At 73.4% G+C, this 55,568-nt stretch carries 51 protein-coding genes and 1 tRNA gene (1 of these 52 running past the window's edge); 21 read left to right on the forward strand and 31 right to left on the reverse strand.

Translation table 11 applies throughout. The features are described from left to right. Positions 1-113: 113 nt before the first annotated feature. The 3 genes from ACGF0D_RS16380 to ACGF0D_RS16390 form a co-directional block, all read right to left on the reverse strand. Positions 114-797: an IS630 family transposase gene (locus ACGF0D_RS16380; protein ID WP_392916654.1), complete on the reverse strand. Its 684-nt coding sequence runs from the start codon at positions 795-797 to the stop codon at positions 114-116. After that, complete coding sequence (locus tag ACGF0D_RS16385; RefSeq protein ID WP_392882405.1) at positions 794-1,264, reverse strand: helix-turn-helix domain-containing protein; 471 nt, start codon at positions 1,262-1,264, stop codon at positions 794-796. Before ACGF0D_RS16385 ends, ACGF0D_RS16380 begins: the two co-directional genes overlap by 4 nt. Before the next feature lie 84 nt (positions 1,265-1,348). Then, the gene (locus ACGF0D_RS16390) at positions 1,349-2,332 is read right to left on the reverse strand and encodes a hypothetical protein (RefSeq protein ID WP_392916657.1); all 984 of its coding nucleotides are present in this window, start codon (positions 2,330-2,332) and stop codon (positions 1,349-1,351) included. Positions 2,333-2,408: 76 nt separating this feature from the next. Between ACGF0D_RS16390 and ACGF0D_RS16395 the strand changes: the two genes are divergently transcribed. Then, complete coding sequence (locus ACGF0D_RS16395) at positions 2,409-3,038, forward strand: TetR/AcrR family transcriptional regulator (RefSeq protein WP_392916660.1); 630 nt, start codon at positions 2,409-2,411, stop codon at positions 3,036-3,038. Between the two features lie 191 nt (positions 3,039-3,229). Here the strand turns inward: ACGF0D_RS16395 and ACGF0D_RS16400 are convergent, their stop codons facing one another. Next, positions 3,230-4,678, reverse strand: coding sequence for a choice-of-anchor A family protein (locus tag ACGF0D_RS16400; protein ID WP_392916663.1), 1,449 nt, complete (start codon positions 4,676-4,678; stop codon positions 3,230-3,232). 261 nt (positions 4,679-4,939) lie between these two features. Here ACGF0D_RS16400 and ACGF0D_RS16405 point away from each other — a divergent pair, with 261 nt between their 5' ends. From ACGF0D_RS16405 to ACGF0D_RS16415, 3 genes are all read left to right on the forward strand, one after another. Continuing rightward, positions 4,940-5,656, forward strand: coding sequence for a 4'-phosphopantetheinyl transferase family protein (locus ACGF0D_RS16405; protein WP_392869648.1), 717 nt, complete (start codon positions 4,940-4,942; stop codon positions 5,654-5,656). Positions 5,657-5,815: 159 nt separating this feature from the next. After that, positions 5,816-6,298 carry a hypothetical protein gene (locus ACGF0D_RS16410; RefSeq protein ID WP_392916666.1) on the forward strand — a complete coding sequence of 161 codons (483 nt, stop codon included), beginning with the start codon at positions 5,816-5,818 and terminating at the stop codon, positions 6,296-6,298. A gap of 111 nt (positions 6,299-6,409) precedes the next feature. Then, positions 6,410-7,312, forward strand: a complete 903-nt coding sequence (locus ACGF0D_RS16415) for a helix-turn-helix domain-containing protein (RefSeq protein WP_392916669.1) — start codon at positions 6,410-6,412, stop codon at positions 7,310-7,312. Here ACGF0D_RS16415 and ACGF0D_RS16420 read toward each other — a convergent pair. Together ACGF0D_RS16420 and ACGF0D_RS16425 are read right to left on the reverse strand one after the other, a co-directional pair. Next, positions 7,309-7,767, reverse strand: coding sequence for a hypothetical protein (locus ACGF0D_RS16420; protein ID WP_392916672.1), 459 nt, complete (start codon positions 7,765-7,767; stop codon positions 7,309-7,311). The genes ACGF0D_RS16415 and ACGF0D_RS16420 overlap by 4 nt on opposite strands. Positions 7,768-7,964: 197 nt before the next feature. Beyond that, complete coding sequence (locus ACGF0D_RS16425) at positions 7,965-8,957, reverse strand: Lrp/AsnC family transcriptional regulator (RefSeq protein WP_392916675.1); 993 nt, start codon at positions 8,955-8,957, stop codon at positions 7,965-7,967. Between the two features lie 157 nt (positions 8,958-9,114). Between ACGF0D_RS16425 and ACGF0D_RS16430 the strand changes: the two genes are divergently transcribed. After that, entirely contained in the window at positions 9,115-9,918 is an 804-nt protein-coding gene (locus ACGF0D_RS16430) for an inositol monophosphatase family protein (RefSeq protein WP_392916678.1), read from the forward strand. 85 nt (positions 9,919-10,003) lie between these two features. Here the strand turns inward: ACGF0D_RS16430 and ACGF0D_RS16435 are convergent, their stop codons facing one another. The 6 genes from ACGF0D_RS16435 to ACGF0D_RS16460 all read right to left on the reverse strand — a co-directional run bounded on the left by ACGF0D_RS16435 (position 10,004) and on the right by ACGF0D_RS16460 (position 16,968). Beyond that, the gene (locus ACGF0D_RS16435) at positions 10,004-10,924 is read right to left on the reverse strand and encodes an amidohydrolase family protein (protein ID WP_392916771.1); all 921 of its coding nucleotides are present in this window, start codon (positions 10,922-10,924) and stop codon (positions 10,004-10,006) included. 56 nt (positions 10,925-10,980) lie between these two features. Continuing rightward, on the reverse strand, positions 10,981-12,615 hold the full coding sequence (locus ACGF0D_RS16440; protein WP_392916680.1) for an acyl-CoA dehydrogenase family protein: 1,635 nt from the start codon (positions 12,613-12,615) through the stop codon (positions 10,981-10,983). Further along, the gene (locus tag ACGF0D_RS16445) at positions 12,599-13,312 is read right to left on the reverse strand and encodes a TetR/AcrR family transcriptional regulator (protein ID WP_392916682.1); all 714 of its coding nucleotides are present in this window, start codon (positions 13,310-13,312) and stop codon (positions 12,599-12,601) included. Before ACGF0D_RS16445 ends, ACGF0D_RS16440 begins: the two co-directional genes overlap by 17 nt. A gap of 162 nt (positions 13,313-13,474) precedes the next feature. Further along, the gene (locus ACGF0D_RS16450) at positions 13,475-15,025 is read right to left on the reverse strand and encodes a S28 family serine protease (protein ID WP_392869663.1); all 1,551 of its coding nucleotides are present in this window, start codon (positions 15,023-15,025) and stop codon (positions 13,475-13,477) included. A gap of 217 nt (positions 15,026-15,242) precedes the next feature. Continuing rightward, entirely contained in the window at positions 15,243-16,127 is an 885-nt protein-coding gene (locus tag ACGF0D_RS16455) for a serine protease (protein ID WP_392916685.1), read from the reverse strand. Between the two features lie 211 nt (positions 16,128-16,338). After that, positions 16,339-16,968 carry a TetR family transcriptional regulator gene (locus tag ACGF0D_RS16460; RefSeq protein ID WP_392916688.1) on the reverse strand — a complete coding sequence of 210 codons (630 nt, stop codon included), beginning with the start codon at positions 16,966-16,968 and terminating at the stop codon, positions 16,339-16,341. Positions 16,969-17,088: 120 nt separating this feature from the next. Between ACGF0D_RS16460 and ACGF0D_RS16465 the strand changes: the two genes are divergently transcribed. From ACGF0D_RS16465 to ACGF0D_RS16475, 3 genes are all read left to right on the forward strand, one after another. After that, positions 17,089-17,244, forward strand: coding sequence for a hypothetical protein (locus ACGF0D_RS16465; protein WP_392916690.1), 156 nt, complete (start codon positions 17,089-17,091; stop codon positions 17,242-17,244). Positions 17,245-17,351: 107 nt separating this feature from the next. Then, positions 17,352-17,675 (forward strand): DUF4190 domain-containing protein, encoded by a 324-nt coding sequence (locus ACGF0D_RS16470; protein WP_392869670.1) that lies wholly within the window; start codon positions 17,352-17,354, stop codon positions 17,673-17,675. 240 nt (positions 17,676-17,915) lie between these two features. Beyond that, positions 17,916-18,800 (forward strand): metallophosphoesterase family protein, encoded by an 885-nt coding sequence (locus tag ACGF0D_RS16475; protein WP_392916693.1) that lies wholly within the window; start codon positions 17,916-17,918, stop codon positions 18,798-18,800. A gap of 138 nt (positions 18,801-18,938) precedes the next feature. Here the strand turns inward: ACGF0D_RS16475 and ACGF0D_RS16480 are convergent, their stop codons facing one another. The 7 genes from ACGF0D_RS16480 to ACGF0D_RS16510 all read right to left on the reverse strand — a co-directional run bounded on the left by ACGF0D_RS16480 (position 18,939) and on the right by ACGF0D_RS16510 (position 25,956). Continuing rightward, the gene (locus ACGF0D_RS16480) at positions 18,939-19,238 is read right to left on the reverse strand and encodes an SHOCT domain-containing protein (protein WP_392916696.1); all 300 of its coding nucleotides are present in this window, start codon (positions 19,236-19,238) and stop codon (positions 18,939-18,941) included. Positions 19,239-19,442: 204 nt separating this feature from the next. After that, on the reverse strand, positions 19,443-20,120 hold the full coding sequence (locus tag ACGF0D_RS16485) for a response regulator (protein WP_392869676.1): 678 nt from the start codon (positions 20,118-20,120) through the stop codon (positions 19,443-19,445). Next, a complete protein-coding gene (locus ACGF0D_RS16490; RefSeq protein WP_392916699.1) occupies positions 20,117-21,421 on the reverse strand; it encodes a sensor histidine kinase in 1,305 nt (434 codons plus the stop codon). The genes ACGF0D_RS16485 and ACGF0D_RS16490 overlap by 4 nt, the downstream gene beginning before the upstream one ends. Positions 21,422-21,556: 135 nt before the next feature. Then, positions 21,557-24,121 (reverse strand): ATP-dependent Clp protease ATP-binding subunit, encoded by a 2,565-nt coding sequence (locus ACGF0D_RS16495; RefSeq protein WP_392916774.1) that lies wholly within the window; start codon positions 24,119-24,121, stop codon positions 21,557-21,559. A 142-nt stretch (positions 24,122-24,263) separates the two neighbouring features. Then, positions 24,264-24,968, reverse strand: a complete 705-nt coding sequence (locus ACGF0D_RS16500) for a VIT family protein (protein ID WP_392870099.1) — start codon at positions 24,966-24,968, stop codon at positions 24,264-24,266. Between the two features lie 13 nt (positions 24,969-24,981). Next, the gene (locus tag ACGF0D_RS16505) at positions 24,982-25,731 is read right to left on the reverse strand and encodes an HAD family hydrolase (RefSeq protein ID WP_392916701.1); all 750 of its coding nucleotides are present in this window, start codon (positions 25,729-25,731) and stop codon (positions 24,982-24,984) included. A gap of 153 nt (positions 25,732-25,884) precedes the next feature. Next, positions 25,885-25,956 (reverse strand) — tRNA-Val (locus ACGF0D_RS16510). A 197-nt stretch (positions 25,957-26,153) separates the two neighbouring features. Between ACGF0D_RS16510 and ACGF0D_RS16515 the strand changes: the two genes are divergently transcribed. Together ACGF0D_RS16515 and ACGF0D_RS16520 are read left to right on the forward strand one after the other, a co-directional pair. Continuing rightward, a complete protein-coding gene (locus ACGF0D_RS16515) occupies positions 26,154-27,524 on the forward strand; it encodes a hypothetical protein (protein WP_392916703.1) in 1,371 nt (456 codons plus the stop codon). A 73-nt stretch (positions 27,525-27,597) separates the two neighbouring features. Next, positions 27,598-27,819: a zinc ribbon domain-containing protein gene (locus ACGF0D_RS16520; protein WP_392869684.1), complete on the forward strand. Its 222-nt coding sequence runs from the start codon at positions 27,598-27,600 to the stop codon at positions 27,817-27,819. 27 nt (positions 27,820-27,846) lie between these two features. On the opposite strand, the gene ACGF0D_RS16525 is transcribed toward ACGF0D_RS16520, so the two are convergent. The 3 genes from ACGF0D_RS16525 to ACGF0D_RS16535 form a co-directional block, all read right to left on the reverse strand. Next, entirely contained in the window at positions 27,847-28,680 is an 834-nt protein-coding gene (locus tag ACGF0D_RS16525; protein WP_392869686.1) for an HAD family hydrolase, read from the reverse strand. After that, on the reverse strand, positions 28,680-31,412 hold the full coding sequence (locus tag ACGF0D_RS16530; RefSeq protein ID WP_392916706.1) for a phosphoribosyltransferase: 2,733 nt from the start codon (positions 31,410-31,412) through the stop codon (positions 28,680-28,682). Before ACGF0D_RS16530 ends, ACGF0D_RS16525 begins: the two co-directional genes overlap by 1 nt. Before the next feature lie 217 nt (positions 31,413-31,629). Next, positions 31,630-32,838, reverse strand: a complete 1,209-nt coding sequence (locus tag ACGF0D_RS16535; protein ID WP_392916709.1) for an HpcH/HpaI aldolase/citrate lyase family protein — start codon at positions 32,836-32,838, stop codon at positions 31,630-31,632. A 367-nt stretch (positions 32,839-33,205) separates the two neighbouring features. Between ACGF0D_RS16535 and ACGF0D_RS16540 the strand changes: the two genes are divergently transcribed. Then, entirely contained in the window at positions 33,206-34,378 is a 1,173-nt protein-coding gene (locus ACGF0D_RS16540; protein ID WP_392916712.1) for a TerD family protein, read from the forward strand. Positions 34,379-34,527: 149 nt separating this feature from the next. Here the strand turns inward: ACGF0D_RS16540 and ACGF0D_RS16545 are convergent, their stop codons facing one another. After that, positions 34,528-35,268 carry a Tellurium resistance gene (locus tag ACGF0D_RS16545; protein ID WP_392869694.1) on the reverse strand — a complete coding sequence of 247 codons (741 nt, stop codon included), beginning with the start codon at positions 35,266-35,268 and terminating at the stop codon, positions 34,528-34,530. Positions 35,269-35,609: 341 nt separating this feature from the next. On the opposite strand from ACGF0D_RS16545, the gene ACGF0D_RS16550 reads away from it, so the two are divergent. After that, the gene (locus ACGF0D_RS16550; protein WP_392916715.1) at positions 35,610-36,776 is read left to right on the forward strand and encodes a DUF2637 domain-containing protein; all 1,167 of its coding nucleotides are present in this window, start codon (positions 35,610-35,612) and stop codon (positions 36,774-36,776) included. A gap of 102 nt (positions 36,777-36,878) precedes the next feature. Here the strand turns inward: ACGF0D_RS16550 and ACGF0D_RS16555 are convergent, their stop codons facing one another. The 5 genes from ACGF0D_RS16555 to ACGF0D_RS16575 form a co-directional block, all read right to left on the reverse strand. Beyond that, positions 36,879-37,976: a DUF475 domain-containing protein gene (locus ACGF0D_RS16555; protein ID WP_392916718.1), complete on the reverse strand. Its 1,098-nt coding sequence runs from the start codon at positions 37,974-37,976 to the stop codon at positions 36,879-36,881. Between the two features lie 146 nt (positions 37,977-38,122). Continuing rightward, on the reverse strand, positions 38,123-38,701 hold the full coding sequence (locus ACGF0D_RS16560) for a TerD family protein (protein ID WP_392869699.1): 579 nt from the start codon (positions 38,699-38,701) through the stop codon (positions 38,123-38,125). 227 nt (positions 38,702-38,928) lie between these two features. After that, complete coding sequence (locus tag ACGF0D_RS16565) at positions 38,929-39,504, reverse strand: TerD family protein (protein ID WP_392869701.1); 576 nt, start codon at positions 39,502-39,504, stop codon at positions 38,929-38,931. A gap of 222 nt (positions 39,505-39,726) precedes the next feature. Beyond that, complete coding sequence (locus ACGF0D_RS16570) at positions 39,727-40,185, reverse strand: peroxiredoxin (protein WP_392916721.1); 459 nt, start codon at positions 40,183-40,185, stop codon at positions 39,727-39,729. A gap of 257 nt (positions 40,186-40,442) precedes the next feature. Then, the gene (locus ACGF0D_RS16575; protein WP_392869704.1) at positions 40,443-40,880 is read right to left on the reverse strand and encodes a DUF3052 domain-containing protein; all 438 of its coding nucleotides are present in this window, start codon (positions 40,878-40,880) and stop codon (positions 40,443-40,445) included. A 516-nt stretch (positions 40,881-41,396) separates the two neighbouring features. Here ACGF0D_RS16575 and aceE point away from each other — a divergent pair. After that, positions 41,397-44,147, forward strand: a complete 2,751-nt coding sequence (gene aceE / locus ACGF0D_RS16580) for a pyruvate dehydrogenase (acetyl-transferring), homodimeric type (protein ID WP_392869706.1) — start codon at positions 41,397-41,399, stop codon at positions 44,145-44,147. A 153-nt stretch (positions 44,148-44,300) separates the two neighbouring features. Here aceE and ACGF0D_RS16585 read toward each other — a convergent pair whose 3' ends face one another. After that, the gene (locus tag ACGF0D_RS16585; RefSeq protein ID WP_392870102.1) at positions 44,301-45,890 is read right to left on the reverse strand and encodes an MFS transporter; all 1,590 of its coding nucleotides are present in this window, start codon (positions 45,888-45,890) and stop codon (positions 44,301-44,303) included. 232 nt (positions 45,891-46,122) lie between these two features. On the opposite strand from ACGF0D_RS16585, the gene ACGF0D_RS16590 reads away from it, so the two are divergent. The 7 genes from ACGF0D_RS16590 (at position 46,123) to ACGF0D_RS16620 (ending at position 53,348) form a co-directional block, all read left to right on the forward strand. Next, positions 46,123-46,803 (forward strand): TetR family transcriptional regulator, encoded by a 681-nt coding sequence (locus ACGF0D_RS16590; RefSeq protein ID WP_392869708.1) that lies wholly within the window; start codon positions 46,123-46,125, stop codon positions 46,801-46,803. A gap of 132 nt (positions 46,804-46,935) precedes the next feature. After that, positions 46,936-48,267 carry a sensor histidine kinase gene (locus tag ACGF0D_RS16595; RefSeq protein ID WP_392916723.1) on the forward strand — a complete coding sequence of 444 codons (1,332 nt, stop codon included), beginning with the start codon at positions 46,936-46,938 and terminating at the stop codon, positions 48,265-48,267. After that, on the forward strand, positions 48,264-48,938 hold the full coding sequence (locus tag ACGF0D_RS16600) for a response regulator (protein WP_392869712.1): 675 nt from the start codon (positions 48,264-48,266) through the stop codon (positions 48,936-48,938). The genes ACGF0D_RS16595 and ACGF0D_RS16600 overlap by 4 nt, the downstream gene beginning before the upstream one ends. 157 nt (positions 48,939-49,095) lie before the next feature. After that, positions 49,096-50,220: an alpha/beta hydrolase gene (locus ACGF0D_RS16605; protein WP_392916726.1), complete on the forward strand. Its 1,125-nt coding sequence runs from the start codon at positions 49,096-49,098 to the stop codon at positions 50,218-50,220. Positions 50,221-50,248: 28 nt separating this feature from the next. Then, on the forward strand, positions 50,249-51,493 hold the full coding sequence (locus ACGF0D_RS16610; RefSeq protein WP_392916729.1) for an acyltransferase: 1,245 nt from the start codon (positions 50,249-50,251) through the stop codon (positions 51,491-51,493). Positions 51,494-51,577: 84 nt separating this feature from the next. Beyond that, the gene (locus ACGF0D_RS16615) at positions 51,578-51,913 is read left to right on the forward strand and encodes an MmcQ/YjbR family DNA-binding protein (protein ID WP_392869718.1); all 336 of its coding nucleotides are present in this window, start codon (positions 51,578-51,580) and stop codon (positions 51,911-51,913) included. A 220-nt stretch (positions 51,914-52,133) separates the two neighbouring features. Then, positions 52,134-53,348 carry an alpha/beta hydrolase gene (locus tag ACGF0D_RS16620; RefSeq protein WP_392916732.1) on the forward strand — a complete coding sequence of 405 codons (1,215 nt, stop codon included), beginning with the start codon at positions 52,134-52,136 and terminating at the stop codon, positions 53,346-53,348. Positions 53,349-53,374: 26 nt separating this feature from the next. Here ACGF0D_RS16620 and ACGF0D_RS16625 read toward each other — a convergent pair whose 3' ends face one another. Then, entirely contained in the window at positions 53,375-54,367 is a 993-nt protein-coding gene (locus ACGF0D_RS16625) for a helix-turn-helix transcriptional regulator (protein WP_392916735.1), read from the reverse strand. A 101-nt stretch (positions 54,368-54,468) separates the two neighbouring features. On the opposite strand from ACGF0D_RS16625, the gene ACGF0D_RS16630 reads away from it, so the two are divergent. Continuing rightward, positions 54,469-55,047: a TIGR03086 family metal-binding protein gene (locus ACGF0D_RS16630; RefSeq protein WP_392916737.1), complete on the forward strand. Its 579-nt coding sequence runs from the start codon at positions 54,469-54,471 to the stop codon at positions 55,045-55,047. A 67-nt stretch (positions 55,048-55,114) separates the two neighbouring features. Here ACGF0D_RS16630 and ACGF0D_RS16635 read toward each other — a convergent pair whose 3' ends face one another. Beyond that, positions 55,115-55,568: the 3' end of an aldo/keto reductase gene (locus ACGF0D_RS16635; RefSeq protein ID WP_392916740.1), read on the reverse strand. 560 nt of this gene lie beyond the right edge of the window; the window shows 454 of its 1,014 coding nt (coding positions 561-1,014); its start codon lies off the right edge, out of view; the stop codon is at positions 55,115-55,117.

Genomic DNA, 55,568 nt, shown 5'->3' on the forward strand with positions numbered 1-55,568 from the left:
TGCGAGGACACGGCACCCCTGACGGCCGAAAGGAAGCGACAAGGGGATTCTGCCCAACTTCACCAACCGGAACGACACTTAGCCGCGACAATCTACTAGTAGATTGTCGCGGCTTAATTTCGCTGTGTGGTGGGGTAGAGGTGGCGTAGTTTCACGCGTGCGTCGTCGGTGGTGAAGTGCCAGTCGACTTGGCGCTGGTTGTCGTTGGTGTGTTGCTGCCAGGCGGCGAGTTCGGTGTTGAGGACGGTGAGGTCGTCGATGCGGCGGTCCAAGCATTGGCGGGTGAGCGCGGACAGTTCGATCTCGGCGATGTTGAGCCAGGAGCCGTGCTTGGGGGTGTGGTGGATCTCCAGGCGCTGGGCCAGGGCGAAGGCCTTTGCCGGGTCGAACGCCTCGTAGAGCGAGGCGGTGGTGTGGGTGTTGAGGTTGTCCATCACCAGCACCACGGTCTCCGCGTCGGGGTAGTCCACGGTCAGCAGGTGCTCAACCTGGTGTGCCCAGTCGACCCTGGTCCGGCGGGGCTGGGCGTCCACGCGCCGCCATCCGCGCAGCGGCTCGACCCAGCAGAAGATCGAGCAGGTCCCCGAGCGGATGTACTCGTTGTCCTCGCGCCGGTCGCGGCCGGGCTGCGCGGGGAGCGGATCACGGACGTGGCCGAGCAGTTGGTAGGGCTTCTCGTCCATGCACACCACCGGGCGCGCCGGGTCGAAGGGGCGGCGGTAGACCGCCAGGACGTCCTCCATCGCCGCCGCGAAGGCCGCGTTCGCCGCCGGCGGGATGGTCCAGCACTTCTTCACATGAGGGCGCAGTTCCGTTTTTTTAGCACCCGTCCGATCGTGGAGTGGTCCAGGTCCGGGATGTCCTCGACCAGCGCGACGTGCTTCTCCAGCAGCCGCAGCGACCACCGGGCGTGTCCCTTGGGTGGCGTCGAACAGGCCAGCGCAATCAGCCTGGCCTCGACCTCGCCGGTCACCGGGGAGGGCACCGGCGGCAGGGCACGCTCCTTGCGCCCGACCGTGGCCCACACATCGCCGCCGGTCTCCGCGTACCGCTTCGAGATCAGGCGGACCGAGTCGCGCGAGACCCCGACCCGCTCCGCGATCACCGCCCGTGGAGCGACCTCGCCGACCGAGGTATCCAGCGCGAGCAGCACCCGAGCCCTTCTGATCATCGACGCGCTGCGGACCCCCGTCGTCGTCACGCGCACCAAGGCCTGGCGATCTTCGACGCTCAACGCAACCGGATACTTCTTCTGCGAGGACACGGCACCCCTGACGGCCGAAAGGAAGCGACAAGGGGATTCTGCCCAACTTCACCAACCGGAACGACACTTAGCCGCGACAATCTACTAGCCGGCACGGGGCGCGAGTTCGCTGTCCGCCCCGCCGGCTTCCGTCAGCTCGGCGACCAGCTCACGGTAGACGGCGAAGGCCGGCTTGGGCGTGTAGTCGTCGCGCAGCAGACCGAAGTGCGGGAACAGCCCGGCGCCCGCGCTGTCCGCGTCCCGCAGGGCGAAGAACGCGTAGCCAGTGACGTTGAGTTCGGCGGCGATCCCGGCGACAGCCCGGACCACCTCCGCCACCACCTCGGCCTGCCGCGCCTCGCTCCGCCCGGGGCCGGTGGGCCAGCCGTTCTCGCAGATCCGCACCGGGACACCGGGCCCGATCCCGGCCCGGGGCAGCGCGCCCTGGCGGAAGCCGGTGAGCACCGCCCGTACCGCGTCGGCGAGTTGCTCCGGTGGGACGGGGCGGAAGACGTCCGGGAAGAAGTCCAGGCCGACGTAGCCCAGGGCACGGTGGAAGCGCTCGTCGGCGAGCCGGCCGAGCTCTGACCAGAAGGTGTCCGCGGGGTCGAAGGAGGGCACCGCGTTGAAGCCGACGGCCAGCCGGTCGAATCCACAGGCCAGCGCCTCCTCCTTGGCCGCGACCACGCCCTCGACCAGCGCGCGGCGGACGTTCGGGATGCTCCCGTCCACGGGCGGGAGGTCGAGGTTGGGCTCCTCGCAGATCTGGAGCAGGGCGAGCCGGTGGCCCTCGGTCCGGACCGTGCGCCGGACGAAGTCCAGCCAGCCCGCCAACTCGCCGCCGCGCTCCCGGTACTGCACCACCAGGTCGAGCCGGCGGCCCTCGCCGGCGTACTGCTCGGGCCGTTCCGGGGTGTGCTCGCCTCCCGGGTACGAGCGGTAGGCGCGGACCAGGAACTCCCTTTCGCCGCCCTGGAGTTCGCGCAGCGCCGCGGCGATCCGGGCCGGCTCGTCGGGGCGGGCGGCCGCGATGACGCCGGTGTCGTCGCCGAGGAGTCCGCCGGGATAGATGCCGAAGGTGAAGGTCATGCCGTCACCGTAGCCGATATTTTTGGTGTCACTGTAAGTTTTAAGTGACACCATGCTTCGCGGATAGGATCCGGCCATGGGACTTCGCGAACTCAAGAAGCAGCAGACCCGGGAACTGCTCTCCGACACCGCCATGGGCCTGTTCGCCGAGCGCGGCTTCGACCGGGTCACGGTGGTCGAGGTGGCCCGGGCCGCCGGGGTCTCGCCGAACACGGTCTTCAACTACTTCCCGACCAAGGAGGACCTGTTCTTCGACCGGCAGGAGGAGGTGGTCGCCCGCCTCGCCGAGGTGGTCCGCCGCCGCCCCGCGGGCAGCTCGGCCGTGGACGCCGTCCGGGCCGACCTGCTGGCGGCCTTCGCGGAGGGGGAACCGACGGTCGGACTGAACCCCGGGGTGGCGGCGTTCTGGCGGATCGTCGAGGACAGCGCCGCCCTGCGGGCCCGACTGCTGGAGCTCGGCGACCGGGCCGAGGCGGCACTGGCGGCCGTCCTGGCCGAGGAGTCAGGAGCCGACCAGGACGACCCGCTCCCCCGGATCGTGGCCGGAGCCGTCGCGGGGGCCCACCGGGCGGTGCTCGGCGAGGTCCGGCGGGCGATGGTGGCCGGGGAACCGGCCGGGACGGTACGGACCCGGGTCGAGGCCGCGGTCGAGCGGGCCTTCGGGCTGCTCGCCTCGGGCCTCGCCCACTACCCGGCCGGGCGGTAGGCGGAACGGGCGGCGGAACGGGGCGGCGGCGTTCGGCGCGGCGGCGGAACGGGGCGGCGGCGGAACGGGGCGAGGGCGGGGCGGGAACGGCGCAGGCCGCCCGGTCGGGTCGACTCGGGCGGCCTGCGCGGCAGTTCGGCTGTCCGACTGGCCGGCTGTCCGGTTTCTCGGCCGTACGGGCCGTACGGCCGTCAGCCGTGGCGGCCGCGACGGCGGCGGGCGGCCAGCACGGCCAGACCGCCGAGGCCGAGCAGGCCGACGCCTGCCACGCCGAAGACCACCGGGGCGTTGCCCGCGCCGGTGGAGGGCAGCTGACCACCGCCACCGGGGTGGCCGGTCGGCTCCTCGGTCGGGTGGAGGCCGGTCGGGGCCGGGCCGGCGCTCGACGTCGTCGCACCGGCCGACGGCGAGGTCGGCGCGGACGAGGTCGGCGCGGACGAGGTCGGCGAGGTGGGCGAGGTGGGCGCCGGGGAGGTCGGGGAGGTCGTGGCCGGGGAGGTCGGGCTCGGCGAGGTGGGCGCCGGGGACGTCGGCGAGGGCGACGGCGTCGACGAGGTCGGCGACGGGCTGGGCGTCACGGCGCAGTCCGGCAGGTCGCCGTCGAACGGGTAGCTGTGGATCTCGTAGCCGCCGGTGCCGGTGTGGACCAGGCTGCCCGCGAGGTACACCCGGCCGTTCATGCCCGGCTGGGCGATGGTCGTGGTGCCGCCGGGGTTGCCGGCCAGGACCGAGCCCTGGAACTGGGCGCTGCCGAGGATCTGCGCCGAGGTCGCGGTCGGGAAGTTGTACATGAGCTTCGAGCGCATCTCGGTGGTCTGGTCCCCGGCCAGGCCGGTGCCGGTGTAGGTGTTGACGACCGGGCTGTCCCCGAGCATGTTCACCACGACGGTGGCGCCGGCCGGTATACCGGCGAAGACCAGGCCGATCTGCCCGCCGGACGGCGAGGCGAGGTCCTGGGTGACGTTGAAGACCTGCTTCGCGCTGGTCCCGTCGCCGGTGAAGGTCGCCTCGCTGGAGGTGACGGCGACGGTACCGGTCGCGGTGGCCCGGCCGACGCAGCCGGAGACCTCCTCGATCCGGGTCAGCACCGACCGGTAGGGCGCGGCGGCGTTCGGGTCCTGGATCGACTCACCGGTGGGGTCGATGTTCACGGCGCCGGTGACCGAGCCCGCGTGGCGCAGATTGCCGAAGGCCGGGCCGCGCGAGTCGATGCCGCCGATCAGGACGGTGTTGCCGGTCCTGACGTCGACGTCGCCGCCGGTGATGACGAAGTCGCTGCCGTTCGGCGGCACCACGCGCGAGCCGACACCGACGACGCCCATGTTGTAGGCGCCGCCGCCGTTCTTGTCGACGGTCAGGTTCCCCAGCGCGACGATCCTGCCCTCGGCCTCCGCGGCCCGGCCGTTCACGGTGTAGTCGCCGCCGGTGAAGACGTTGACGGTGGCGTCCCGGCCGGGGAAGTCGCCGTTGTGCGCCGGCGGCCAGGTGCCGGGGCAGTCGGGCCCGGAGCAGGCGCCCAGCGGCGGGGCCGGCGGAGCGGCCGAAGCGACCGTCAGGACCGCGGCCAGCGGCAGCGCGGTGACGGTGGTCGCCACCGCGACCAGGACGGCCCGGCGCCCGCGCGGGGCCGGAGTTCTCACGGTTGTCGTTCTGTGATCCGGCGAACCGGTGGCCTGACCCATCGACAATTCCTCCGTGCATGAGAAAGGGCAGGCCGGGACGACCTGCCGTGATGTCTGCGCTGCTGCGATGCCTGCCGACGATTCCAGAGATTCGGGACATCAAACATCAAATCAGACATTCTCACCCTACAGATCCTCAGATCTGATCCGAAATTCATCCGTACGGAGCAGCGATCGCCCGGGCGGACGCGAGTTCGAGGGAAGCCTTAGGTTGGAGTCATGAGCACCGAGGCCCAGGAAGAGAGCGCACCGCTCGTCACCGTCGCGTCCGCCGACGCCGTACTGCGACACCCCGAGGCGGGCGAGCACCTGCTGACCGCCATGGAGCGGGAGCGCGCCGCGCGCTTCCGGCACGAGTCCGGGCGGATCGACTTCACCGCCGGGCACCTGCTGGTCCGGCTCTGCGCCGCCCGGCTGCTCGGCGTGCCGGTGGCCGGCCTCGTCCTCGCCCAGCAGTGCCCGGACTGCGGGCTCGCCGACCACGGCAAGCCCTACCTGCCGGACCACCCCGGGGTGCACGTGAGCCTCTCCCACACCCGGGGCGTGGTCGCGGCCGGTGCCGGGTTCCAGCCGGTCGGGGTGGACGTCGAGCTGTCCACCCGGGGCGGCTCGCTGCGTTCGGTCGCCCGCAGGGTGCTCGCCCCGGCCGAGCTCGCCCTCGTCGAGGCCGACCCGCAGCCGGAGCGGGCGTTCCTGCGGCTCTGGGTGCGCAAGGAGTCGCTGATCAAGATCGGCAGGGCCACCCTGGACACCCTCGGCCGGGTCGACCTCTCCGCCCTGCCGCTGGCCGTCCCGCCGGGCGCGCCGCTGCGCAGCCGGTACGAGGACCTGCACCTGCTCGACTGGACCGACCGGACCGACCCGGAGCACGTCGCCGCCGTCGCGGCCGTCAGCACCGCCCCGCCCCGGATCGTGGAGCTCACGGCTTCGAGCTGAGCGGGGCGGGGGTGGGCCCTGGAGCGGAGCCGGGGCGGGCCCTGAGGCGGGCCCGCGCGGTGGGCCGGCGGATAAGCGGTGTTAGCGTGCCTGGTCGTGGGCACGCCGAACGCGCGCCCGCCGACCAGCTGCCCACCGGATTCAAAAGGGTGCCCCGCCATGGCCAAGTTCCTGCTGAGCCTGCACGTCCTCGTGTCGGTCCTGTTCATAGGCCCGGTCGCGGTGGCCGTCAGCATGTTCCCCCGCCGGGCGAAGGCCGCGCTGGCCGGCGGACCGGACCGGGCCTCCGACGCCGGTGTGCTGCGCGTGCTGCACCGGATCACCCAGGTCTACGCGCTGCTCGGGGTCGCGGTACCGGTGCTCGGCATCGGCCTGGCCCAGGTGATGGACGTGCTCGGGCAGTCCTGGGTGATCGTCTCGATGGTGCTGACCGGCCTCGCCGCGCTCGCACTGCTGCTCTTCGTGCTGCCCGGCCAGCAGGCCGCCGTGGACGCGCTCGAACTGGACCCGTCGGACGAGCAGCACGGCAAGGCCGTCAGCGGTCTGAAGCTGCTGCCGATGACCGCCGGGGTGTTCAACCTGCTGTGGGCCGTGGTCGTGGTGATCATGGTCATCCGCCCGGGGTCGAGCACCGGCGTCTGAGCCGCCGCTCCCCTGCTCCCTGGCTCCCCGGCTTTCGGGCGGCTGGCCCCGGCCCCTGATCGCCACCGCCCCCTCCCGCCGACCGGGGTCGTTCGAGTACCGTCCTGGGCCATGACGATCATGGCGGGCATGGGCAGCCCGACGGGAACCGGCGTCGGCCCGCTGCTGCGCGGCTGGCGGGAGCGACGACAGCTCAGCCAACTGCAACTGGCGCTGCGGGCCGACTCCTCGGCCCGCCACCTCAGCTTCGTCGAGAACGGCCGCTCCCGGCCGAGCCGGGAGCTGGTGCTGCGGCTGGCCGAGCACCTGGACGTGCCGGTGCGCGAGCGCAACACCCTGCTGCTCGCGGCCGGCTACGCCCCGCACTACCCCGAGACGCCGCTGGACGACCCGTCGATGGCCGCGCTGCGCGGCGGGCTGGAACGGCTGCTGGCCGCCCACGACCCGTACCCGGCGGTGGTGGTCGACGGCTCCTTCCGGGTGCTGGCGGCCAACCGCGCGCTCGGACTGCTGCTGGACGGCATCGCCCCGCACCTGCTGGAGCCGCCGCTCAACGCGATCCGGATCACCCTCCACCCGGACGGGCTGGCACCGCGCATCCTCAACCTTCGGCAGTGGCGGCAGCACCTGCTGGAGCGGATGGAACGGCAGCTGGAACTGGTGCGGGCCGAGCCGCTGCGCCGGCTGTACGAGGAGGTCCGCGGCTACCCCGAGCCGGCCGGCGACCCCGCGGACGACCCGGGCGCGGGCGGCGGCGCGGCTGCGGGCGGCGGCGCGGGCGGCGGCGCGGGCGGCGGCGCGGCTGCGGGCGCTCCGGGGGGCGCCGACGGGTTCCCGTTCGCGCTGCCGATGCGGGTCCGGCACGACGGGCACGTGCTCTCCTTCCTCTCCACCATCGCCACCTTCAACACCCCGCTGGACGTCACCGTCTCCGAGCTGGCCATGGAGACCTTCCTGCCGGCCGACGCGGAGACGGTGCGGTTCCTGCAAGCCGCGATCGGGCCGGACCGTTAGCCCTGGGCCCGGGTCTGGGCCCGGGTCCGGCCTTGGGCCTGGCGCCGCAGGGCGGTGAACTGGAGGACGGCGAACAGGCCCACCGCCGCGGCCTGTGCCGGGATCCAGACGAACCCGGCGGTGGTCGGCTCCAGCCACAGCTCCATCGCGACCAGGCTGAGCACCACCCAGACGAGGTTGAGGTCGATCACGGCCCGCACCCCGAGCACCGGCGGCCGCCGACGGGCGGCCAGCGCGCCGACCGCGAACGCGTAGCCGAGGAGGAGGAGCCCGAGGTCGACCAGGGTGGTGCGGCCGGCGCCGAGCAGTTCGCCGAGCGGGCCGGAGAAGGCCAGGTAGGCGAGGCCGTTGCCGCCGGTGACCAGGGCGTCCAGGGTGAGGGCACCGCGCACCGTCCACGGCGAGAAGGCGGAACCGGGTCGGGCGGGCGTGAGGGTGTTCGCGTGGGCGGACATGGCGGATCGCCTCCTGTCAGGGGGTGGGAGCCCGGGGCCGTGGCGGCCGCACCGGATGCCACCACCCTGCCCGGTGGGGCGGCGGGCGTCGATTACCCCTCAGGTAACGGCGGGCCGGGGGCAGGGCTGCGGGGCCGGGCCGGGGAGCCGGGCCGGGGGCTGAGGGCCCGTCTCCCCCGCGGGTGACGACCGGCCCGCTACGGCCGCCGGGCCGGCCGCCGGAGCAGGACGCCGGCCCGCTTCACCGCGCGGGCCGTGATGGTGGTCTCGGCCCGGGCGGCACCGAGCGGGCCGAGGGTGTCGGTGAGGAAGCGGTACAGCTCGCCGTGGTCCGGACAGAACACCGTGGCCAGCAGGTTGGCCGGGCCGCTGGTGGCGAACACCCCGTGCGCCTGCGGGTGCCGGGCCAGCGCCGTGCCGACCTCGGCGATCCGGCCGGGCGGCACGTCCAGCCAGAGGTTGGCGTCCACGGCCATGCCGAGCAGCCGCGGGTCCACGGTGGCGTGGGTGCGCAACAGCCCGGCCTCGTCCAGCCGGTGCAGCCGGCGGCGCACCGTGGACTCGGGCGCGCCGACGGCCGCGGCCAGCACGGCGTGGGACTGCCGGGCGTCCTCGCCCAGCCGCTCCAGCAGCGCGCGGTCGAGGCCGTCCAGCGGCGGCGGCGCGGCCGGGCGGGGGGCGGTGGGCCTGGCGAGTGCGGCGGCCTCCTCGTCGGTGAGGTACCCGGCCTGCCACTGCCCGGCGTCGGCGAAGGCGTGCAGCACGGCGTGGGTGGTGGTCTCGGTGACGGCACCGGTCGCGGGCAACTGCCCGTACAGCAGCCGGTCGCGGGAGCCGGCGTCGGTGAGCACCACGGCGCCCACCTCGTGGCCGCCGAGCATCACGTCGACGAACGGGACGTCGGAGCGGTCGGCGAGGGCCTGGGCGATGGCGTCCACCCGGCCGCTCAGCACCCGGACCCGCAGCAGCAGCGCGCCCACGGCGGCGTCCTCGACGTCCGGCAACCGGACCACCCGCAGCACCCCGGCCTGCCGCATCCGGCCCAGCCGGCGGGTGACCGTCCGGGCGGAGACTCCCAGCACCCCGGCGATCCGGCCGGGCTCGGCCCGTCCGTCCACCTGGAGGGCGCACACCAGGCGGCGGTCCAGGGTGTCCAGCACGCTGTCCGGATCGGCGGTGGAGAAGTCCATGGTGTCCGATTCCCGTCACTCTCGGGAGCAGTCGCGTCCTGATCGGCAGCCTGACGGTACTCCTTGTCCCGACCGGCCGGCCGGCCGGAGCGGACGCCGGGCCGGAGCCCCGCCCCGGCGTGAGGAATCGGGCGTGAGGAATCGAGGAGGAGTCGCCGTGACGAAGGAACTGTGGACGCTGGCGGACGGCGTGGAGGCCGCGGTGCGCGAGGTCGGGGCGGGGCTGGCGGCACGCCGGTCCGCCGACCCGGTCACGGCGCGGACCATCGAGGAGGCGGCGGCCGCCTTCGCCGAACTGGACGGCCCGGCCGCCGCGGCGTTGCGGGAGCGGCTGACGGCGCTGCGTCCGCAGGCCGGCTGGGTGCCCGAGGAACTGGACGGCACGGTGCCCGCGGAGGGCGAGTGGTGGCTGTGCGACGCGACCGACGGCGCGGTGCAGTACCTGCTCGGGCAGCCGCACTGGGCGGTGACCGCCACCCTGGTGCGGGACGGCACGGCGGTACTGGCCGTGGTGCACGCCCCGGAGCAGGACGGCCGCACCTACCGGGCGGTGCTCGGCGGCGGGGCCCGGCTGGACGGGCGGCCGATCGCGCCGCTGGAGCGGGAGTTGGCCGTCACCGTCGCCGCCACCAGCCAGCCGCCGTGGGTGGCCGCCGACCCGGTGGCGCTGCGCCGGGCGGGCGAGTCGCTGTCCGCGATGGCGGGAGCGGTCCTGGCGGTGCGCAACCTCGGCCCGACCGCGCTCCAGGTGGCCCAGGTCGGCTCGGGGCACCTGGCGCTGTTCTGGGAGTACGGCCTCGACGCGGGCAACCTGTTGCCCGGCGCGCTGATCGCGCGCGAGGCGGGCGCGGCGGTGACGGACGCCGCCGGGTCGGCCTGGACGGCCGGCTCCGACGGCTTCCTCGCCGCCGCGCCCGGGCTGCACGCTCGGGCGCTGGAGGTGCTGCGGACGGTGCGGTGATCGGTGGTGCGGTCTTCGGTGGTGCGGGACCTGTGGCGCTGGCCTGTGCTGCCGGATCAGTGGTGCCGGCTCGGTGGTGCGGTGATCAGCCTTCGGGCTTGATGCCGAAGAGGGCGGCCGCGTTGTCATGGCAGACCGCCCGTAGCCACTCCTCCCCCAGCCCCAGCCCGGCCAGCGCCTCCAGCTGGTGGACGTACCGGTAGGGGATGTTGGGGAAGTCGCTGCCGAGCAGGACGCGGTCCGCCAGCCCGCGCAGGCGCGGCAGTTCCTCGCGCGGGAACGGGTCGTCGGCCTCGGCGAAGTCGGTGAACGCGATGGTGGTGTCCAGCCGGACGGCCGGGTGGCGCTCGGCCAGGTCGAGGAAGCCGCGGTACTCGGGCATCCCGAGGTGGGCGACCACCACGACCAGGCCGGGGTGCCGCTCCAGCACCGCGCCGATCGGGCCCGGGCCGGTGAACCTGCCCGGCACCGGCCCGGATCCGCAGTGGGTGACCATCGGGGTGCCGGTCTCGGCGAGCAGCCCCCAGACCTCGTCCAGCAGCGGATCCGCCGGGTCGTAGCCGCCGACCTGAAGGTGCGCCTTGAACACCCGGGCGCCGTCCTCGATCGCCCGGGCCACGTAGCGGGGCGCCTCGGGCTCGGGGAAGAAGGTCGCGGTGTGCAGGCAGTCCGGGGTGCGGGCGGCGAAGTCGGCGGCCCAGGCGTTCAGCCAGCCGGCCATGCCGGGCTTGTGCGGGTACAGCATGGACGTGAACGCCCGGACGCCGAAGTCCCGCAGCCGCCGGACCCGTTGCTCCTCGGCCTCGCGGTAGGTGATCGGCCAGGGACGGTTCACCAGCGGCCCGGCCGCGTCGAAGTAGGCCCACACCTTGTCGAGGACGTTCTTCGGCATGAAGTGGGTGTGCACGTCGATCAGCCCGGGCAGGCCGAGCGTCTGCCAGAACTCCCTGACCTTCTCGGCCTCCTGGCCGTCCGTTTCCGGACCGTCCGCCTCGTGGCCGTTCACCGCTCGGTCGTTCACCGCTCGGTCGTTCACTGCTCGGTCGTTCGCCGCTCGGTCGTTCACGCGGGCACCGGCAGGGCGCGGTCGATGATCGCTCCGGTGTCGACCCCGGCCGGCAGGGTACCGAAGGCCGCCCCGTGGTCGCCTCCCAGCCGGCTCGCGCAGAACGCGTCGGCCACCGCCGGGCTGCCGTAGCGGACCAGCAGCGAGCCCTGGAAGGCCAGCGCCATCGACTCGACCAGTCGGCGGGTGCGGTACTCCAGGTCGCCCAGGTCGGTCAGCTCCTTGCGCAGCGCGGCGACGGCCGCGTCCAGCCGGCGGTCCGCACCCGCGGCGGCGTCGAGTTCGCCGAGGAAGGCCTCCACGCTCTCGGGACGCTTGGCCATGGCGCGCAGCGCGTCCAGGGCGGCGACGTTGCCGGACCCCTCCCAGATCGACACCAGCGGCGCCTCCCGGTAGAGCCGGGGCATCCCGGACTCCTCCACGTAGCCGTTGCCGCCCAGGCACTCCAGCGCCTCGGCGGAGTGCGCCGGACCGCGCTTGCACACCCAGTACTTGGCCACCGCCAGGCCCAGCCGCCGGACCAGCGCCTCGTTCCCGTCCCCGGCGAGGGTGCGGTCGGTGGCCTGGGCGAGCCGCATGGCGACGATCGTGGCCGCCTCGGACTCCACCACCAGGTCGGCGAGCACGTTGCGCATCAGCGGCTGGTCGACCAGCGCCTTGCCGAACGCCCGCCGGTGCAGGGCGTGGTGGACCGCCCGGGTGGCGCCGTAGCGCATGCCGGAGGCCGCGCCGATGGTGCAGTCCAGGCGGGTCATGTTGACCATCTCGATGATGGTCGGGACGCCCCGCCCCTCCTCGCCGACCAGCCAGCCGACCGCGCCGTCGTACTCCAACTCGGCGGAGGCGTTGGACTTGTTGCCGAGCTTGTCCTTGAGGCGCATCAGCTGCAGGCGGTTGCGGCTGCCGTCCGGCAGGACGCGCGGCAGCGCGAAGCAGCTGAGGCCGCCCGGCGCCTGGGCCAGCGTCAGGAAGAGGTCGGACATCGGGGCCGAGGTGAACCACTTGTGGCCGGTGAGCCGGTAGGTGCCGTCCGGCTGCGGAGCGGCGGCGGTGGTGTTGGTGCGGACGTCCGAGCCGCCCTGCTTCTCGGTCATCGACATGCCGGCGATCAGCCCGCGCTTGGTGCGCGGCTCGCGCAGCCCGAAGTCGTACTCCCGCGCGGCCAGCAGCGGCTCCAGCTCGGCGGCCAGCGCGGGGTTGGCGCGCAGCGCCGGGACGGCGGCGTAGGTCATCGAGATCGGGCAGGTGTGGCCGGCCTCGACCTGGCCCCAGACGAAGAACCCGGCGGCACGGGCGGAGTGCGCGCCGGGACGCTCGTCACGCCAGGGCGCGGCGTGCAGGCCGTACGAGACGGCGGTGCGCATCAGCTCGTGCCAGGCCGGGTGGAACTCGACCTCGTCGACGCGGTTTCCGAAGCGGTCGTGGGTGCGCAGCACCGGCGGGTTCTCGTTCGCCTGCCGGCCCCACTCGGCGGCCTGCTCGGAGCCGGCCAGCCGGCCCAGCTCGCGCAGCTCGGGCTCGGCCCAGCCGGCGTCGGCCCGCTGGAGGGCGGCGAGCAGGGTGGGGTCGGCGGCGGTGTCGTGTCCGTACGGCAGGGGCACCTGGTTGGTGACCTCATGCGTCGCTGTCATCGCGTCCTCCCAGGGCACGCAGGGTGAAGGAGACCAGGGCGGGGACCACCGTGGTGTTCTTGCTGTGTTCGGACTCGCCGTTTCCGGGCTCGCTGTGCCCGGGCTCGCTGGGTTCAGGCCCGCCGTTCCCGGACTCGCCGGGTCCGGGCCGGGCGGTTCCGACCGGTGCGGCGGCGAGCGGGCCGGCCAGCGCCTCGCCGACCGCGCCGACCAGGGCGGCCGCGGTCAGCACCGGGTCCTGCTCGGGCAGTTCGCCGCTCGCCACCGCGGCGGCGATCTCGGTGGCGATCACGTCCCGGAACGCCCGCCGGAACACCAGGCGCTCCTCGTCCACGACCGCGTCGGCCGGCTCGACCAGCAGCGCGTACGCCAGCCGGGGTGCGCGCAGGGCGCGGGCGGCGAAGGTCTCGACCACGGCGGCGATCCGCTGCCGCGGGGTGTCCCGGAGCGCGACAGCGGCGTTGACCGCGTCGATCTCGTGCGTGACCACCCGGCGGAACAGTTGCACCGACAGCTCGGCCTTGCCGCTGAAGTGCTGGTAGAGGCTGCCGGTGGCGATCCCGGCGCGGTCCGCCACGGCGGCCATCGTGCAGCCGCCGTAGCCGCGCTCGGCGAGCAGGCCGACCGCTGCCTGGAGCACCGCTTCGCGCTGGGCGTCCAGGCGGGCTTGTACGGCGGGCGTGCGTCGGTAGGCCATGGAAGCATTGAAGCACTGATTCACTGCTTCGGGGAGGGGTCGGTCCGCTGCTTCTTCGGCTGTGCCCGCCGTTCCCCGAACGACGCGAGGAGGCCGCCCCGGAACCCGGGGCGACCTCCTCGACTGCGTGCCTGGTGGTGCGGCCTGCTGCGCGCGTCGGCGTTACAGCGGGCGGCGCTCCTGCTCCAGCCGCTGGCCCTCGACGTCCAGCGGGCCGAAGTCCGCACCCGCCCGCGGCGACTTGGCGAGCGAGCGGGCGGCGTTCGGGTCGCTCAAGCCCGCCCACTCCAACACCTTGGCGGTGGCCTCCGCCGACTGCGCGGCGGGCAGCTGCCCGATCTTGGAGCCGTGGTTGCCGCCGGGCACGGTGTAGACGTAGCTGTCCTCGCTGCCCCGGCCGAGGCGGAACGGCTTGGCACCCCACGGGTCGTTGCCGCCGTAGACGTACATGATCCGCTCACCCTCGCGCTTCACCCAGCGGTCGATGTCGGGCATCGCGTTCGGGTTGAAGACGGTCGGGATCTCCTTCGGCACGTAGCTGCGGACCGAGTAGAGCTCCTTGTAGTCGTAGTGCAGCACGCCCTTGAGGTGCGAGACGTCGAAGAACGGCGCGCCCAGCTCGGTCGCGGCCTGGTAGTAGTACGCGGTGTACTTCGCCAGCGACTGGTCGCTGTTGCCGGTGATGCCGGACTGCGAGTCGAACCAGGCGTACAGCTCGTCGTCGGTCGCGGTGGCCGCCACCGGGACCTTGGCGCAGTCGGACTCCAGGCTGTACTGCCAGAACGCCCAGACCACGTCCAGCACGCCGGCCTCGTACGCGCGGTCCGGGGTGCCGAGGGTGTTGAAGGTGGAGCCGGCCGCCTTGTTGTCGGCGACGTAGCGGGCCTCCAGGCGGTCGCGGCGCACCAGCAGCTCGCGCTGGGCGTCGTTCAGCCGGGCCCGGCACTCGGGCGTGCCGACGGTGCGGAAGAACTCGCTGTACGCCGCGTAGTCGTTGACGTTGGTGTTGTTCGGCGCGACGTAGGCGATCGTGCCGGCCACGTCGTCCGGGTAGAAGCGGCGGTAGTAGGTCGAGGACATGCCACCCTTGCTGGCGCCGGTGGACAGCCACTCCTCCTGGTAGATCCGCTTGAGCGCGGTCACCAGCCGGTGCGAGTCCGCGGCGCCCTGGCGGATGCCGGCCTTGGACCAGTCCGCCGGGTCCGGGCGGGAGGGGGTGAAGAACCGGTACTCGATGGACACCTGGTTGCCGTCCACCAGCCGGGTCGGCTCGGTGCGGGACGGGCTGGTGCCCAGGGTGTAGCCGTTGGTGTAGAAGACGGTCGGGTGGTCGTAGCCGCGGTGCAGCAGGCTGAAGCGCTGCTGGAAGGTGCCCAGCCAGGGGCGGTTGTGGTCGATCGGCTGGGTGTAGGTGGCGATGAAGTAGCGGTGACCGGTGGTGGTCGGCTTCTCCTCGGTGACGGTCACCCCGGGGATCGCCGCCAGGCGGTCCTTGATGTCGGCGGTCGGGTCGTCGGCGGGGCTCCGGCCGTGGCGGGAGCCGTTGCCCTGGTCGTTCTGGTCACCCTGGTCGTTCTGGCCGCCCTGGTCGCCCTGCGCGCCCTGGGTGGCGCTCCGGCCGTCGGCGGCGGACGCCGGGCTCGCCAGGCCGCCGACCGCGAGCAGCGGTATCAGCAGGGCGGAGGCCAGCAGTCTTTTCACGGTGGTGGTCATCAACTCTCCATATCTGCGGTGCAGGTGGTGCGATCGGTACGGCGGTCGGTGTGACAGGCAGTACGGCGGCCGGTGTGGCAGGCGGTACAGCGGTCGGTACGGCAGTCGCTACGGCGGGCGGTACGGCGGCCGGCCGATGGACGGCCGAATGGGCCACCCGCCGTTCGCGGATGGCCCATCGGGAGGAAAGTGCTGGTCAGCGGGGTTTCCTGGTGCTCTACGGGCGGGGCAGGGTGCAGCCCGGGAGGGTGAGGTCGAAGCGGTTGCCGGCGGCGAAGCAGGCCGGTATCCCGTAGGTCTCCTGGGCGTAGCCGATGCCCGGGCGGACCGTCACCGCGCCGTTCTGGTCCACCTCGCAGGGGTTGTCCAGGGTGCAGGTCTCGCCGTTCTCGTTGATCGTGTTGTTCACCGCGACCACCTGGTTGGTCGAGGCGTCGACCACCGGCGAGCCGGAGGTCCCTCCGATCACGTTGCAGGTGGAGGTGTAGCGGAGCGAGTCCTTGAAGGTCCAGTCGGCTTCCTTCAGCCGGTAGGCGAAGCCGTCGACCGAGCAGGAGTAGATCTTCTTCCAGTAGCCGGAGACGACCTTGATCGAGGCGCCCTGGACGGGGTGGGTGGCCGCGATCGTCAACGGGGCTATCCCGTACCGGGACTGGATCGAGGCGTAGGTGGTGTTTAGCTGGTAGATCGACACGTCGGTGTCGGTCATCGCGCCGTACACGATCTTGGTCGCGCGCAGCGTGGCGACACCGCTGCCGCTCGCGTTGAGCAGGGTGAAGCTGCGGCTGGAGGACTGGTTGAGGACCACCTGGCCCGGGCCGGGCATGCCGGTCTCCAGGCAGTGCCCGTTGGAGAGCACGAGGGCCGGGTCGCTCGCGGCCGAGCCGGGCATCCGCACCAGCGAGCCGGAGCAGTTGCTGAGTGCGACCGTCCCGGCGAAGTTGACGGCGGCGACGGGCTTGGCGACGGACGTGTCAGCGGACGTGACAGACGTGACAGACGTGGCGGCAGGGGCGGCGGCCTGAGCCGGAACGCCACCGACGAAGGCGGCGGCCCCGGCGACCAGGAACGTGGCGACCGTGCCTATGAGCGGCTTCTTCATGAGAGACCTCTCGCTGTGGGGGTCCACGGGTGGGGGTGCACCAAAGCTGTCGCGGACATGACTCACTGTCAAGAGTCAAAGCAACACCAAGAACCGCCCAAGCCTCAATGGCCGGTTACCGCCGCCACCCGGCACGAGGCTCGGCCCGCCTCGGCCCGCGACCCGGCCCGCCCGTCACACGAAGTGACCGCCAACTCCCTGACGGAGGCGCTCAGCCCGCCTGCCAGTGCTCCCGGCCGGTGCTGATCAGGCGCAGCTGGAGACGCGCGGTGGCGGCGATCCGCTGCTCCCGCGCCGGGTCCGTCTCCAGCGCCTCCAGGAAGGCGGCGGCCGTGGAGACCATGTGGTCGACGTACAGCTCGGCGAGCATCCGCAGGTCCTGCTCGCTCCATCCGCGCGACTCCGGCTGCAGCGCGAGGGCGGTTCCCACCTCGGCGGCGAAGCGGCCGAGTTCGACGTCGATCGCCTCGCGCACCTGCCGCACTCCGCCGTGCCGCTCGCGCGCCAGGAAGCGTACGTGCCCCCGGTGTTCGCGGACGTGCCGCTCGATCACGTCCACCGCACGGTCGATCAGCTCCTCGGCACCGCCGGACTCGGCGAGCACCGAGCGGATCATGACGTGCAGGCTGGCCAGCGACTCCTCGACCAGCGCCACCCCGAGGGCGGCGAGGTCCGGGAAGTGCCGGTAGAAGGCGGCCGGCGAGAGCCCCGCCTCCCGGGTGACCTCGCGGACGCCCAGGCTCGCCAGGTTCTGATCGGCCAACAGGTGCAGCCCGGCGTCCAGCAATGCCCGCCGACTCTGCTGCTTCTGGGCCTGCCTGGCCCCAACGGTGTGACTCACGCCATTCAGTAAACATTCGTTTGCTGAACTTGGCCAGCCGGGCGTACAGTGAGGACGAAGTCAGTGAACAGTTGTCAACCGAAATCGGCGCAGTCCCAGCCGCAGCCGAAGGAGCCAGCCGTGATCCTGCTCTCCGCCCTCGTCGCCATGGGCATCCTGATCGGCACCGCCGCCCACACCTCGCTCCCGGTCTTCCTCACCGCCTCCGCCGCCATCACCGCCTGGCTGCTCGCCTTCGGCGCACGCGAGGGCATCGCCCGCCTCCGGCACCGCTGACCCGGCCGCTCCGCCGACCCAGCCGCACTGCTGACCCGGCTGCACTGCCGACCCGGCCGCTCCGCGGACCGCCCCGCGGCCACTCCCCAGAGAGGACCCGCACCACCATGAGCATCGTCACCGACCGCCAGGCGATCGGCCCTCGGAGCACCAGCCGCCCGGAGACCCACAGCCAGGCGACCACCCGTCAGAGCCCCGCCGAGGCCGACGGCCTCGCCATCGCCTCCTTCCTCCTCGGCCTGCCCGGCCTGCTGCTGTTCAACATCGTCCTTGGGCCGATCGCCATCACCCTGGCCACCCTGGCCCTGCTCCGCGGCACCCGCCGACGCGGCCGCGCCCTCCTCGGCCTGACCCTCGGCATCACCTCGCTGGCGATCCTCGCCGTCACCACCGTCACCTCCCACGGGGTGATCATCGACATCGGCTCCTGAACCCGATCCAACTCCCCTTGCGCTACCGACTCCTGACTCCGTCCCCCCTCCGCTCCGCACCTCCATCCCGCGCCTCCCGTTCGTCTCCGCGCCACCGTCCGCCCCTGAAGCACCGGGCGGACCTCGACTCCCGAGCCGACGGTTCGAACGACTGATCCCGTCAACCCGCCCCGATCCCCCGGCCCGCCACATAGAGTGGGCCCATCGGCCGCACCGGCCGGACGACCTCAGGGGGCCGGAGTGACCACGGAGAACCGCAGCGCCGCACAGCCGACGCGGCCCACCCCGACGGGGGGACGGCTGCTCGCCGTGAGCGATCTGCACATCTCCTACCAGGAGAACCGCGACCTGGTGGAGAAGCTCCAACCCTCCCACCCCGACGACTGGCTGCTCGTCGCCGGTGACGTCGCCGAGCTCACCACCAGCATCGAGTGGGCCCTCGGCCTGCTCGCCGAACGCTTCGCCCGCGTGGTGTGGGTCCCGGGGAACCACGAGCTGTGGACCCACCCGGAGGACCCGGTCCAGCTGCGTGGGGTGGCCCGCTACGAACACCTGGTGGAGCTGTGCCGCCGGCTCGGCGTGGTGACTCCCGAGGACCCGTACCCGCTCTGGGAGGGCCCCGGCGGACCGGTCCGCATCGTCCCGCTCTTCCTCCTCTACGACTACACCTTCCGTGCTCCCGGCACGACCACCAAGGAGGCCTCCCTGGCGGCCGCCTACGAGAGCGGCATCGTGTGCGCGGACGAGCGGATGCTCTACCCGGACCCGTTCCCGGACCGCGACTCCTGGTGCCGCGAGCGCGTCCGGCTGACCGAGAAGCGGCTGGCGGCCTGTGACCCGGACGTCCCGCTCGTCTTCGTCAACCACTACCCGCTGGTCCGGCAGCCCACCGAGATCCTCTGGTACCCCGAGTTCGCCCAGTGGTGTGGGACCGAGCTGACCGCGGACTGGCACACCCGGTTCAACACCGCGGCGATGATCTACGGCCACCTCCATATCCCGCGCCGGACCACCTACGACGGCGTCCCGTTCACGGAGGTCTCGCTCGGCTACCCGCGCGAGTGGCGCAAGCGCGGCCTGCCGGACCCGCTGCTGCGGGACGTCTTCCCGCAGGCCGCGGGCTGAGCCGCCCCGCCACCGCCTTCGTTCCGCCGCCTTCTGCCGCCTCGCCTCCGGCTCGGCCGAGGTCGGCGCCGCCGACGCCGTGGCCCTTCACAGTGTCGGCGGGGCCGACCGCGGCGCCCCGCACGACCTCCGGGGTGGTCACCTGGCGCCACCTCCCCCGGCGTCGCCCTTGGACGACTCGCTGAGTACGGCCCGCTTGGCGCGGTACTCCTCGGCGTCGATCTCGCCCTCGGCGTAGCGGCGGCCCAGGACGGCCAGCGGATGCTCCGCCGCGGCCCCGGCTCCGGCTCCGAACCCGGCTCCGAACCCGCAGGCGCGCCGCCGCCAGACCGTACGGCGCAACAGCGCGATCACCAGGACCACCACGGCGATCCAGGCCAGAGGGATCAGCAGGATCCACGGGCCGGGGCCGTACCAGTCGGCCAGCTGGGTGTACATGGTGGTTCAACTCCTCGGTGGTGGGCTTCCAGGACCTCGGGTGGTTCCCGAGGTGCCTAGAGCGTCCCTCAGAGAGGTCTCATCACGCGTCCCACCAGCGGCGGCAGTTGGGATACTCCCCGGAGAGTAGGCACCGTCCGCGACACGCCGGGCCGGAAGCAGGCCCGCTCACGGAGCAAGACCCGCTCACGGACCATGCCCCGCTCAGCCCAGCCACCCCGGCCGCACCAGCCCCGACTCGTAGGCCAGCACCACCAGTTGCGCCCGGTCCCGCGCGCCGACCTTCACCATCGCCCGGCTGACGTGCGTCTTCGCCGTCAGCGGGCTGACCACCAGCCGCCGGGCGATCTCCTCGTTGGACAGCCCCATGCCGACCAGCGCCAGCACCTCGCGCTCCCGCTCGGTCAGCATCGAGATGTCCGGCAGCCCCTGCGGCCCGGCCTCGGGTGCCTTCGACCGGGCGGCGAACTCGCCGATCAGCCGCCTGGTGACCCCCGGCGAGAGCAGCGCGTCCCCCGCGACGGCGACCCGGATCGCCCGCAGCAGGTCGGCCGGCTCGGTGTCCTTGACCAGGAAGCCCGCCGCCCCGGAGCGCAGCGCCTCGAAGACGTACTCGTCCAGCTCGAAGGTGGTCAGCACGACCACCCGCACGGAGGACAGCGCAGGGTCCTCGGCGATCCTCCTGGTCGCCTCCAGCCCGTCCATCCGCGGCATCCGGATGTCCATCAGCACGACGTCCGGCACGAGTTCGCGGGCGAGCCGCAGCGCGGCCTCCCCGTCGTCCGCCTCGCCGACCACCGTGACGTCGTCCTGGAGGTCCAGCAGGGCCCGGAAGCCCGCCCTGACCAGCAGTTGGTCATCCGCCAGCAGTACCCGAATCAATCGCTCTCCGCCTTCGGTGTCGGCAGCTCGGCCCGGACCCGGAAGCCGCCGTCGGGCAGCGGCCCCGCGCTGATGGTGCCACCGAACGCCGCCGCGCGTTCCCGCATCCCGACCAGCCCGCTGCCGGATCCGCCCGCGTCACCGAGCACCGCCGGCCCCGGGTCCTCCACCCGGACCACCAGCACGGCCTGGTCCGTCCAGTCCAGCACCACGACCGCCTGCCGGGCCGCCGAGTGCCGGACCACGTTGGTGAGCGCCTCCTGGACGATCCGGAAGGCGGTGAGGTCGACGGTGGCGGAGAGCGCGCGCCGCTCGCCGCGCTCCTGCACCTCCGCCTCCAGGCCCACCCGGTCCGCCTGCTCGGTGAGTTCGTCCAGCCGGTCCAGCCCCGGGGCCGGCCCGCGCGGCGCCGCCCCGGGCCCACGCAGCGTGGCGAGCACCTGGCGGACCTCGCCGAGCGCCTCCTTGCTGGTCGACTTGATGGTCACCAGCGCGCTGCGGGCCTCCTCCGGCCGCCGGTCGAGCAGCGCGAGCGCGACCCCGGCCTGGATGTTGATCAGCGACAGGCTGTGCGCCAGGATGTCGTGCAACTCCCGGGCCATCTTGAGCCGTTCGTCGTCGGCCCGGCGCTCCTCCAGCTGCTGTCGGTAGGCCCGGTGGGCGGCGATCCGCTCGCGCCGGAACCGGACCAGCTCGCCGCCCGCCATCACCAGCAGCAGCCAGGCCAGCAGCCCGAGCTCCTGCGGCCAGACGCTGCCGGACGGCGGGGCGGCGCGCTGCCAGCTCTCCGGCAGGGCGAGGGAGCCGAGCAGGTGCACCAGGTAGACGCCGCCGGCGCCGGCCCAGGCCGCCCGGCGGTGCCCGGAGCCGATCGCCACGCAGCAGGCGATCAGCCAGCTCACGAAGACCGGCCCGTACGGGTACCCGGCGGCCAGGTACCCGGCGGTGACCACCGAGGTGCCGGCCACCACCGCGACCGGCCGGCGGTGACGCAGCACCAGCAGGGCCGGCCCGATCAGCAGCAGCAGGTAGCCGAAGGCGTCCAGCGGGGCCCGCCCGTGCTGTTCGTGCGCGGCGAAGGTCGAGCCGACCACCTGGAGCACCGCGACCGCCGCCGCGACCCCGAGCGGGTACCCCGCCCCGGCCGCACGCGCCCACGGCGGGCGCCACGGCTCGGGCGGCTCCTCGGGCGGCTCTTCGGACGGCCGCTCCGGTGGCTTCCCGGGCGGCTGCCCCGGTGGCTGTTCCGCCGGCCGCCGCGCCCGGGGCGGCTCGGTCGGCGGGGGCGTGAGCGGCATCATGCCCACAAGCTAGACCCGCGCCCCGTCACCACGCGTCCTCCACCAGTGGCGTTCAGGCGTACTCCCGCTGGAGTACGCCCCCGGGAAGTACGCCCCCGGGAAGTACGCCCTTGGGAAGTACGCGGCCGGTCGTCCTCAGCCCTCCGCGGCGGCCGCGCCGGCCCCGGCCTTCGCCTCCGCCTCCTCGAAGGTCGCCGACGCCTCCGGCCGCGCCAGGGTGACCACCAGCTCCCCGTCGCTCACGTCCGCGATCAGGGTGTCCCCCTCCCGCACCGAACCGTCCAGCAGCAGGTTGGAGATCCGGTTGTCCAGCTCCGACTGGATCGTCCGGCGCAGCGGCCGGGCCCCGAACTCCGGTTGGTAGCCCAGGTTGACCAGGTACTCCTTGGCCGCCTCGGTGACGTCCAAGCGGACGTCCTGGGCCCGGAGCCGCCGCCGGCTGCGCTCCAGCAGCAGGTCCACCACCGACAGCAGGTGCTTCCGGGTGAGCGCGTGGAAGACGATCACCTCGTCGATCCGGTTGAGGAACTCGGGACGGAACTGCTGCCGCAGGTCGCGCATCAGGTCGTCCCTGAGTGTCTGATCAGGAGCTCCGCTCCGGGCATCCACGTTCCCGACACGGTCGAGGATCCGCTGCGAACCGATGTTGCTGGTCATGATCACCACGGTGTTGCGGAAGTCGACCGTACGCCCCTGGGAGTCGGTCAGCCGCCCGTCGTCCAACACCTGGAGCAGCAGGTTGAAGACGTCCGGGTGCGCCTTCTCCACCTCGTCGAAGAGCAGCACGCTGTACGGCTTGCGGCGCACCGCCTCGGTCAGCTGCCCGGCCTCCTCGTAGCCGACGTACCCGGGCGGGGAGCCGACCAGCCGGGAGACGGTGTGCTTCTCCTGGAACTCGCTCATGTCGAAGCGGATCATCCGGTCCGGGTCGCCGAACAGCAGCGCCGCCAGCGCCTTCGCCAGCTCGGTCTTGCCGACGCCGGTCGGGCCGAGGAAGAGGAAGGAGCCGGTCGGCCGCTCCGGGTCGCCCATCCCGGCCCGGCCGCGGCGCACCGCCTGGGCGACGGCGGTGACCGCCTCCTCCTGACCGATCACCTTCTCGTGCAGGTGCTCCTCCAGCTTGAGCAGCCGCTCCCTCTCCGTCGCGTTCAGCTCCGCGACCGGGATGCCGGTCCGGGAGGACAGCACCTGCGCGATGTCGTCGGCCGTCACGTCGACGACCCCCTCGTGGGACTCGGTGATCGCCGCCAGCTCGTCCTCGGTCTGCCGCAGCTCGGTCTTCAGGTTGGCGGCCCGGACGAACTCCTCGTCCGCGACGGCCTCCTCCAACTCCCGCTTCAGCTTGGTGATCCGGCCCTGCACCCCGGTCGCCTCGGTGGACCCGCTCAGACTGCGCAGCCGGACCCGCGCACCGGCCTGGTCCAGCAGGTCGATCGCCTTATCGGGCAGGAAGCGGTCACTGACGTACCGGTCGGAGAGCGTCGCGGCGGCGTCCAACGCCTCGTCGGTGAACCGCACCTGGTGGTGCGCCTCGTACGCGTCACGCAGCCCCTGGAGGATCTCGATCGTCTCCTCGACGCTCGGCTCGGGCACCAGCACCGGCTGGAAACGGCGCTCCAGCGCGGCGTCCTTCTCCACGTGCTTGCGGTACTCGTCCAGCGTGGTCGCGCCGACCACGCTCAACTCGCCGCGCGCGAGCGCCGGTTTGAGGATGTTGCCGGCGTCCATCGAGCCCTCGCCGCCGCTGCCCGCGCCGACCACGGTGTGCAGCTCGTCCAGGAACAGGATGACGCTCTTCTCGGCCGCGGTGACCTCGTCGATCACGTTCTTCAGCCGTTCCTCGAACTCGCCCCGGTACTTGGAGCCGGCCACCAGCGCGGTCAGGTCGAGGGTGACCACCCGCTTCTCCCGGAGGCTCCGGGGCACGTCCCCGGAGACGATCCGCTGGGCCAGGCCCTCGACGATCGCGGTCTTGCCGACACCCGGCTCGCCGATCAGCACCGGGTTGTTCTTGGTCCGCCGGGAGAGGATCTCGACGGTCTGCTCGATCTCCTCGGCCCGCCCCACCACCGGGTCCAGCCGGCCCGAGCGCGCCTCCTCGGTGAGGTCGCGCCCGTACTCGTCCAGCGTCGGCGTCTCGCTCGGGTGGGCTCCCGTGCTGCTGCGCTCACCGCCGGTGCCGTGCCCCTCCAGCACCGACTTCAGCGCCTCCTGCGAGGGTGCGGCGTTGCGCAGCGCCACGCCGGCGCCCGAGCGCTCCTGGTCGAGCAGCGCGCCGAGGATGTGCTCGGGACCGATGTACGAGGCGCCGACCTCCTGCGAGCGGGCGTGCGCGGCGAGCAGCGCGCGCTTGGCCGAGGGGGTGAGCGCCGGCCGGCCGTCCACCACGTCGGGGCTTCCGGACGGCAGGGCGTGCTCCAGGTCGCCGGAGAGCCGGTCCGGGTCGATGCCGGCCCGCTCCAGCATCCGGCGCGAGGGCTCCACCCGGGTGGCCGCCCAGGCCAGGTGCGCGGTGTCGAGGTCGCTGGAGCCGTCCTCGGCCGCCCGCCGCGCGGCCAGCGTCAGCAGTTCCTGCGAGGACTCGCTGAGCAGCCGCCCGATCGGCACCCGCTGCACGGCGGGCGGAGAGGCCAGCGGGCTCATCCCGAAGAACCGGCTGAGCAGATCGGAGAACGGATCGTTCGATCCGAACGGGGGCATGGTCACGGCGATTCACCTCTCCCAAGCGGTTTGCAGCCACACAAACACAGGCCGCACCCGCTCGCCTGTCGAGCCGCCCGGCGCCGTCACCCGGCGTGCCCGGGCCACGCCCGCGCCCGGTCGGCAGGCCGGGGGCACCAGGTCACCCCGTGACCTGCTCCAGCAGCACACCGCCGCTGTACGTCACCGCCATCGCCAACAACCCGCCCACGACGTTGCGCAGGACCGCCCGCCCCGGGCCGGCACCCCCCAGCCGGGCGCTCGCCCAGCCCGACAGGGTCAGCGCGGCCACCACCGCCGCCACCGTCACCTGCAGCCGCCACGACTCCGGCGGCAGCAGCACCGCCAGCAGCGGCACCAGCGCGCCCAGCGTGAACGCCGCCGCACTGGCCAGCGCCGCCTCCCAGGGGTTGGTCAACACGTCCGGGTCGATGCCGAGTTCGGTCTGCGCGTGGGCGGCCAGCGCATCCCGCTCGGTCAGCGCCATCGCCACCTCCCGGGCCAGCCCGTCCGTCAGCCCGCTCCCCCGGTAGTAGTCGGTCAGCTCGTCGAGCTCACCCTCCGGGTCCTCCGCGAGCTCCCGCCGCTCCTGCGCCAACGCGGCCCGCTCGGTGTCCCGTTGGGTGCTGACCGACACGTACTCGCCGGCCGCCATCGACATCGCCCCCGCCAACAGCCCGGCCACCCCGGCCGCGAGCAGCGCCGTCCGCGAACCCGCCGCCCCCGCCACACCGGTCACCAGACCGGCCGTCGACACCACGCCGTCATTGGCCCCCAGCACGGCCGCCCGCAGCCAGTTCAGGCGCGAGGACAGCTCCGCCCGCGACTCCCCGACCTGCTCAGCCATCCGCCCACCACTCTCATGGGTCCGCCCGGTCCCCCCGATCCTCACCCCCCACCCCGCCCCCCGCCACCCACACCCGCACGCCGCCCAGCGGTTCGTCCGACAGGCCCGCGACGATCTCGCGCTCCGTCTGCATCGCCTGCACCACGCTCCGGTCCAGCACCGGCGCCAGCGCCCGCCGCAGGTCCTCCGGCCCTCGGTAGCGCACCCCGGTCATGCCCATCGCCACCGCCGCGTCCACGTTCTCCTGCCGGTCGTCCACGAACAGGCACCGCTCCGGCGCCACGCCCGCCCGCTCGACGGCGATCTCGTAGATCCGCCGGTCCGGTTTGGCGCTGCCCACCCGGGAGCTGTTCACCACCTCGTCCGCCAGGTCCGTCAGCCCCAGCAGCGCCAGGTCCTCGTCCAGCCACACCGTCGCATTGGTCACCAGCACCACCCGGCAGTGCTCCCGTGCCCGCCGCAGCAGGCCCACCACCACCTCGTCCGCCCGGAACGGCGAGTCCGCGAACGCCTCCGCCAGCCCGCGCGCCCGCGCCCGCGTCACCCGGCCGGCCAGCCCCCGCGCGATCGAGTCCACCCACTCCGCCTTCCCGATCCGCCCGAGCAGCAACGGCAGATCGTTCTCCGGCGCGAACCCGATCGCCGCCGTACTCCCCTCCCCCAGCCCCGCCGCCCGCTCCAACGCCGCCACCCGGTCCCCGTCGAAGAACCGGATCACCCCGTCCACATCGCACAGCACCGCATCGAACGCCCTGGTCAGCATCCCCCCTCCCTACCACCGGCCCGGGCCCGGCCCACGGCCGGGCCCGGGTACGACCGGCGGGGACCAGCAGGTGCGGCGGATCGACAGGAGGCCAGGAACGACCGAGGGCCGGTCCGGGAGGTGTTACACCTCCCGGACCGGCCCTCGGGTCTGTGGGCGCGGACGGTTTCGAACCGCCGACATCTGCTTTGTAAGAGCAGCGCTCTACCACTGAGCTACGCGCCCCCCGTCGTGGCCCGGCGGGCGCACGACGAGTGCCTAGGGTACCTGGTCCCGGGGGGTGGTGGGGGACGGGTGTCAGGTGGGGCGGCGGGTGAGGGGGTGGGGCGCGGTGGGGTGGGCGGGGCGGGAGGGGGTGACGGGCCGGTGGGGGGATCGGGGAGAATGGGGCCGGATCAGCGGTTCGGAGCAGGGAGCGCGCAGTGACGGTGGCCGGCGGGAGCGGGCGGGGGCGGCGTCGGGCGGGGAGTGCGCTGGCCGACGCACTGGTGTTGCCGGTGGTGCTGGCGGGTGCGCTGGGGGCGGTCGGGCTGGCCTCGGCCGGGAGCACCGGCTGGTGGGGCCGGCGCGGCGGCGGTGAGGGCGGACGGGCGCAGGCCCGGGAGGCCCGGGCGGCTGCCCAGGAGGCGTTCTACGAGCTGGAGGAGACCCAGCGCGAGGTGCAGCTCGCGGTGGAGACGGTCCGCGCGGCCGAGGAGGGCCATACGGCGCAGCGCGCGCTGGCCGATCTGGCGGCGATCTCCGGTCGGGTCGAGCAGGTCACCGTGAACTACCTCGCCGCGCTCGACGCCCACAACCTGGACAGCGAGACCCTGGACGCGGGCACGGCCACGCAGGCCAAGCGCCTCCTGGAGGACGTGAAGGGCCAGCTCGGCTCGGCCCGGGCGGAGCTGAACGACTTCCTGCGCCGCCTGCAGCCGACCATCCAGCACGCCGAGCAGCAGCTGATGCGGGTCACCCCGGCGGTCGAGCAGGCCAAGCGCGCGCTGCTCGCGGCCACCACCGCGCTGGACGAGGCGCGCGGCGTCGGCCTGCGGGCGGACGACCTGGCGGCCCGGCTGGCGGAACTGGCGCCCGAGCTCGGCCGGCTGAACGAGGGCCCGGCCCGGCACGGGGTCGCGGACACCCTGCGGCGCGCGGACGACGTGAAGCAGCGCGCCGAGGCGATCGCCGCCGACGCCGGGCAGCTGCCGGAGCGGGCGCGGGAGATCGACCGGCGGGTGGCGAGCCTGCGCACCCGCATCCAGGCGCTGGAGACCAAGGCCGAGACGGTCGAGCCCGCCCTGAGCGAGCTGCGCCGCCGGTTCAGCACCGCCTGCTGGCAGGACCTCCAGCGGGTCTCGGAGCAGGTCGCGGAGACCGGGCGCGCCGCCGAGCGCAAGCTCGCCGAGGCCGCCCGGGCCCGGGACGAACAGCGCTGGGCGGACGCCACTGCCGCGATCGGGACGGTCCGCGCGCTGCTGGAGACCGCCGACGGCTCGGTGTCCGCGGTGAACGACCGGCTGCGGCAGCTGAACGAGGTGCAGCACGACCCCAACCGGGAGATCGAGCGCGCCCGCTTCGCGATTCGGGACGCCCAGCGGCTGGCGATGGCCGGGCGCAGCGCGCCGGACCCGCGGCACGCCGCCCCGCTGGACGAGGCGGTGGCCCGGCTGGACCGCGCGGTGGCCGCGCTGGAGGCGGCCGGCCGGCACCCCGACTACTGGCACTTCCTGACCGAGCTCGCGGCGGTGCGGGACACGGCGGCCCGGGTGATCGAGCTGATCCGCGGGGACCTCGGCGGCCACCGGTAACGCGCGGCCGGGCGACTATCGCCAACACCGTGACCGGGCGACCGGTGGGCGCCCCGCTGGGTACGCTGCCGGTATGCCTCGCTACGACTTCCGCTGCCGCTCCTGCGGCGCCACCTTCGAGCTCCGCCGTCCGATGGCCCAGGCCAACGATCCCGCCGTCTGCCCCCAGGGCCACGAGGACACCGTGAAGCTGCTGTCCACCGTCGCCGTCACCGGCGCGGCCGGTGCCCAGCCGGCCCCCGCCGCCGGGGGCGGGGGCGGCGGGGGTTGCTGCGGCGGCGGCTGCTGCGGCTGACCCGACCCGGACCCCGTTCCGGACCGGTCAGACCCCGACGGGCAGCGCCGACGCCCCCGCCAGGAACCGCCGGACGATCTCCTCCCCCGCCGTCACCCCCACCTCCGTCAGGGCGGTGACGCCGGGGGCCGTCCAGCCGCTGTCCGCGAGTTCGCCGTGCCCGGGGCGCCAGCCGGCGTCCGCCGCGAGCAGCAGGTCCGCGTCGAGCAGCGAGTCCCCGGCCGCCAGCACGGTGTCCGCGCCGGTGCGCCGGACGACCTCGGCCAGCGCGGCGCTCTTGGTGAGCGGCGCGGGCACCGCGTACACCTTGCGGCCCTGCAGGGAGACCGTCCAGCCGCGCTCGGCGCACCAGCCGGTCAGCTCCGCCAGCCAGCCCTCCGGCAGCGCGGCGCGCTCGACCACCAGGTAGGCGAACAGCTCGTCGGCGACCTGCCGCTTGTGCGTCCACTCCGGGTCGGCGCACAGGGCGAGCCGCCGCACGACCTCCTCCAGCGGGGCCGAACCGGCGGCGATCCGCGCGGTGATCTCGGCCCGCCAGTCGCCGTCCGGGACGCCGTCCACCAGCAGTTGCCCGCCGTTGGCGCAGATCGCGTACGCGGGGACCCAGTCCGCCGTCGGTCCCGGCAGGTTGACCCGCCCGTACTGCTCCGGCGTCCGGGTGGTGGCCGGGACGAAGCAGGCCTCGCGGGCGAGTTCGGCGAGCAGTCCGGCGGCGCGCTCGGTCATGAAGGACAGCGGCCGCCCCTGGTACACCTCGACGCAGAGCAGCCGCGGCGCCGACCGGTCGGGGGCCGCCAGGGCCATGGCCCGCTCGGAGTAGATCAGCGTCCGATCGAGGTCGCTGGCCACCAGAACACCCATCAGGAATCCCTCCCCGGGACCGAAATCGAAACCGAACCCGACAGCGAGCCCGAACCCGAGCCCGAAAACGCGCCCGAACCCGCGCCCGGAACCGCACCGGGAACCGCCCCCGGAACCGACACCACGGCGTGCCCGTCGCCCCCGGTCGCCCCGCGGCTGTAGCGGGGGTGGATCAGGCCGACGCAGGTGTACGGCAGGCCGTCCACCTCCTCGACCTCCACGCCGCGCTGGGCGGCGAGCAGCCGGACGTGGTCGAGGTCCGCACCGGCGCCGCGCCGGGCGAGGATCCGCCAGGGGACGCGGCGCAGCAGGACCCGGGTGGTCTCGCCGACGCCGGGCTTGACCAGGTTGACGTTGTCGATGCCGTACTCGGCGCTGATCCGCTCGACCGCGGCCCAGCCGGCCCAGTCGGGCGCCCGGTGCGGGTCGTCGGCGAGCCGGTCGGCGCCCGCGACGGCCGCGGCGCGGACCTCACCGAAGCGGGCGGCCACCGCGTCCAGGAAGGCCGCCGAGACGTCGCTCCCGGCCAGTTCGGCGTAGTGCTTGGCGCCGTGGAAGTCGTCCGGCCCGATCAGCCCGGCCCGCAGCACCGTGCGCGAAACCAGCCCGGAGACGGTGGAGTTGAGGCAGGCGGACGGGATCAGGAAGTCGTCCCGGGTGCCGTACGTCCGCACGCAGCGGCCCGGGTCGGCGAGCACCGCGAGGTCCGGGTCGAAGCCGGTGCCGGCCAGTGTGCCGGCGAGTTCGCGGGTGATCGCGCCCTTGCCGGTCCAGCCGTCCACGAACACCACGTCGCCCGCGCGGTGGTGGGCGGCCAGGTAGCGCAGCGCGACCGGGTCCATGCCACGGCCGCGCACGATCGAGACCGTGTAGTGCGGCACGGACAGGCCGTGCGCGAAGGCCAGCCAGCGGCGGACCAGGATGCCGACGGGCGTGCCGGCCCGGGCCAGCGAGGCGAGCACCAGCCCCGGGCCGCGCTCGCGCAGCAGCGTCTCGGCGACGGTGCCGACGGCGAGCGCGATCCGGCCTGCGGAGTCGCGCAGCGCCTGGTGGAACAGCTCCTGGTACTCGGGGCTGGGCTGGTACTCGACCGGCAGCGACTCGGCGTAGTGCGCGCCGCCGTTCTGAACGGCCTCCTCGCGCTCCTCGGTGGGCGCCTCGAGCGCGACCCCGGAGAGGTCCTTGAGCAGCCAGGCCACCTCCTCGGCCGGGTACGAGGAGAACGCCGGCCCGTACAGGGGCGCGGGCAGCGACGCGGGAACGGGTGGCAAAAGGGGCGCCGGCCGCGACACAGGGTCGGGCAGCGCCTCGACCGCGGACGGCGCCTCGACCACGGACGGCGAGGCGCCCGCGGACGCCGAGGCGGCCACGGCCACCGGCCGGTGCGAGGGCAGCACCGCGAGCACCACCTGGTCGGTCACCCGCCGCAGCTGCCCGAGCAGCGCCCGCTCGCCCTCGTGCAGCGCCGGGGTGTCGGCCACGTCGTCGACCACCAGCACCACGGCGTCGAAGCGCCGCGCCGGGTCGCTGCCCGGGGCGACGTTGTACGCGTAGCGCTCGGGCGAGCCGCCGTCCTGCGGGTCGTCGTGGGCGGGGAAGGCGAGCCGGGTGCGGATGGCGTAGCCGGGGTCGTCCACCGCCAGGACGGGCGAGCGGGTGGTGGTGGAGAACCGGACGCGGTCGCCGCCGAGCCGCTCGGCGAGAGCGTCGGCCAGGCGCAGCGGCGCGTACATCAGTTCCTCGAAGCCGAGCACCAGTACCCGCTGCGCCCCGGCGGGCACGGCCTCGGCCAACTGGCCGGCCAGCCGGGGGAGTTCGGTGTCCAGCCGGGCACGGTCGCGGGCGGTGAAGCCGTGCCGGCCGCCGTCCGGGAGGCCGGCGGGCCAGTCCAGCTCGACCCGGGCCAGCGGCGCGACGCCCGCCGCCTCCAGCTGCCCGGCCGCCGCGCGCCCGGCCCCCGGACGCGCAACCCCCGGATCCCCCGGATCCCCCGGATCCTCCGGTTCCCTCGCCGCCTCCCCCACCGCCTCGGCGATCAGCCGCTCGGCCCGGCTCGGCAGGTCCTCGGGCAGCTCGACGCCGCCGCTCGCGGTGGCCACCAGGTCCAGCCGGACGCCGAGTTCGGCGGCGGTCAGGTCGAGCCGCCGCCGGTCGGCCGCGGAGCGCAGGTCCACCAGGGCGACCACCACGTAGTGCCCGCGCGGGTGGCGGGCGTGGAGGTCACGGATGGTGTTGAGCACCGTCTGCCCGGTCGAGAACTCGTCGTCCACCAGCACCAGCGGCCCGTCCCCGGCGAGGAGCCCGGGGTCGGCCGGGAGCAGCAGGTGCGAGGTGGCGTGCGAGTGCTCCTCCTCGAAGCCGCCCACCGGGGCCACGCCGGGCACCGGGCGGCGGGTGGAGTGCAGGTAGGGGGCGTCCAGGCCGTCGGCGACGCTGTGGCCGAGGCCGGTGGCGGTCTCCGCGTAGCCGAGCACGACGGCCCGCCCGGCCGCGCGCTCGCCGAGCAGTTCGCGGACCCGGCGGCCGAGTTCGAGTCCGGTGCCGTGGACCACCGAGGGCCGCTGCGGCACGTGCTTGCCGAGCACGGTGGAGACCAGCAGGTGGGCGCGCTTGGGGTTCCCCGAGCGGAGGGCCAGGCCGACGAGTTCGGGGAGGCGCTCGGAGCCGGTCAGCGCGATCCCGGCCCGGTCGGCGACCCAACGGCCGGTCCACGTCTGCGGTGTTGCTGTCACTACTGGTCCTGCCTTCGGTGGTGCGATGGTGCGTTGGTCATATCCGCGCTCACGGATCCGTCATATCCACCCCGGGGGAACCGGAGGGAACGGCTCGGGCTCGGCCACGGAAACAGTCGGCCCCCGGGTACCGGCCACCCGGGAGTGAGCCACCCGGGAGTGAGCCACCCGGGAGTGAGCCGTACGGGAGTCAGCCACTCCGGAACCGGCCGCACGGTCAGCCGCACAGGCAGGCCGACAGCAGTTCCGCGAAGCTCACGTCCTCCCGGGCCACGCCGAACACCTCCGCCCGCAGCAGCACCCGCTCCGCCCAGGCCCGGTGCGGCCGGGCCTCGTTCATCTTGTTGGTGTACGCCGAGCGCAGTACCCCGCCGCCGTCCTGCTCCTGCCGGAGGATGTCGCGGGCGTCGCAGTACTCCTCGTGCGTGACCACGGAGAGGGCGTGCACGGCCGGAACGTGGCTGGGGTGGATGCAGGTCTTGCCGAGCAGGCCGTTGGCCCGGTCGAGTTCGACCTCCCGGATCAGCCCGTCCAGGTCGTGTTCGATGATCCGCCGGCGGACCTCCTCGCCGGAGGCCCGGAGCGCCCCGGAGGCGGCGGAGAGCGAGGTCCCGGCGAACGGGGTCCGGCGCAGCTGCGGCTTGAACATCCGCTCCTGCACCGGGAAGTACTCCCAGACCGGCCCGGTGACGGTGTACCCGGTGCCGTCCGCCCGGCCGAGCACGTTGACCACGTCCCCGATCACCGCCGCGACCAGTGCCACGTCGTACGCGGTGAGGTCGGGCGAGCGCCGCAGGCCGTACGCGGAGCAGAGGTCGGTGACGCCGAGCCGGACGGCGAGCACCCGGTCGCGGTGGCCGGCGAGCAGCTCGGCAATGCCGAAGAGCTGCTCCCGCCTGGTTTCCAGGTGGGCGAGTTCGGGCGACTCCAGGACGGGCATGGCGAACAGCCGCCGCCCGGTCGCGGCCTCGGCGGCGGCCAGCGCGGCCAGGTACTCACCGCCGTTCGCGGGGGTGAACTTCGGCAGCACGAAGCCGCTGAGCAGCTCGACGGCCGGTCCGAGGCGTTCGGCCAGGTCGAGGATCTGGGTGGCGGCACGGACCCTGATGAAGAGCAGGGGGTGGCTCTGTGTACAGTCGGTGAAATCCTTGACCAGGTCATTCAGCTGTTCGACCAGGTTCCGCTCGCCCGCGTCCACCTCGTGGTCGGCGATCGCGTCCTCCAGGCAGAGCACCATCGACACCACGCCCCGACCAGCGAGTTTGCGGATGTCCGCGGCCAGCGCGGGCCTGGTGGCCGGGCTGTAGAGGGTGCCGCCGAGGGCGGTGGCGAGCACCGTCGGCCCGCTCCGCGCACTGAACGGGCGCGGCTGTTCCAGGAAGAGCCGGCCGCGTACGTCCTCGGCGAGGTGGCCGAAATGGCGCAAGGTGCTCTCCTCCAGGAAGTGGACCGGCCTGCGGCCCGTTGCCGACGACACCCTGGTCAACCGGCCGACCGGGTGCCATGGTTCCCGGGCACGCCTCCGCCGGACGCCCCTGTGCCGACCCCCCGGGGACCTTTCGACCGCCCATCGTACGGACGGGATCCGGCCGGTCCCGGTTCCCCGGCACTGAACTCCCGGAACATCCCGGTCCACTTGGACGATCACGGATGATCACGGTTGTGACGGCCATGAACCTCGGAATCGACGGCGGCAAACCTCGGAAAGCGCAAGTCTTGGCAAAGTCCGACGCGGCACGGACCGCTCCGGTCACGTTGTCCGAAGGGGTGGCGAACAGGCAGGATGGTCGGCTATGACGCACGTGATGGCCAAGGGCGCCAACATCGCACTGCCGGCGGCGGCGGTCCGCGCCGTGCTGCGCTGGAGCGCCACGCCCGGTGCGCCGGACGTGGACGCGTCCGCGCTGCTGCTCGGCGCCACCGGCAAGGTCCACTCGGACGCCGACTTCGTCTTCTACAACCAGCCCCGCCACCCCTCCGGCCTGGTCCGCCACCTGCCCAAGCAGCAGACCTCCGGCGGCGCCGAGATCATCGACACGGTCGAGGTCGAACTGGGCAAGCTGCCCGCCGGGGTGGACCGCGTGGTGCTGGCCGGCTCCTCCGAGGGCGGGCCGTTCCGCGCGGTGCCGGGGCTGCGCCTGCTGCTCTTCGACGCCACGGCCGGCGAGGGCGCGCCCGCACTCGCCGAGTTCGCGATCGACGACGCCGAGAACGTCACCGCCCTGGTCGCGGGCGAGCTGTACCGCCGCTCCGGCGCCTGGAAGTTCCGGGCGATCGGCCAGGGCTACACCTCCGGGCTGATCGGCCTCGCCACCGACTTCGGCATCACCGTGGACGACGAGGCGGAGGCCGACCAGGCGCAGGCCCAGGTGCCCGGGTCCACCACCACCGCGGTCGGCACGCTCGATCCGCGCAGCACCCCGATGCCGGACCCGCGCTCGACCACCCCCGAGCCCGGCACCTTCACCCTGGCCCCGGCCGTCCCGCAGACACCGCCCGCCCAGCCGCCCGCCCAAGCTCCGGCCGCCGCCGGCGCAGCGGGCACCGCGCCCGCACCGGCGACCCCGCCGCCGCCCGCGGCCCCGCCGACCATGCCCCCGCCGCCCACCGCGCCCCCGGCCCACCAGCCCGGTCAGCCCGGTCAGCCCGGCAACGGTTACGGCTACCCCCAGCCCGGCACGGGCTACGGCTACCCCCACCAGCAGCAGCCCGCCGGCGGCTACGGCTACCCGCAGCCCGGCGGTTACGGCTACCCCCAGCCGAACCAGCCGGTCCAGCCGAACCAGCCCGCCCCCCAGCACCAGCCCGTCCCGCAGCAGCAGGGCCCCGCCGGCTACGGCTACCCGCAGCCCGGCACCGGCCAGCAGCCGCCCGTCCCGCCGCAGCCGCCGACGGCCAAGCCCCCGGCACCCACCGGCGAGGAGTTCGCACTGCCCCCGCAGGGCCCGCAGTTCCAGCCCCGCTGACGCCCCCGGCGGGGCCGCCCGCCGAACCCGGCCCCGCCCGCCAAGCCCCGGCCCCGCCGACGACCCCGGTCCCGCCCGCCACAGGACCACCGATCGCCATCGGTCGCCCGGCCGCACTCAATCGCTCAACCGCTCAGCCGCTCAACCACTCAGTCGCTCTTGTACCCGCGCTGCCACTGCATCCCGAACCCGTACAGCCGGTCGATGTCCGCCTGGAACCCGTTGACGTACCGCACCTCGCGGCGGACCCTCAGCTGGTTGTCCCCCGCGTTCTCGATCAGCACCACCGCGCAGGAACGCGCCGCCCGGGCCCGCTCGTCCAGCTTGATCTCGATCCGCGGCCCGGTCTGCGGCACGATCGTGACCACCGCGTTCGACTGCTCGAAGGCCGGCGTGCCGTCGTAGATGTAGACGAAGATCAGCAGCCGCTTGAACTTGTCCTTCTTCTCCAGGTTGACGTACATCGTCTCGCCGGACGGCGCCCCGTACTGGTCGTCGCCGCTGAGCTTGATGTACGGCGCGTTCTGGAGGTCGCCGAAGAGCCCGCCGAGCGGCTGCACCACGCCCGTGCTCCCGTCGGAGAGCTCGTACATGCAGGCCAGGTCGAGGTCGACGTTGGTCGGCTCGGCGTTCTGCGGCGAGTCCGGATCCTGCGGCCGCAGGATCCGCGGGCTGAAGAACCGCCTGACGGACTCCCGCGGGCTCGGCCGGGCGGCGCCCCCGGAGCTCATCGTCCAGTGCAGGTTGACGTAGAGGTAGCCGGTGGTGGCGGCCGACCCGGTGATCGCGTGCTGCGGGGCCGACTTGGTGAGTATGACCTTGTGCTGACCACCGGGGTTGTCGAAGGTGTAGCTCTTGTCCCCGCGCAGGTACTCCCAGATCGAGACCATGCAGTCCTCTCCCCCCTGCTCCCGTCAGGCGTTCTGACGGCCCGCCGACCAATGATCGGGCATCGGCCCGGCCGTCGGATACCCCGTTCACCCCCTCCCCTACCCAACCTGGCCCGACCGGCGGGTCGATTGGCCCCGGGAAGCCGCCCTCCCGTAACATGCCGCCCCTTCGGACGCGATATCGTCTAGCCGCACAGGTGTCCCGTCCGCCCCTGCGCGGGCGCGGCGGGCATGCCGTGCGGCGACGAACGAACCGTCAGGCAGTGCCCGCACGGCGGGTCCTGACCGTCTGTGTCGCACTGTGATCCTGTCCCCTGCGGAAACCCGAGGCCCGACCCGCAATGAACCTGACCTCCATACAGCTGGTCTGGACCGTCGTCGGCGGCGCAGCCCTGCTGTTCGTCGCCCTCCTGATGGCGACGCTGCGCTTCAAGAACTCGAAGAAGGACGAGTCCGGCGACTCCTGGGAGCGCAGCGAGGAGCGCCGCCGCCGCAAGGAGATGATCTACGGCATCTCCTCGTACACGCTGCTCTTCTGCTGTGCCGGTGTCGCCGCCGCGCTGTCCTTCCACGGCCTGGTCGGCTTCGGCAAGGAGAACCTGGGCCTGTCCGGCGGCTGGGAGTACCTCGTCCCGTTCGGCCTGGACGGCGCCGCGATGTTCTGCTCGGTGCTCGCCGTCCGCGAGGCCAGCCACGGTGACGCCGCGCTCGGCTCCCGCCTGCTGGTCTGGGTGTTCGCGATCGCCTCGGCCTGGTTCAACTGGGTGCACGCCCCGCGCGGCGTGTCGCACGACGGTGCCCCCCAGTTCTTCTCCGGCATGTCGATCTCGGCGGCGATCCTGTTCGACCGGGCACTGAAGCAGACCCGCAAGGCCGCACTGCGCGAGCAGGGCCTGGTGCCGCGCCCGCTGCCGCAGATCCGCATCGTCCGCTGGCTGCGCGCCCCGCGCGAGACCTACGCGGCCTGGTCGCTGATGCTGCTGGAGAACGTCCGCAGCCTGGACGAGGCAGTCGACGAGGTGCGCGAGGAGCGCCAGGCGAAGCTGGACGCCAAGGCCCGCGCCCGTACCGCCGACCGCCGTGAGCGGGCCGAGATGAAGGCCATCTCCCGCCAGACCGGCATGCTCGCCCGGGCCCGCGGCGGCCGCCAGGTTCCCGCCCTCACGGCTGCCGGAGACGGCCCGAGCGCTACGGAGCCTGCCCTAGCCGCGGGAACCGACGCCACCACCTCGACCTCGGCCTCCTCGTACTCGGCCTCGAAGCAGTCCGCCGACCCGCTCGAGCCGGCTGCCCTGGACTCCGGCCTCCGGCCGCGCGCCGCCGTCGGCTCCTCGTACACGTCCTCCTCGTACGCGTCCTCCTCCTACACGTCCTCCTCGGTCTCCGGCACCGGGTCGTCCCGCAGCGGCTCGACCGTCGACCTGACGGCCGACGACGACACCCTGTCGATGCCGAAGCTGGACTCGCTGGAGCGCAAGCTGCGCGCGATCGAGCAGCAGCTCGGCTGACGGGCCCCGCACCCCACAGGAACGACCAGGGACACACGACGAACGGCCGCCCCCGGGAAACCCCGGAGGCGGCCGTTTCGCGTGCCGGTCGTCGGACGGCGGTTACTTGTTGCCGCTGCCGACCAGTTCCGGCTCCTCGTCCGCGCCCTCGCGCCGGTTGCGCAGGATCGACGAGCCGAGCGCCAGCCCGATGAAGGCGACGCCGATCAGGCCGGTGACGATCTCCGGGATGTGGTACTTGATCCCGACCAGCAGGATCGCCGCCAGCGCGCCGATCGCGTAGTGCGCGCCGTGCTCCAGGTAGACGTAGTCGTCCAGGGTGCCCTTGCGGACCAGGAAGACGGTCAGCGAGCGGATGTACATCGCGCCGATGCCGAGGCCCAGGGTGATCTGGAAGATGTCGCTGGAGATGGCGAACGCGCCGACCACGCCGTCGAAGGAGAACGAGGCGTCCAGGACCTCCAGGTAGAGGAAGAGGAAGAACGCCGCCTTGCCGCCGACCTGGACGATCGACTTGCCGGCCTTCTCCGCCGCCTCCTCCCGCTCCTCCTCGGCCTCCAGGCCCGACTCGAAGATCGAGGAGAGGCCGTTGACGGCAAGGTAGGTGACCAGGCCGAGGACGCCGGCGAGCAGGACGGTCTCCGCGTGCTCCTCGGCGAAGAAGTTGGAGGCCAGCAGCAGGGCGACCAGGGCGACGACGGTGGAGAAGGCCTCCAGCTTGCCGACCTTCTCCAGCGGCCGCTCGATCCAGGCCAGCCAGTTGTAGTCCTTCTCCTCGAAGATGAAGTCGAGGAAGATCATCAGCAGGAAGACGCCACCGAAGGCCGCGATGGCCGGGTTGGCCGCCTCCAGGTACTGGGCGTAGGTGAGGCCCTCGTGGGTCTTGTCGGAGTGCAGCGCGAGGTCGACGACCGTCGCGGGGCTGAGCTTCGCGGTGAGGCCGACGACCAGCAGCGGGAAGACCAGGCGCATGCCGAAGACCGCGATGAGGACACCGACGGTCAGGAAGATCTTCTGCCAGTACGGGTTCATCCGCTTCAACACCGTGGCGTTGACCACCGCGTTGTCGAACGACAGGGAGATCTCCAGGATGGAGAGGATCAGCACGATGCCGAAGCCTTGGGCTCCCCAGAGCAGTCCGGCCGCGACCAGGCCGATGGCGGTGATCGCGAACGACCAGCCGAATGTGCGGAGGAACACGGGAGTTGGCTACCTTTCGGGTTCTGGCCGTGCCGGGGGCGGCCTCGTCCCGAGACGCCCTGACCGGGCCGGGCCCGGTCAGGTCACCCCCGCACTGCCCTTTGTTCTCATGATCGGGTCGGGTGCGATAAGTCCGATTTCCGCCCTTACTGTACGTTCACGCCGAAGTCGAGCGCGATGCCGCGCAGGCCGGAGGCGTACCCCTGGCCCACCGCGCGGAACTTCCACTCGCCCGCGTAGCGGTACAGCTCGCCGAAGATCATCGCAGTCTCGCTGGACGCGTCCTCGGACAGGTCGTAGCGGGCGATCTCCTGGCCGTCGACCGAGTTGACGACCCGGATGTAGGCGTTGCGGACCTGACCGAAGTTCTGGAACCGCGCCTCGGCCTCGTAGATCGAGACCGCGAAGATCACCTTGTCGGCCTGGGCCGGGACGAGGTCCAGGTTGACCAGGACCACCTCGTCGTCACCCGTGTCGTCGCCGCCGGTGAGGTTGTCGCCCTGGTGCTCCACCGAGCCCTCGGGGCTCTTGAGGTTGTTGTAGAAGACGAAGTACTCGTCGCCGAGCACCCGCCCGCCACCGCAGATCAGGGCGCTCGCGTCGAGGTCGAACGGGGCGCCCGTGGTCGAACGGGCGGACCAGCCGAGGCCGATCTGGACCTGCGTCAGGTTCGGCGCGGCCTTGGTGAGCGAGACGTTGCCACCCTTGGCGAGCGTGACCACCATGACGTTCTTCCTCCCTTGCTTCTCCCGGGGCGCCTTCCAGGTGTAATCCCCCGCGACCCCGGCCGACCGGCTCCGGTCGGCTGAACTTCCTGAACTCACATCCTCGCAGCGCGACGGACCACCGCGGCACCGGGGCGGACGCAACCGGGGCGGCCCCGGACCACGGAGGTCCGGGGCCGCCCCGGCGGAACGGCGCGGGACCCGCGCCGCAGGGTGTGCCCGAAGGCTCAGACGTTGACGCCGAAGTCCTGCGCGATGCCGCGCAGGCCGGAGGCGTAGCCCTGGCCGATGGCGCGGAACTTCCACTCGCTGCCGTTGCGGTACAGCTCGCCGAAGACCATCGCGGTCTCGGTGGAGGCGTCCTCGGAGAGGTCGTAGCGGGCCAGCTCCGAGTTGTCGGCCTGGTTCACCACGCGGATGAACGCGTTGCGCACCTGGCCGAAGTTCTGGCCGCGGGTCTCGGCGTCGTAGATCGAGACCGGGAAGACGATCTTCTCCACGTCCACCGGCACGCCGGCCAGGTTGACCTTGATCGCCTCGTCGTCGCCCTCGCCCTCGCCGGTCAGGTTGTCACCGGTGTGCTCGACCGAGCCGTCCGGGCTCTTCAGGTTGTTGAAGAACACGAAGTTGCCGTCCGAGGCGACCTTGCCCTGGGCGTTGCACAGCAGGGCGCTGGCGTCCAGGTCGAAGTCCGCACCGGTGGTGGTCCTGACGTCCCAGCCCAGGCCGACGACCACGGCCGTGAGGCCCGGTGCCTCCTTGGTGAGCGAGACGTTGCCGCCCTTGCTGAGGCTGACTCCCACTAGTCCTCCAAGAATCGGGAGGCACGTCCAGTGGTGCCCCCGGTGGTGCGGTCCGGGGCGTCGGGAGGCCCATCGGCTCCCGCACCCCACCCCGCCAACGGCCCGAGCGTAGTACGGGGTTCCCGTCCGCACCCCTGATCAGGCCGGACACGGCCCGACGGCACCCGGCCGGCGGGTGCCGCGGGAGCGGGCGCGGCGCCGTCGGGGCGCTGGGCGGGGGCCTCAGAGCGCCGCGAGGACCTTCAGGTACTCCTGCTCGTCCCGGGCGTCCGGGAGGCCGTTGACGACGCTCCAGCGCACCGTGCCCTCGGTGTCGATCACGAAGGTGCCGCGCAGCGGGCAGCCCCGCTCCTCGTCGAGGACGCCGTACGCGCGGGTGACCTCGCCGTGCGGCCAGAAGTCGGCCAGCAGCGGGAACTCCAGCCCCTCCCGGTCGGCGAAGACCCGCTGGGAGAACTGCGAGTCGCAGGAGACGCCGAGCACCTGCACGGTGTCGTTCTGCAGGCCCGCCAGCTCCCGCTGGATCGCGCCCAGCTCGCCGGTGCAGACGCCGGTGAAGGCGAACGGGTAGAAGACCAGGACGACGTTCTTGCGGCCGCGGAAGTCGGAGAGCCGGACGGCCTCCCCGTGCTGGTTGTTGAGCTCGAAGTCCGGAGCCGGGGTGTCGACCTCGATGGCCATGGACGGGACCTTTCTGACGCGACCGCGCCGCGCGGCGGGCGCGGCAGGCCACATCCTCGCATTCGTTTACGGCGGTTCGACCGAACGGATGAGGCGGGCGGTCGCGGCCCCGGTCCGTTCGCCGTGCGCGAACGGGGCGGCGGGCCGTCCGGGTGTGTCGGGGGATACGGCGCCGGGGGATGCGGCGCCGGGAAATGCAGCGGGCCCCGCCGGAGGGGTTCCTCCGGCGGGGCCCGGTGCGGGGCTTCAGAGCCCGCTCAGCGCTTGCCGCCCTTCATCGTGGACTTGGTGGCGAGCCGGGTGGCCGCCCAGTCCTTGACGATGTTGATCGAGCTGGTCTGGGAGAGGCCCGCGGTCTTGGCCGCGTCGTTGATCTCGGAGGCCTCGATGTGGCCGTCCCGCCCGGTCTTGGGCGTCATCAGCCAGATCAGGCCGCCCTCAGCGAGGTACTCCAGCGCGTCGACGAGGGCGTCGGTGAGGTCCCCGTCGTCGTCGCGGTGCCACAGCAGGACGGCGTCGGCGACGTCGTCGTAGTCCTCGTCGACGAGATCCGTACCGGTGAGCTCCTCGATGCCCTCGCGGAGGTCCTGGTCAGTGTCTTCGTCGTACCCCAGCTCCTGGATGATCTGGCCTTCTTCGAAGCCGAGACGGGTCGCCGGGTTGGACTTGTCCGCGGGGTCCGCGGTCGCGCTCACGGGAATAACCTCCAGTATTCGGCCCGGCATCCATGCCGAGGCTGTGGCCGTAGTCCACACGGGCGCGGCGGTTCGCGCAAGTACCCGACCCCCGATCCCCTCCAAAGGTTGACGTGTCGCAGCGGGACACGCCGCGCGGCGTGGCGGGAATCACACCGATTTGCCCTTTTCTGCATGGTCCGAGGATGCTTCGGGTGGTCCCGGTCCACAGGCCGTACGCACGACCGAGATGCGAACGGCATTCGGGTCCGCGCGTGCGCGGGCGTAGAGTCTCCTGTTGGCCCTCACCCCGGCCGCCCGCCATCGGGCGGACGGGACACCAGGTCGGACCACCTCTTTTCGTAACACCCGGGGGTGTGCGGAGCGGACGAAGACGCCCGCACCGCGCGCCACCAGACCGGACCGCCCACCAGGCGGAACGGTTACCGGTCGGTAGAGATGACGGATCTCCGAGCGCGGTAGCACGATGGAGGCGGCGCGACACACCTCAGTTTCGACCGACAGTGAAGGAACAGCGTGGCTTCCGGATCCGATCGCAACCCGATCATCATTGGCGGCCTTCCGAGTCAGGTCCCGGACTTCGATCCCGAGGAGACCGCGGAATGGCTGGAGTCGCTCGATGCGGCCATCGACGAGCGGGGGCGTGAGCGTGCCCGTTACCTGATGCTGCGGCTGATCGAGCGCGCCCGCGAGAAGCGTGTCGCCGTGCCCGAGATGCGCAGCACGGACTACGTCAACACCATCGCGACCAAGGACGAGCCGTTCTTCCCCGGCAACGAGGAGATCGAGCGCAAGATCCTCAACGCGACCCGGTGGAACGCGGCCGTCATGGTCTCCCGGGCCCAGCGCCCGGGCATCGGCGTCGGTGGCCACATCGCCACCTTCGCCTCCTCCGCGTCGCTGTACGACGTCGGCTTCAACTACTTCTTCCGTGGCAAGGACGCCGAGGGCGAGTCCGGCGACCAGGTCTTCTTCCAGGGCCACGCCTCCCCCGGCATCTACGCCCGCGCCTTCCTGCTGGACCGACTGTCCGAGCAGCAGCTCGACGCGTTCCGCCAGGAGAAGTCGAAGGCGCCGTACGGCCTCTCCAGCTACCCGCACCCGCGGCTGATGCCGGACTTCTGGGAGTTCCCGACCGTCTCGATGGGCCTCGGCCCGCTCGGCGCGATCTACCAGGCCCGGATGAACCGCTACCTGGAGCACCGCGGCATCAAGGACACCTCCGACTCGCAGGTGTACGCCTTCCTCGGCGACGGCGAGATGGACGAGCCCGAGTCGCTCGGCCAGCTGTCCCTGGCCGCCCGTGAGGGCCTGGACAACCTGACCTTCGTGGTCAACTGCAACCTGCAGCGCCTGGACGGCCCGGTCCGCGGCAACGGCAAGATCATCCAGGAGCTGGAGTCCCAGTTCCGGGGCGCCGGCTGGAACGTGATCAAGCTCATCTGGGACCGCAGCTGGGACCCGCTGCTCGCGCAGGACCGCGACGGCGTCCTGGTGAACAAGATGAACACCACCCCGGACGGCCAGTTCCAGACCTACGCCACCGAGACCGGCGACTACATCCGCGAGCACTTCTTCGGCAGCGACCTGCGCCTGCGCGCGATGGTCGAGAACATGTCCGACCAGCAGATCCAGCACCTGGGTCGCGGCGGCCACGACCACAAGAAGGTCTACGCCGCGTTCAAGGCCGCCCGCGAGCACAAGGGCCAGCCGACGGTCATCCTGGCGCAGACGGTCAAGGGCTGGACGCTGGGCCCCAACTTCGAGGGCCGCAACGCCACCCACCAGATGAAGAAGCTGACGGTCGAGGACCTGAAGCGCTTCCGCGACCGGCTGCACCTGCCGATCACCGACAAGCAGCTGGACGAGGGCTACCCGCCCTACTACCACCCGGGTCGCGACTCGGAGGAGATCCAGTACATGCACGACCGCCGGCAGGAGCTCGGCGGCTACGTGCCGACCCGCAAGGTCCGCCCGCGGAAGCTGGAGCTGCCCGGCGACGACGCGTACAAGGCGGTCAAGAAGGGTTCCGGCAACCAGACCATCGCCACCACCATGGCGTTCGTCCGGGTGCTCAAGGACCTCATGCGGGACAAGGGCATCGGCAACCGCTTCGTGCCGATCGCCCCGGACGAGTACCGCACCTTCGGCATGGACTCGCTGTTCCCGTCGGCCAAGATCTACAACCCGCTCGGCCAGACCTACGAGTCGGTCGACCGGGACCTGCTGCTGGCCTACAAGGAGTCGCCGAAGGGCCAGATGCTGCACGACGGCATCTCCGAGGCCGGCTGCACCGCCTCGCTGATCGCCGCCGGCTCGTCCTACGCGACCCACGGCGAGCCGCTGATCCCGGTGTACGTCTTCTACTCGATGTTCGGGTTCCAGCGCACCGGCGACCAGTTCTGGCAGATGGCCGACCAGCTGGCCCGCGGCTTCGTGATCGGTGCCACCGCCGGCCGCACCACGCTGACCGGTGAGGGCCTGCAGCACGCCGACGGCCACTCGCACCTGCTGGCCTCGACCAACCCGGGCGTCGTGGCCTACGACCCGGCGTACGGCTTCGAGATCGCGCACATCGTCCAGGACGGTCTGCGCCGGATGTACGGCTCCAGCGCCGAACACCCGCACGGCGAGGACGTGTTCTACTACCTCACCGTCTACAACGAGCCGATCAAGATGCCGGCCGAGCCCGAGAACGTGGACGTCGAGGGCATCCTCAAGGGTCTGCACAAGTACGCGCCGGGCACCGCCGGCCAGATCCCGGCCCAGATCCTCGCCTCCGGCGTGGCCGTGCCGTGGGCCCTGGAGGCCCAGCGCATCCTCGCCGAGGAGTGGAACGTCAAGGCCGACGTCTGGTCCGCGACCTCCTGGAACGAGCTGCGCCGCGACGCGGTGGAGGCCGAGGAGTTCAACCTGCTGCACCCCGAGGAGCAGCAGCGGGTGCCGTACGTCACCCAGAAGCTCCAGGGCTCCGAGGGCCCGGTCGTCGCGGTGTCCGACTGGATGCGCGCGGTGCCGGACCAGATCGCCCGCTGGGTGCCGGGCCAGTACCAGTCGCTGGGTGCCGACGGCTTCGGCTTCGCCGACACCCGTGGCGCGGCCCGTCGCTTCTTCCACATCGACGCGCAGTCGGTCGTCCTGGGGGTGCTCACCGAGCTCGCCAAGCAGGGCAAGATCGACCGCTCGGCGCTGAAGGACGCGATCGACCGCTACCAGCTGCTGGACGTGGCCGCGGCCGACCCGGGTGCCGCCGGCGGCGAAGCCTGATCAGCCCGTAGGCACTGAGGGGCCGGACTCCCGTACGGGGGTCCGGCCCTTCGGCGTGCGCCGCGCACTCGCGCGCCTGACGGCGGGAGCACCACGACGGCCCCGGACTCCGAGGAGTCCGGGGCCGTGGCGTTGCGGCGTCGGGGGCGCCCGTCAGATGTGCACGGCCGGGCCCGCGTCGGTGGTGCCGCGGCGGGTGAGCAGGCCGAGCACGGCGGCGGCGAAGGCCACCACGGCGGCCACCGCGAAGGCGAGCGACATGCCGCTCACGAAGGACTCGTGGACGGCGCCGGCCATCGCGTCCACCGCCTGCTGCGGGGTGCCGGCCGGGGCCGGCGGGGCGATGCCGAGCTGGGCGGCCTGCTTGAGGCCCTCGCCCGCCGTGCCCTCGACCGGCGGCAGGCCGGCCTTGGCCCAGTTGCCCGGCAGCACGTCGCCGACCTTCGCGGCCATCAGCGCGCCCAGCGCCGCGGTGCCGAGGCTGCCGCCGACCTGCATCGCGGCCTGCTGGAGGCCGCCGGCCACGCCGGAGAGCTCCAGCGGGGCGTTGCCGACGACCACCTCGGTGGCGCCGACCATGACCGGGCTGAGGCCGAGGCCCAGCAGGACGAACCAGAGCGACATCACGCCGTTGCCGGAGTCGGTCTCCAGGGTGGACATGCCGAACATCGCGGCGGTGGTGATCAGCATGCCGGCCACGATCGGGATGCGCGGGCCCAGCTTGCCGATCGCGATGCCGGCCAGCGGCGAACCGACGATCATCATGCCGGTCATCGGCAGCAGGTGGACGCCCGCCTCGACCGGCTTCATCCCGTGCACGTTCTGGAGGTAGAAGGTCACGAAGAAGAGCGCGCCGAAGAACGCGAAGGCCATCAGCACCATCAGCAGCACGCCCGCCGACAGCGGCACCGAGCGGAACAGGCCGAGCGGGACCAGCGGCTCCTTCGCCCGGCCCTGCCAGAACGCGAACAGCACCATCAGGACCACCGCGCCGCCCAGGAACAGCAGCGTCCTGGTGTCGCCCCAGCCCCACTCGGGGGCCTTGATGATGCCGAAGACCAGCGCGAACATCCCCACCGAGAGCAGCGCGATGCCCGGCAGGTCGAAGGACTTGGCGGCGTTCTCGGCCCGGACGTCCCTGAGGATCCACAGGCCCAGCGCCAGCGCGATCAGGCCGACCGGGATGTTGATGAAGAACACCGACTCCCAGCTGACGTGCTCGACCAGCAGGCCGCCGACGATCGGACCGGCCGCGGTGGAGGCGCCGATCACGCCGCCCCAGATGCCGATCGCCATGTTGAGCTTCTCGGCCGGGAAGGCCCCGCGCAGCAGGCCGAGCGCGGCCGGCTGGAGCAGCGCGCCGAACAGGCCCTGGAGCACCCGGAAGGCGATCACGGTCTGGATGTTGCCAGCGAAGCCGATCGCGGCCGAGGTGGCGGCGAAGCCCACCGCGCCGACCAGGAAGGTGCTCTTGTGGCCGAAGCGGTCACCGATCTTGCCGGCGGTGATCAGGAAGACCGCCAGGGCCAGCAGGTAGCCGCTGGTGACCCACTGGATCTCGGAGGGCGCCGCGTGCAGCTTCTCCTGGATCACCGGGTTGGCGATGGCGACGATCGTGCCGTCCAGCGCGACCATCATGACGCCGACCGCGACGGTCAGCAGAGTCAGCCAGGGGTGCCCCTTGAGGCCGCCCCCCGACGGTGGATTCGGCGGCGGCGGTGCGTCCGCCTCGGAGTTCTTCACGACGGACTGGCTCATCTGGGCCCTCCGGGGGCGTGGCTCGGTTCAGGACGTGGTCGTGGCGCCCCGGCCCACCCGTCCCCACAGGTGCCCCGGCCCGACGGACGCCACCACGGCAGATTATGTCAGCCTCTGACATACGGCAAACAGTGACTTCTGACCAGCACTGACATTTGTCAGAGCGCTAAGGTTGTGCTCCCACCCGCCCCACCCCGCGCTCCGGAAGGCCCCCGCCATGGCCGCTCACGCCCCCCGCACCACCGACGCCCCGGAGGGCCCCGCCCGCACACCGGGGCTGCGCGAGCGCAAGAAGCAGCAGACCCGGACCGCCCTGATCCAGGCCGCCCACGTGCTCTTCCTCCGGCAGGGCTTCGCCCACACGACCGTCGACGAGATCGCCTCCGCCGTCGACGTCTCCCAGCGCACCTTCTTCCGCTACTTCGCCAACAAGGACGAGGTCGCGCTCGCCGTGATGGCCGTGGCCGAGGACTACTTCATCGCGTGCCTGCGCCGCCGCCCGGCCGAGGAGACCCCGCTCCAGGCCCTGCGCGCCGCGATCGTCAAGGCCTGGCTCGACCTCGGCAGCGCGGAGGGCTCCGGCCCCGACTCGATCCACAGCGCCCTCGAACTCATGCGGATGATCGAGGAGACGCCCCCGCTGCTCGCCGCCCACCTGCGCCGGGTCACCGAGCAGGAGCAGGTGGTGATCCAGGTGCTCGCCGAACGCGAGGGCCTGGACCCGGCCGAGGACCTGCGCCCGGCCGTGCTCGCCGCCGTCTTCGCCAGCCTGCTGCGCTCGGCCCACCTGGCCTGGAGCGCCGAACGCGAGCCGGCCGGCCCCGAGGGCATGGTCGCGGTGATCGAGCGCTACTTCGACCAGCTCGGCCCCGCCCTGGCCGGCCACTGGCGCCCGTAGCACCACCCACCCGCGGTACCGCCCGGGCCCCGCCCGTCATACCGGGGTATCACCCGATGCCCCGGTACCACCCGGAAGTTCGCGCTCCAGTCCGACGCCCGACACGGGCCAGGCCGCCTAGGGTGGCCCCCGATGAAGACACCCACCAGAGCCGACGGCCGCGGGTTCGCGCTGCGCCAACTGCGCACCCTGCGGCACCACCTGACCACCCCGAGCGAGGACCACACCCCGCTGCTCGGGGACTCCCGCCGGCGCTGGGTGCGCCGGCTCCCGTACATCGTCGTGATCATCCTGCAGGCCTCGCTGATCCCCACCGGGATCGTCAACCTGGTCGGCTTCTACGGCCTGGCGGTGCCGGTGGCCGGCGCGCTGACCGTCGCCCAGACCACGCCGCTGTTCCTCGCCGTCACCCGGCCGCTGGCCGCCTGGTGGATCAGCGCCGCCACCCTGGTCGCCACCGCCGCCATCACCGCCCGCCACGAGCAGGTGATGGGCAGCTGGCCGTGGACGGCTCCGATGATCATCGGGTACGTCTTCCTGCTGCTCGCCCTCGCGCTGCGGGAGAGCCGGGCCACCCTGGTCTCGGTCTGGGTCGCCACCGTCCTGCTCACCGTGGTCACCACCACCCTCGGCCTGCCCCGGCCCGGCGACGGCACGACCGTGCTGCTGATCGCGCTCAGCGGCGCCGCGCTGCTGCTCGGCTGGGCCGTCCGGGACCGCGCCGTGGCCCGCCGACTGCTCACCGAGCAGGAGCAGATCAGCGAGGTCGAGCGCGAACGCCGCACGCTGCTGGAGGAACGAGCCCGGATCGCACGGGAGTTGCACGACGTGGTGGCCCACCACATGTCGGTCATCGCGGTGCAGGCGGCCAGCGCGCCGTACCGGATCGGCGGCGTACCGGACGAGGCCGCCGAGGAGTTCACCGCGATAGCCGGCACCGCCCGCGAGTCACTGGCCGAGATGCGCCGGCTGCTCGGCGTGCTGCGCAGCGAGGAGTCCGGCGGGGACAAGGCGCCCCAGCCCGGGGTCGGTCAACTCGCCCAGCTGGTCGAGACGGTGGGCCGGGCCGGGGTGGCGGCCGAACTGACCCTGGAGCCGGACGCGGCGGACCTGGCAGGCCAGGCGCCGCAGGCCGTCGGGCTGTCCGCGTACCGGATCGTGCAGGAGGCGCTGGCCAACGTGGTGCGGCACGCCCCCGGCGCGCGGACCTGGGTCTCGCTGACCACGGACGGTCCGGCGCTGCTGGTGACGGTGGTCAACGCGCCCCCGCCGCAACCCACCGAGTCGCTGGAGGCCTCGGCGGAGGGCACCGGGCAGGGGCTGGTCGGAATGCGCGAACGCGTCCGGCTGGTCGGTGGCAGGCTGGACACCGGTCCGCTGCCGGACGGCGGCTTCAAGGTGGCCGCCGTCCTGCCCCTCGACCGCCCCGACAGCCCCGACACCCCCCGGGAGACCACCGCATGACCATCCGCGTGATCATCGTCGACGACCAGGCCATGGTGCGCGCCGGCTTCGCGGCCCTGCTCAACGCCCAGAGCGACATCGACGTGGTGGGGGACGCGGCGGACGGCGCCCAGGCCCTGGAGGTCAACGGCCGCACCCACCCGGACGTGGTGCTGATGGACGTCCGGATGCCCGTCATGGACGGCCTGGAGGCGGCCCGGCGGCTGCTCGACCCCGAGGTGCCCGGCGCCCACCGGCCCAAGGTGCTGATGCTGACCACCTTCGACGTGGACGACTACGTGTACGAGGCGCTGCGCGCCGGGGCCAGCGGCTTCCTGCTCAAGGACGCCCCGCCGGCCGACCTGATCGCCGCGGTCCGGGTGGTCGCCGCCGGCGAGGCGCTGCTCGCCCCCTCGGTGACCCGCCGGCTGATCGAGGACTTCGCCCGCACCCGCCCGGCGAAGCGCCGCGACCCCAAGGTGCGGCTCAACGGCCTGACCCCGCGCGAGACCGAGGTGCTGGAGCTGATCGCCCGCGGCCTGTCCAACCAGGAGATAGCCGCCGGACTGGTGCTCGCCGAGCAGACCGTCAAGACGCACATCGGGCGGATCCTCGCCAAGCTCGGCCTGCGCGACCGCGCCCAGGCGGTCGTCCTGGCCTACGAGTCGGGCCTGGTGGCACCGGGTCAGTAGCCGGCGCCCGCCCGCTCGGGCGGCCCCCCTGATACCCGGGTAGCACCCGGGAGTTGGCCCCGCGGTGTGACGTCCGCGGGGCCGTCGCGTTCCTACCTTCCTCTCCACCGGACGCCGAACCGACTCGGCGGCCGCGCCGACGAGGGGGAGCACGGACATGCGCAGGTTCCGGACCAGACGGGCGATCGCCGCCACCGCGCTGGCACTGGCGGTGGCGCTCGGCACGGGCGGCTGGGCCGCCGACACCCAGACCCCCGTCACCGGCCCGCCGCCCGGCAGCGCCGCCTGGACCGCCGACACCTCGCTCGGCCTGCGGCCGCCCGACCCGGCCACCGCCACCCCGGCCCTTGTCGCCGCGTTCTTCGCCGGGTTGGCCCCGGCCACGCAGGAGGCCCTGGCCGCCCGGCACCCGCTGGTGGTCGGCAACCTGGACGGCGCCCCGGTCGCCCTCCGGTACCGGGCCAACGCCCTCGCCCTGGCCGCCGAACGCACCCGCGAACTCGCCCGGGCCACCGACCCCGCGCTCACCCCGCAGGACCACGCGGCCGCCCGCACCCGGGCCGAGCACTACCGCGCCCTGCTGGACGGCGGCCGCCAGGTCCTCGCCTTCGACCCGCGCGGCCGCGGCCAGGTCGCCGAGGTGTACGGCGACCTCGCCACCGCCCGCCGCACCGCCGTGATCGTCCCCGGCTCGGACATCGACCTGCTCCGCTTCGACCGCACCTCCGACCCGTACGGCACCCCCGCCGGCATGGCCCGCGCCCTCCTGGACGCCACCGACCGGCAGACCGCCGTGATCGCCTGGGCCGGCTACACCACCCCGCTCGGCCTCGGCCCGGACGCCGCCACCGAGGACCTGGCCCGGGCCGGCGCCCCGCGCCTCACCCGACTGCTCGACGGACTCGCCGTCACCACCCGCCCACAGGCCCCGCCCACCGTGTTCTGCCACAGCTACGGCTCCGTGGTCTGCGGCCTGGCCCGCCCCACGCCCGCGCAGGCCTCCGGCGTGGTGGTGCTCGGCTCGCCCGGCATGGGCGTCGACTCGGCCGCCGACCTCGACCCCGGCGTTCCGCTCTGGGCCACCGCCCGCAACGGCTCCGACTGGATCGGCGAGGTGCCCAACGTCCGGCTGTTCGGCCTCGGCCACGGCGCCGACCCGACCGGCACCGGCTTCGGGGCCCGCCCGCTGCCCGCCACCGGATCCCACGGCCACACCGGCTACTTCGCCCCCGGCACCGCCTCCCTCGCCGCCTACGCCGACGTCGCGCTCGGCCGCGCCTGACCGCCCGCACCGGAAGGAACACCACGCCATGGCCGGCACCACCACCCCCAGCCCGCTCACCGCCCTGCGCCGCGCCGCCGCCCGCGTCGACGCGAAGACCCCGGCCGACCGCGACCGCGCCCTGGACGGGCTGCGCGCCCTGGCCCTGCTCGCCGTGCCCGTCGGACACTGGATGCTCGGCGGCTTCACCCGCACCCCCGACGGCGCCCTGCACAACGCCAGTCCGCTCTCCACCCTCGACTTCTTCGCCCCGCTCAGCTGGGTGCTCCAGATGCTCGGGGTGTTCTTCCTGGTCGGCGGCCACTCCTCGGTCCGCTCGCTGGAGCGCGCCCGGGCCAAGGGCCTGCGGACCCGCGACTGGCTGTGGGCCCGTACCGTCCGGCTGCTGCGCCCGGTGCTCGGGGTGGCGGCCGTCTGGGCGGCGCTGGTCCCGCTGCTGCCCGCGCTCGGCGTCCCCGCGGACACCCTGCGCACCGGCGCCACCCTGGTGGTGCAGCCGCTCTGGTACATCGCCGTCTACCTGGGGCTGACCGCGCTCACCCCGCTCTGCGTGGCCGCTGGGCGCCGGCTCGGCGGCTGGTCGGCGGGCCTGCCGGTGGTCGTGGTCGCCGCCGTCGACCTGCTCCGGTACGGGCCGTGGGCCGGGGCGGTGCCGTCCTGGGTGGCGCTGCTGAACATCCTGCCGGGCTGGCTGTTCGGCTACCAGCTGGGCGTGCTCTGGGCGCAGGGCCGGCTCGGCCGCCCGGCGGCCCGGGTGCTGCTGCTCGGCGGCGGCGCGCTGTTCGCCGCGCTGCTGCTGGTCTTCCACTACCCGGCCAGCATGGTCGGCGTGCCCGGGGCCGCGCGAACCAACTCGCACCCGCCGTCCCTGCTGGTGCTCGCCCTGGCCGCGTTCCAGTGCGGCGCCGCGGTGCTGCTGCGGGAGCGGCTGGGCCGGCTGCTGACCCGCCGCCCGCTGCTGTGGCTGCCGGTCGTGGTGGTCAACCTGTCGGCGATGACGGTCTTCTGCTGGCACCAGAGCGCGATGCTCGCGGTCGCGGTGCCAGGCGCGGCCGCCCTGGGCGCCGTCCCGGGCCTGACCACCGCGCCGGACTCGCTCGGCTGGGTGGCCGCCCGGCTGGCGCTGCTGCCGCTGTTCGGCGCCGTACTGGTGGCGGTCGGCTGGTTCACCCGCCGGTTCGACGGCCCGTGGACGGCCTTCTCGCGGGGCGGCAAGACGGTGGCCGGGGCGGCGGCGGCGCTGTTCGCCGCGTACGCGCTGGGCGTGGTGTGACGGCACGCCAGGCGTGAGCCGCCCCCGGTGCGCCGTGCCGCGCGCCGGGGGCGCGCTGTCGGCGCCCTGCCCTACCCTGCCGCCATGGTGACGTTCGACGAGTTCCGCGCGATGGGTCTGGCCCTGCCCGAGGCCGTCCAGGAGCCGACCTGGGACATCGAGACGCTGCGGGTCCGCGGCCGGATCTTCGCGATGGGCGCACCCGACGGGGAGCGCGTCAGCGTGAAGGCCTCCCCCGAGGACCAGGCCGAACTGCTCGCCGCCGAACCCGAGGTGTTCTCCTCCGCCCCGTACGTCGGGCGGCACGGCTGGGTGAGCGTCCGGCTGGACCTGGTGGACCGGGACGAGCTGCACGACCTGGTCACCGAGGCCTGGCGGCGGACGGCGCCGAAGCGCCTGGTGCGCGAGTTCGACGCCTGAGCGCCACCCCGCCGGCCCGTGTCGCACCCGACCGCACGCGCCGCCCGAACCACTGGGAGACGCCGTGAGGACACCCCCGGTTCATGTGATCCATCCCACAGTTTAGGCGTTCCCGCCGCCCCTTCGGGCGCCCTAGGCTTGCGCAGGGAAGTCAGCAGAACCATCGCACCCTCCGGGCACCGCCCGCGAAACGGTGACGGGCCCCAAGGGAGTTGGTGCGGTGCGCAACCGTCGACGCTGGAAGCGGGTACTGATCGGGGCGTTCGCCGGCTGCGCGGTGCTCGCCGACGCCGGAGCCTCCGCCGCCGCGGCCGCGGTCTCCTCCGAACAGCTGGCGATCTCCACGCCTCCGGCCGGCAGCGCCGCCTGGATCCAGGACCACTCCTTCGGCCGCTCCCTGCCCGACCCGGCCATCACCACGCCGGCCGCCGCCGCGGCGTTCTTCGCCTCGCTCGCGCCCACCGAGCTGGACCGGCTGATCCAGGACTACCCGCTGGTCGTCGGCAACTACGACGGCGCCCCGCTGGACCTGCGCTACCGCGCCAACCGGATCGCCCTGGCCGCCGAGCGCGACCAGGCCCGGGCCCGCGCCGCGGACCGCAAGCTGGACTCCGACACCCGCGCGCTGGCCGTCTCCCGCGCCAACGACGTCGAACACCTGCTCGCCCCGGACCGGCAGATCCTGGCCTTCGACCCGCGCGGCCGCGGCCTGGTCACCGAGGTGTGGGGCGACCTCGCCGACGCCGAGCGGATCTCCGTGCTCGTCCCCGGCTCGGACGCCGACCTCGGCCACCACGACCAGGCCGCGGATCCACTGCGCTCCCCGGCCGGGATGGCCCGCGCCCTGTACGCCGAGGAGCGGCACCAGGCGGCGGGCACCCGGACCGCCGTGATCTCCTGGACCGGCTACGTCACCCCCTCCGGCCTCGGCCCGGACGCGGCCACCTCCCGGCTCGCCGACGTCGCCGCCCCCCGGCTGGAGCGGCTGCTCGCCGGGCTCAAGGAGACCACCCGGCCGGACGCGCCGCCGTCGCTGCTCTGCCACTCGTACGGCTCGGTGGTCTGTGGCACCGCCGCCCCGGAGATCCCGCGCGCGGCCGCCTCGCCGTCCGACACCTCCGGCATCACCGACCTGATGGTCTTCGGCAGCCCGGGCATGGGCGTGCAGAGCACCACCGAGCTGGGCGCCGGCGTGCACGTCTGGGCCACCCGCAACCCCAGCGACTGGATCGGCAACGTGCCGTTCCTGGAGGTCGGCGGGCTCGGCCACGGCGCCGACCCGACGGCGAGCGGCTTCGGCTCCGAGCAGATCTCCTCGGCCCGCGCGGTCGGCCACAACGGCTACTTCAGCGAGGGCACCGACAGCCTGCACAACTTCGCGGCGATCTCGCTCGGCCACTACCAGGACGTGCTCCGGCCGAACCCCGACCAGTAGCGGCCCGGCGCCTGAACGCCCGGCGCCTAGGCACCCTGCTCCTGGTACAACCGCAGGGCGTCCGCCGCCGCCCGGGCGAGCTCCCGCCGGGCGGCCGGCGGGGCCAGCACCTCGACCTCCGCCCCGAAGGCCAGCAGCGACCGGACGGCCGCCGGGGCCGGGAAGGCCATCGCCACCTCGGCCCACTCCTCGGCCGGCCCCGCACCCGGCTCCGGCGGCGGGGCGGTGACCCGGCCGCCGTGGATGCGCAGGAACATGTCCAGCCGTCCGCGCCGAACCCGCACCCGCACCGGCACGTCCTTCGGCAGCCGCTCCACCTGCTCGCGCAGCACCGCCCAGACGTCGCCGAGCCCGACCCCGGCCCGGCGCCGCACCGCCTCCTCGGTGGTCTCGGCGGCCAGCACCCGGTCGGCCCGGAACAGCCGCGGCTCGCCGTGCAGGTCGGCCACCAGGTACCAGACCGCGGCCTTGCTCACCAGCCCGTACGGGTCGACGGTGTACTCCACCGGCGCGGGCGTGCCGCCGTGCCGGTAGCGCAGCCGCAGCCGCCGGTCCGCGAAGACGGCGTACTGCAGTTCGCCGAGGTCCGGCCCGGCGGCGGGGCCGGCCGCGCCTGGGGTCTGCATCCAGCGGGCCGGGTCGACCAGGATCCGCTCGCTGATCCGCTCGGCGCCGGGCCGGTGCGGGGCCGGCAGCGCCGCCATCACCTTGCGCAGCGCCGAGCCGAGCGCGCCGTCCAGCCCGAGGTCGCTGTGCGCGCCCTGGGCGGAGAGCACGAACAGCGCCCTGGCCTCGTCCGCGGTCAGGCCGGTGACGTCGGTGCGGTAGCCGGGCAGCAGGCCGATGCCGCCGTGCCGCCCGCGTTCGGTGAACACCGGCACCCCGGCGGCGGAGAGCGACTCGACGTCGCGGTAGATGGTGCGGACGGACACCTCCAGCCGCTCGGCGAGTTCGGTGGCGGACACCTGGCCGCGGGTCTGGAGCAGCAGGAGGATCGAGAGCAGGCGGTCGGCCTTCATGCACCAAGAATCCCAGTAATCCTGACGGCAACTGTCAGGTTTTACTGGGAGATTGCGTTCCGAGCCCGAAAAACCACCCGACACCAGGGAGTTGAGCACGGATGACCGCCGTCCAGGATGCCCGCCCGCAGTACCGCAGCGCCCTCGACCAGCTGGAGAAGCTGTTCGCCACGATCACCCCGGCCGACCTCGAACGGCCCACGCCCTGCCCCGAGTTCACCCTGCGCGAGCTGCTGAACCACGTGGTCGGCGGCGTCCACCGGTTCGCCTACTTGGGCGAGGGCGGCCATGCCCGGGACGCCGTGCCCGCCATCGAGGACCCCTCGGACGAGGGCTGGCCGGCCGCGCTGGGCCGCGCCCGGGCCCGGGTGACCGCCGCCTGGGCGGACGACGCCAAGCTCGGCCGCCCGACCGTCGTCCCCTGGGGCGAGGTGCCCGGCGCGGCGGCGGTGGGCGGCTACCTGATGGAGCTGGTGACCCACTCCTGGGACATCGCCGTCGCCCTGGACAACGGCTTCGCCCTGGACGACGACCTGGCGCGGACCGCGCTGGGCATCGCCGAGTCCGCGCTGCCGACCGAACGGCGGGGGCCGGGCGTCCCGTTCGCCGCCGTCCGGCCGGTCGCCGAGGACGCCGACGTGCACACCCGGCTGGCCGCCTGGACCGGCCGTACGGTCTGAACCCGACGCGGCGGGGCCGGGGAGCGCCGAACGGACTCCCCGGCCCCGCCGGGCCGTCGGCGTCCGGCTACTCGCGCGCGGCCGAGGTCGAGCTCATGTCCGCGTAGCGGTTGCCCGCCACCCGGCCGGCCACCGGCTCCAGCAGCGCCAGTTCCTCGGCGGTCAGCCGCAGCGTCGCCGCCGCGGTGTTCTCGGCGAGCCGGCTGCGCTTGCGGGTGCCCGGGATCGGCACCACGGCCAGTCCGTGCACCTCGGCCCGCTGGTGCACCCAGGCCAGCGCGACCTGGGCGAGCGTCACGCCGTGGGCCGCCGCGATCTCCCGCAGCGGGGCGAGCAGTTCGCCGTTGGCGGCGGCGTTGTCGCCGGTGAAGCGCGGGAAGTTCCGGCGGAAGTCGTCCGCCGGGAGCTCCTCGGCGTTCTGGAAGGCGCCGGTCAGGAACCCGCGCCCGAGCGGCGAGTACGGCACGAAGGCGACGCCCAGCTCCGCGGCGGCCGGCACCGCCGTGCGCTCGACGTCGCGG

Source organism: Kitasatospora sp. NPDC048298, from assembly GCF_043201465.1.
GTDB lineage: Bacteria > Actinomycetota > Actinomycetes > Streptomycetales > Streptomycetaceae > Kitasatospora.

What these genes read in the sequence shown, in the direction of transcription:
- ACGF0D_RS16390 (WP_392916657.1), bottom strand. Translation starts at nt 2,332, where the DNA reads ATGACCTTCACCTTCGGCATCTATCCCGGCGGACTCCTCGGCGACGAC.
- ACGF0D_RS16395 (WP_392916660.1), top strand. Translation starts at nt 2,409, where the DNA reads ATGGGACTTCGCGAACTCAAGAAGCAGCAGACCCGGGAACTGCTCTCC.
- ACGF0D_RS16405 (WP_392869648.1), top strand. Translation starts at nt 4,940, where the DNA reads ATGAGCACCGAGGCCCAGGAAGAGAGCGCACCGCTCGTCACCGTCGCG.
- ACGF0D_RS16410 (WP_392916666.1), top strand. Translation starts at nt 5,816, where the DNA reads ATGGCCAAGTTCCTGCTGAGCCTGCACGTCCTCGTGTCGGTCCTGTTC.
- ACGF0D_RS16415 (WP_392916669.1), top strand. Translation starts at nt 6,410, where the DNA reads ATGACGATCATGGCGGGCATGGGCAGCCCGACGGGAACCGGCGTCGGC.
- ACGF0D_RS16420 (WP_392916672.1), bottom strand. Translation starts at nt 7,767, where the DNA reads ATGTCCGCCCACGCGAACACCCTCACGCCCGCCCGACCCGGTTCCGCC.
- ACGF0D_RS16425 (WP_392916675.1), bottom strand. Translation starts at nt 8,957, where the DNA reads ATGGACTTCTCCACCGCCGATCCGGACAGCGTGCTGGACACCCTGGAC.
- ACGF0D_RS16440 (WP_392916680.1), bottom strand. Translation starts at nt 12,615, where the DNA reads ATGACAGCGACGCATGAGGTCACCAACCAGGTGCCCCTGCCGTACGGA.
- ACGF0D_RS16445 (WP_392916682.1), bottom strand. Translation starts at nt 13,312, where the DNA reads ATGGCCTACCGACGCACGCCCGCCGTACAAGCCCGCCTGGACGCCCAG.
- ACGF0D_RS16450 (WP_392869663.1), bottom strand. Translation starts at nt 15,025, where the DNA reads ATGACCACCACCGTGAAAAGACTGCTGGCCTCCGCCCTGCTGATACCG.
- ACGF0D_RS16455 (WP_392916685.1), bottom strand. Translation starts at nt 16,127, where the DNA reads ATGAAGAAGCCGCTCATAGGCACGGTCGCCACGTTCCTGGTCGCCGGG.
- ACGF0D_RS16470 (WP_392869670.1), top strand. Translation starts at nt 17,352, where the DNA reads ATGAGCATCGTCACCGACCGCCAGGCGATCGGCCCTCGGAGCACCAGC.
- ACGF0D_RS16480 (WP_392916696.1), bottom strand. Translation starts at nt 19,238, where the DNA reads ATGTACACCCAGCTGGCCGACTGGTACGGCCCCGGCCCGTGGATCCTG.
- ACGF0D_RS16490 (WP_392916699.1), bottom strand. Translation starts at nt 21,421, where the DNA reads ATGATGCCGCTCACGCCCCCGCCGACCGAGCCGCCCCGGGCGCGGCGG.
- ACGF0D_RS16495 (WP_392916774.1), bottom strand. Translation starts at nt 24,121, where the DNA reads ATGCCCCCGTTCGGATCGAACGATCCGTTCTCCGATCTGCTCAGCCGG.
- ACGF0D_RS16500 (WP_392870099.1), bottom strand. Translation starts at nt 24,968, where the DNA reads ATGGCTGAGCAGGTCGGGGAGTCGCGGGCGGAGCTGTCCTCGCGCCTG.
- ACGF0D_RS16505 (WP_392916701.1), bottom strand. Translation starts at nt 25,731, where the DNA reads ATGCTGACCAGGGCGTTCGATGCGGTGCTGTGCGATGTGGACGGGGTG.
- ACGF0D_RS16520 (WP_392869684.1), top strand. Translation starts at nt 27,598, where the DNA reads ATGCCTCGCTACGACTTCCGCTGCCGCTCCTGCGGCGCCACCTTCGAG.
- ACGF0D_RS16525 (WP_392869686.1), bottom strand. Translation starts at nt 28,680, where the DNA reads ATGGGTGTTCTGGTGGCCAGCGACCTCGATCGGACGCTGATCTACTCC.
- ACGF0D_RS16540 (WP_392916712.1), top strand. Translation starts at nt 33,206, where the DNA reads ATGACGCACGTGATGGCCAAGGGCGCCAACATCGCACTGCCGGCGGCG.
- ACGF0D_RS16545 (WP_392869694.1), bottom strand. Translation starts at nt 35,268, where the DNA reads ATGGTCTCGATCTGGGAGTACCTGCGCGGGGACAAGAGCTACACCTTC.
- ACGF0D_RS16550 (WP_392916715.1), top strand. Translation starts at nt 35,610, where the DNA reads ATGAACCTGACCTCCATACAGCTGGTCTGGACCGTCGTCGGCGGCGCA.
- ACGF0D_RS16560 (WP_392869699.1), bottom strand. Translation starts at nt 38,701, where the DNA reads ATGGTGGTCACGCTCGCCAAGGGTGGCAACGTCTCGCTCACCAAGGCC.
- ACGF0D_RS16570 (WP_392916721.1), bottom strand. Translation starts at nt 40,185, where the DNA reads ATGGCCATCGAGGTCGACACCCCGGCTCCGGACTTCGAGCTCAACAAC.
- ACGF0D_RS16590 (WP_392869708.1), top strand. Translation starts at nt 46,123, where the DNA reads ATGGCCGCTCACGCCCCCCGCACCACCGACGCCCCGGAGGGCCCCGCC.
- ACGF0D_RS16595 (WP_392916723.1), top strand. Translation starts at nt 46,936, where the DNA reads ATGAAGACACCCACCAGAGCCGACGGCCGCGGGTTCGCGCTGCGCCAA.
- ACGF0D_RS16600 (WP_392869712.1), top strand. Translation starts at nt 48,264, where the DNA reads ATGACCATCCGCGTGATCATCGTCGACGACCAGGCCATGGTGCGCGCC.
- ACGF0D_RS16605 (WP_392916726.1), top strand. Translation starts at nt 49,096, where the DNA reads ATGCGCAGGTTCCGGACCAGACGGGCGATCGCCGCCACCGCGCTGGCA.
- ACGF0D_RS16610 (WP_392916729.1), top strand. Translation starts at nt 50,249, where the DNA reads ATGGCCGGCACCACCACCCCCAGCCCGCTCACCGCCCTGCGCCGCGCC.
- ACGF0D_RS16615 (WP_392869718.1), top strand. Translation starts at nt 51,578, where the DNA reads ATGGTGACGTTCGACGAGTTCCGCGCGATGGGTCTGGCCCTGCCCGAG.
- ACGF0D_RS16625 (WP_392916735.1), bottom strand. Translation starts at nt 54,367, where the DNA reads ATGAAGGCCGACCGCCTGCTCTCGATCCTCCTGCTGCTCCAGACCCGC.
- ACGF0D_RS16630 (WP_392916737.1), top strand. Translation starts at nt 54,469, where the DNA reads ATGACCGCCGTCCAGGATGCCCGCCCGCAGTACCGCAGCGCCCTCGAC.